A 57,671-nucleotide genomic window follows, 5' to 3' on the forward strand; every position below is an offset into this window, starting at 1 on the left:
GGGACTATTTTACGGGGTAGCTCCGCCGGGAAAAGACGGTCTAAATTGATCGCTTACAAAGCAAGTTAATAAAAAGCGCTTAAAGAAAGGAAAACTCAGGGGAAGTGTAATGTCTGGACTTAAAGGGAAAACAAGCTCTAGAAACTGGAAACATAGCAAATAATAAAGGGTAATTTTTTACACTATAAAAAAGGGTATTTTCAGACATCTACCACGCGCGCGAGAACAGGTAGAACGTGGTTAAAGCACCCTATATAGCACCCCAATACTGCTCCACAAATTAGAAGAATATTTTAAATCAACACATTAAAACCATAATTCAAATCCCGCCAGCTCCAAATAAAAAAAGCATGCCAATCGGCAGGCTTTTTTATTTGTGGTGATTGTTGGGTGCTGAAAACGATCACGGATTCACCAAAACGTCCGGAACGTTTTGGGACATGCTTTAGCATGGTCCGCAGGACGCAGACCATGGATGGTCTGCGCAAATCCCGCCGAAATTACCAACCGGCAGGCTTTTTTACTTGTGGTGATTGTTGGGGGCTGAAAACGATCCCGGGTTCACCAGAACGTCCGGAACCTTTTGGGAAATGCTTTAGCATGGTCCGTAGGACGCAGACCATTAATTGTCTGCGCAAATCCCGCCGAAATTACCAACCGTCAAGCTTTTTTTATTTGTGAAGGTTGTTGGGTGCTGAAAACGATCCCGGGTTTACCGAAACGTCCGAAACGTTTTGGGACATGCTTTAGCATGGTCCGCAGGACGCAGACCATGAATAGTCTGCGCCAATCACGCCAGCTTGTTCCTGATTATAGTCCCAGTTCTTTATCCAGCACTTTAGCAAACTCTTCGAAACTCATATTCGACATTAACTTACCGTTTACCACAAAGCTTGGCGTTGAGCGGATCCCATCGGCTTTGGCGTTTTGCTGATACCAGTTAATCAGCCTTTCAGATTTGGCTTCATCACCTAAACAAGCCTGCAGCTGTTCGTCATTCAGGCCCACAGACTTACCCAGTGTTACCAATTCGTTAAGGATGGTATTACCGTCGCGACTGGCCATCCACTGTTGCTGCTGTCCAAACACCTTATCTACAAAGTTAAAGTAATCTTCACTATTGCCGGAACAGCGGCCAATCATCGAAGCAACCAGGCCAAACTGATCGAAATAAACTTCGCGAAATACAAAGCGAATTTTACCGGTATCAATGTAGTTTTCTTTAAGCGGTTTAAAGGCATTATTATGAAATGATGCACAGTGCGGGCAGGTAAAAGAGGCATATTCTACTACCTGAACCTGAGCCATGGGATTGCCTAAAGCCATATCTTTCACTGTGGCTTCAGCCGGGTTCACCGGTGAAGTTTGCGACTCAGGGCCCGCCGGGATGGTCGTAACCGGGGCACTGTTATCCTGCTCATACACCATATAACCAATACCCAGTGCCAATACCAACACGCCTACGGCCAATAATACTACCCGCGAATTCATTTCTACCTCTGAAGTTAAACTAGATACAAAACATAGGTTACCACTTTCCGGCGGCGAATCAGAAGGGAGTTTAACCCGGAGGCGCTTTTATTTACCTCAGGCGGCACGCCTCCCGGTTGTCGTGCCTGCGTGTTATTGGTCCAATTCCGGGCCGGGCGCGTAACCATTAATGAGACATAAACGCACCCAAGGAGGCAACTATGTTTACTCAACAACCCGGTATTAACGATTTATTCGTGCAGTTAGGTTTACCGTCTGACGAACCGGCTATCGAAAAATTTATCAGTGAGCATCGCGGACTAAAGTCTGCCCAGCCGCTCGCCGACGCGCCATTCTGGAACGATGCCCAGGCCAGTTTTCTGCGCCAGGCTCTGGCTGAAGATGCCGAATGGGCAGAAGTAATAGATGAGCTCAATACCCGATTGCACTAGTCTTTAATTCTCCCTCGGGCATAGCATCGTATCTCGGTGCTGCGCCCTTCTGCATGCTTTGCACTTCTTTTTTTGCATTTATTGTTGCTTGATCTGGCGCTATACATAGGCTTAATAGCTTACTTATACTAAAGTAACAGTACTAAACTATTATAAATGTATAAAAAAGGGCGAAGTTCACGCTATGACACAATGGTTTTGGCACACTTACGATGTAATTGAAAAAACGTTCTTTTACACTCTCACCCGAAAGATAATCGGTAACATCAGCTTTTTGTTTTTGTTCCAGCTGGCAAATTTCTACCTGTTTTACGCCCTGATGAACAGCCCGGCTGAGTCGCAGGATAGCTACCAGTCTACGCTGATTACACTGTTTATTCTGAGTACCCTGAGTTTTGCCTTTACCATTTTTTACATGCATCACCTCATTGTGAAACCAGTAAAAGCGCTGCTGAACACCCTTAACGATATCAACCATACCCAGGGCGACCTCTCTACCCGCCTCCCCGCATTTACCTGTGATGAATTCAGCGAACTGTCGGCGGCTTATAATAAATTTGCCCATAACCTTAGTGAGCTGATTGAGCAGGTTTACAAAGACGCCGAACGTTCCAGCGACGCCAATAAAGAAGTGTGTACACTGGTTAAAAACGTTGATAGCCAGGCCGCTACTCAAAAGCACCTAAGCGACAATATCAGCCAGTCGTCACAACAGGTGGGTCATAGCATTCACGACATTGTGTCGGCCTCAGAACAGGTTTCCACCACAAACAGCCAGAACCAGGCCAATGCTACCACCGCCAATCAAACGCTTATTACCTCAAAGCAGCAAATTGAGCGGATCACTCAGCTTCTTAATCAGTTCTCAGAAACGGTTCGCGGGTTACAGAACAACGCCGATAACGTGCGCAATATTCTGAAAATGGTTGAGGGCTTTGCCGATCAAACCAACCTGCTGGCCCTGAATGCCGCCATTGAGGCAGCACGAGCTGGTGAAGCAGGCCGTGGCTTTGCCGTGGTGGCCGATGAAGTACGCAGCCTGTCGGCTAAAGTGGCCGATGCTACCCAGCAGATCAGCAGCTTCCTGAATGAGATGGAAACCCTGGTGGGCGAGACCCAGCAGGAGTCCAGCCGCCTTATTGATGCGTCTGGTCAAATGCAACAAAGTATCAGTGATACCTCCTCAACGTTTGAGCAAATGATGGACGACTTCAAACAAAACATGGAAGCCTTCCAGTTGATCATGAATTCAGTAAATGTACTGGAATCTCAGCAGGCCCAGGCTACCGAAATTGCCGGCCAGATCACTAAGCTCAGTATGGATATTCAGCACTCGATGGCGTCGAGTGTGGAACAGGCCGAACACGCTCAGTCACTGGCCAGCTCAACCCGTAAAGGCCTGAGCCAGTTTGTGGTAAATTAAACCAATCCAAACTCCGTAACATCGCGTATTGGTGGCATTAGCAGGAGAGATTGCATGCCATCAAAACATCAGCTTACCGACGCCACCCTGTCTCGTATCATCGAAATGGCCTGGGAGGATCGCACCCCCTTTGAAGCCATTGAAAAGGAGTACGGCCTGTCTCAGGACGGCGTGATTAAACTTATGCGCAGTGAACTCAAGCCCTCTAGTTTTCGGCTCTGGCGCAAGCGCACAGCCGGGCGCACCACTAAACACCTTAAACTTCGCTCACCCGATATTAACCGCGGTTACTGCCCTACCCAATACAAACAGCGTTAGTTACTTTTGCGGCTATCTGTGATTAACTCAAGCCCTGTTGGCTTGATGGCATAAGGACATCACAGATGATGACATTGTATGGATTTGGCCCGGGGCTGGGCATGTACGACCCAAGCCCTTTTGTACTCAAAGTCGCTGCGTTTTTGCGCCTGGCAAACATTGACTACCAATACAACGGTAACGTTAATTACGTATTTAAGGCGCCCAAGAAAAAGCTGCCCTACCTCGACGATAATGGCACCATTGTGTGCGACTCCACTTTTATTATCAGTCATCTTAAAGACCGCTACGCGTCTGATTTCGACAGTCATTTATCGCCGCAGCAACAAGCTGTAGCCACGCTTATCAGTAAATCGCTGGACGAGAATTTTTACTGGTGCCTGGTGTATTTTCGCTGGATTGATAGCGCCAGTTGGCCAACCGTGAAAAACGCGCTGTTTGGTAAGCTGCCCTTCCCGCTTAGCACCATTGTGCCGCTGGTCGCTCGTCGGGGCGTTAGCAAGCAGGTTTATCAGCAGGGAACCGGTCGCCATAATAAGGAAGAAGTACTGAGTATTACCCGGCAAACGCTCGATGCGTTGTCGGTACTGATAGGCGATAACCTTTTTTGCCTTGGCGACAAACCTAGTTCACTGGATGCAACGGTTTATGCCTTTTTGGCCGAAGCCATTTTAGTGGATTTAGATAACGACTTTACCCGTCTGGCCCGACAGTACTCAAACCTGAACGACTACTGCCAGCGTATACAACAACAGTATTTTGCCGGCTAAATGCTATTTGCCAACGGGTAACTGCGTGGCCAGACTGCTCACCAGCAAACCAACCGCAATGGTCAAGGCAAAACTGGTGAGTGTACCTAGCATCACATATTCAGTGAGCTTTTTATCTTCACTCTGGCGCAAATCGCCAAAGCGAAACACCGATTTTGCCGCCAGCAAAAAACCAATCGCAGCAAACTGATTCAGCAAAATAAAGGTCAGTACCAGTACTCTTTCCAGATAACCGATGTTCTGCCCGGCGGCCTGCAAAGTGGTTTCACTTTCCTCATCGGGTTTATCGGCTTCTATGGCATTGCTCCAGGGCGCAAGGATCTGCTTGATAACAATCGATACCGGCCGCAGCACTAGCAGGTAACCAGTCATAATCGCCACTGTTTTGTAGTTTAGTGACTGTTTGAGCCAGGCATTTACCGTAGCTTGCTCGGGCTGCCAAACCAGCAATACCACAAAGCCGATAACCACAATATGCGCCAGCTGGTCGGCCACAAACGCTTTCATGGATGAGGCGGCGTAAGATTTCAGACCGTCGATAACAATATGTGAGCCGCCCAACAACAGCGCATAGGCGGCCACTTTTAGCGGATGTAAATCGGTTAACAAGGCAAGAATAAGCGCAGCTATCAGGCCGTGAATTCCACCATGCCAATACAGACAGGGAGCAGAAAAGTGACGTTGGGTACGCTGTGATATCCAGTGTGAGGGCTGCAGGTAAAAATCGGCCATAATATGGCCGGCAATCAATAATACCAACAGCGTCATGGTAGTCATGGGGCAAAGTCCTTTTTCACCTGGGCGGCAAAATGCGCCAGATAGTCAGTAATTAAATGGTACTGACTGGTATTTAATATCCGTGTTACGTTACTGCGCTTTTTATCCAGCACCCGGGCCAGATGTTCATGGGATTTATTATCCGCCATCAGATAAGCCAGTACAACCTGAGCCTGAGTAGATGTTAAGCGGTCGAGGTGGCTGTCGAAAAAACGGGTAAGCAGTTCACAGTGCTCCGTAAACGCTTTGTCAGCACTGGCAATAGTCAGCCCACGGCCTTTGAGTTTGTCCAGACCGTGACCGGAAAGTACGTAAGCTTCGCCGGTTGCCGTTTTGACGTTTTGCCCGGGAGCTTCTCCCTTCCCTAGTCCAATGCATTGGCGTACCGCAACTGCGGGTTCACCACTGCGTAAGGATAAATCAATGATGGTGGCTAATCTCGCGGCCAGCGGCGGCGCAACCACCAGCTGAAAACTGTCACCCCGAAAGATATCAAAGGCCGCATCGTAACGGGCCCGAAAGGATTTTAGCAAGCGCTCCAGGTTTAAAATGACCTGGCTGAATGCCTCGCCGGATAATTTACTGGAACCAACCAGATCGCCGGTAATCACCGCTATTAGTGCTGAATTTTCGGCATTTTCAGTACTTTTCATCGCATTGTCCTCAGCGTTAGCGTATTTCGGTATTTAGTCACTTGCCATAAAGTTACTATATTTAATCACATAAATCAAAGTGACTATATTTAGTAACAACTAACCCAGCACGCGCTGAGCAAACCAAAAACCGGCGAGCAGCGCGATACATACCGAACCACCGCGGGTAACCATAGCAGTGAGGCGAGAAAAACGCTTGATCAGTTTCATTATCACAAAGGCAAGTATCACGATACCCAGTTGAGCAAACTCTACCCCAAGGTTAAAGCTAACCAATGCTCCAACGTAACCCGACGATGGAATACCCAGTTCCTTTAACGCCTGAGCAAAGCCCAGCCCGTGCACCAGACCAAAACCGAATACCAGCATAAACCGCCAGACCGGGTGAGGCTTAAATAACAGGTTTTCAATCGCAATCCAGGCAATCGACAGCGCAATCACAGGCTCAATAATGTGCCCGCTCACCACAATAGCGCCATAAGTCGCCAGGCCAAGCGTTACTGTATGGGCCAGGGTAAAGCCGGTGATCAGCAATGCCAGTTGGCGCAGTGAAGCCACGCCTAAAAACAGTCCCAGAACAAATAGCGCATGATCCCAACCAAAGGGCACAATATGCAGCATGCCCTGTTTAAGGTAGTTGGCCCATAGCTTTACATCAGCACTGGTAAGACCTTCTGCCGGTGGCTGCGCATTGAAATAAAAGGCCGGACTGGCCTGATTACGCACCAGCCAGCGACTTAAAGTAACCTGCTCACTGTTATAACTAATGTTGAGCGCAATAGGCTCTTCAAATTTAAACGCATCGGTGAACACCGCAACCAGAGCACTCCGGGTAAAATTATCCGGCAGGTCCAGCGTAAATACAAAGCGGGTCATGGGCCAGGCCAGCCCCGAGGTAAAATCCTCCGCTGGCGCATCGGGCCAGCTTACAGCGCTAAACTGCCAGCTGAGCTGTTTGTCGCCCAGGCTAATTTGGCTGGCTTGTTCAAGCCCGGCAAGCAGCTGGGCAAAGCGTGTCGACTGTTGCGGCTCGGTAGTCCGGGTTAAGGCATAGTAAGCTTCCCCGCCCTCCATGGCTTTGGTTAAATCCACATCCATGGTCACCACGGCCTGACCTTCGTCACTAACGGTAACGTTAACCCGGGTCATATTCAGTAGGTGAGCCTGAGCTACTCCGGGCAGGCAGAGCAGCATCAGTAACACCCTTAGCATACCAGTCATAATGGGCCTGGCTTACCAGATGATTTCGTGAGTATTGCCGGTGGTTACGTCCACCAGACCGCCCGGATTCCCCTCATAAGGCGCTACCAGTTGCCACTTCCACGGCGCTGCGGTTAAAAAAGCAAAACGCATTCTTTCCGGTAATCCATTGGCATTAATCCAGGCCATTTTATCGGCCTGATGATGAAGCTTTTCCATTTCTGCTGCGACCTCATTTACCGGCCGGGCTGTCATTAATCCGCCAACGTCCAGGCGCACCGTGGCAACCACCTTGCCATCATTCACCAGCGCCCAGCCGCCGCCCATATTGGCTACGGTGTTGGCCGCCAGCGCCATGGCATAATCGTCGTTACCCATAGTCCAGATATTGTGCAGATCATGAGACTGCGAACTGGCCAGTGCCGAACCCGGTGTTTTAGGCCCCACGTTTTGCCAGATCATTTTCGACACCGCCGCCGTACCATGATACCGGTCGACTACGGCCACCTTAATCAGGCCTGCTTCCGGGTCGGCTTTAACGGTGCCATCCTCAGCCACAGGCAGCTCTTTGGTGATAAACTCCGGCTCAAACCAGAACGGCTCCAACACTGCAGCTTTCACCGTTTCACGACCCTCAGGAGCGGTTATAACAAAATCTGCGGCTATAAGTTCCCGTCCCACATTCATGGTATCAGTTGCCCACTGTGGGTATTCTATTTCGGGGATGGGTAAAAGGTATTCGCCGTTATCAGCTGCCAGCTGACCATTGGCGTAAACCCGCTCAATCGTCACAGTTTGCGGATCGGACAACAATACAACATCGGCATAACGCCCCGGGGCCAGAGCACCAACCAGGTGGTCGATATTGAAATGGCGGGCCGTATTATAACTGCCCAGCTGGTAAGCAATTTCAAGCGGCACGCCCAGTTCAATAGCGCTGCGAATATTATAATCCATCGAGCCCAGCTGCAGGGTGGCAAACACGTCGCGATCGTCGGTGGTTACCGAGATATTGCTCCAGTCTTTTAGGCCAATTTCCAGTAATTTCGGAAACAAAGAGTCCATGCCAGCCTGTTTAATTTCTAAAAATACGCCGCGGCGTAATTTCTCAATTCCTTCATCAGCCAGTCGTACCTCGTGATCAGAGGCCAGCCCTGCCGCGGCGAAGGCACTGATGTCGGTTTGTGAGGTAAGGTTCATGCCATGGCCTTCTACTACACCTCGGTAGTCGTAGGTTGCCTCAATCATTTCCCAGATACGCTGGTGACCACCGTTATCGGCATTGATGACTGCCGACCAGTCCATCACTTCACCCAGCGCTACCACACGCGGATCATAGGTTAAGAAATCGCGCATCTCGTTATAACCGTAATAACCACCGCCCGATTCATAAACCGTTGGCGGCGTGGCCGAACCGATAGCCGGGAAGATTTTCAGCGTGCTGCCTTTACGTTCTGCCTCAAGCCAGAATTCGGCGTTACGATTACCCACCACATTGGATATCTCGTGAGAGCCTTCCACCGTCCAGGTATTGCCGTGAGGGATCACCAGCGCCGCTTCATACTCCGGCGTCAGGTAAGAGCTTTCTATGTGTTTATGCGACTCGCCAAATCCCGGTACTGCCCACAGCCCGTTTGCATCATAAGAGCTTTGTGTTTCGCCCGGCCAGCTACCGGTATCTCCCACCCAGGCAATACGGTTATGCGCAATAACGATATCCTGTGCGGGTAGCCACTCCTGGGTAAACACATTAAGCAGCGTTACGTTCTGGATAACCAACTCGGCTGTTTCCCGACCAAGAGCAACCTGCGTTAATGCCTGGCGGGTTTTCACTTCCTCTTTAAATACATGAGTGTCAACCGGTGCATCGGTATCTGACACGGCTTCCTGCTTAGTTTCATTCCGGGGAGTACAGGCACTAAGCAAAACACTAATAAACAGTGTCGCGGCGAGAGGATAACGGGTGGCAGACATAACAATACTCCTGACTGGCAAAGATAATGAGTGGCAACGGGTAACGCCGCAGGCTGGCAATGGTCAGCTTCTTTATCGACTGATTGCAGCGGGCTAACAACTATGGGCAATGTAGTAGCAATTGTGGTGCCAGATACCTGACCAAACAGTCAAGCCCTGAATATGTAGCGGCAGACGTCTGTATTCATCGCAATCGCTATGACAAATGCGAGATACGTGCACCAATTGGTTACATCCTTGCACTGCGCGCTTGCAGATATATTTTTCTGGCAGGCAATCTCTACGGCCTGCTCTCACGTATAGCTCAACATGAAAAACAAGCCCGCCAATAAGCATCTATGACAACATCGGTACCGCCCAAGCTCACTGTGGTGTGGTTTAAGCGTGACCTGCGATTACAGGATCACGAACCGCTTCACCATGCAGTATCTGTTGCTACCGATAAGGGTTATCCGGTGCTACCGCTGTATCTTTTTGAGCCGGATATCATGGCCGACCCGCATCATTCAGAACGCCACTGGCGGTTTGTGTGGCAAAGCCTGCTGGCCATGCAGCGCACGTTACAGGCGGCCGGGGGCGAACTGCATGTCAGCTACGATAACGCTGTGGCGTTTTTTCGCCGGCTGATAGCAGCACACCCACACATCGAAGTGGTGAGTTATGCCGAAACCGGGCTGCATTGTACCTTTGAGCGGGATAAGCAACTCAGTGCGCTGTTTAATAGGCACGACATCAACTGGCGGGAATTTCCCTATGCCGGGGTGCAGCGCGGTATTACTCACCGGCGCACCTGGCATCAGCGGTGGCAACAACTGATGGCCCAACCCGCTTTATCGACTGATCTGCATCACCCACACTGGTACGTTAATAAATCTATGGTTAACCGGGTACCCGGCGACATTGCCGCGCGTTTGCATCAACCCGACGATAGCAAGCAGCCCGGTGGCGAACACCACGCCCATAAACTGCTGGCAAGTTTTCTGACGGACCGGCACACCCATTATCACCGTAATATCTCCAGCCCGCTGGCCAGTTTTAACAGCTGCTCCCGGCTGTCGCCCTACCTCGCCTGGGGCAATATCAGCCTGCGCCAGGTTTATCAGGCTTTGCAAAGTGCTGGCAGCAAACGCCCGCGTTCGTTAAGCGCTTTTGCGTCGCGATTACACTGGCATTGCCATTTTATTCAGAAATTCGAAAGTGAGTGCGAACAGGAATTTCGCGCGGTCAATCATGCCTATAAGCACTTTCCTTATCGCGATGATGACAAGGTTGAAGCCGACCTCACGGCATGGAAAACAGGCACCACCGGCATACCCATGGTAGATGCCTGTATGCGCTGTGTTAATCACACTGGTTATTTAAACTTTCGCATGCGTGCCATGCTGGTGAGCTTTCTAACCCATTACCTGCTGATCGACTGGCGACTGGGCGTGCACCATCTGGCTCGTCAGTTCCTCGATTTTGAGCCGGGAATTCATTACCCGCAGTTTCAGATGCAGGCAGGCGTAACCGGCACCAATACCCTGCGAATTTATAACCCGGTAAAACAGGCTGAAGACAACGATCCCGACGGCAGTTTTATTCGCCAGTGGGTGCCTGAAATTGCCCATCTGCCAAACGAGGAACTCTTTGCGCCCTGGCTAATACCGCCACTCACCCATATGGCAATGGAGCAACCGGTACCAGAGCGTTACCTGCACCCTGTTGCACAGCCAGATGAAGCCATTACCCGGCATCGGGATTTATTATGGAATTGGCGAAAAAGAGATGATGTTAAACGGGAGGCGAGACGGATCCTGCATCGCCACTCTATACCTGCCAGCCAGGTAAAGCCTAATCGCTGACTGAAATGCTGGCGTGGAGCTGCGACTGGTCGCACTGGCTCAGGGTAAGTCTGGCTGGCGCCAACTCAATGCCCAGCGGTGCGGCACGACTAAGCAGTTCCATGCCCAGAATGTTGTGCTCATTGTTCATCACTGCCACGCTAACATTAGTAAACTGGCAATCGTTGCTCAGGCTTAGCAGCGGCACATTATACAGCTTCACCTTATGCTGACGGCCATTCGCCAGCCTGGCGATAACCAGGCCATCTTCGGTGACCTGCTGAGTTTGTTTGATGCGGGCAAAGGTTGCCTTATTAAGTACGGTAAGCGAGGAGCCTGTATCAATTAAAAACAGCGTATCAGACTCGTTATCCACCTGACTCTGCAGATAAAGCGTACCGCCTTCACTGGTAGTCAGTGCAAAGCTGTTGGCCTGGACTGAAGCGATCAGAGCAAGATTGGTGCTTACCAGCATTGCCATGGCGGCAAACAGGGTTTTAACTGGTTTAACAAACATACGCATTCTCACTCACTGACTGATTCAGGACTTACCGGGGTGAGTTCATCTTTTGAGACTCACAGAGTAGTCAGCAAATTAAGCACCAAAACGTAGGTGATTGTTTTCAATGGTATGCGCTCAGCAGATCCGCCGCCAGCGCACAAAATAAGTGCTACACCGCACCAAATTATAACAATTCAAACCAATCCTTATCACCAAGTGAAGCGTAACCCTTAATGTTGATAGTTAATTACTATCACGAGATGGTATTACTTTTTATGAAGGGCTTAATTACACTCGTATTGCCTATAAAAAATGCTAAAACTGTTTTAAATCTTCAAGGACACTACAATGAAATTATCAATTTTGCCTTTATTAGCTGTTTCCTGCTTGTCATTTGCCCATACTTCAGCCCAGGCTGCACCAGAAATGAACAACACCGATACCACCATGGTTGTTGAGCGCTCTGGTAAACCGCCTTTTAAGCGTACCTTTGTACAAGCCCGTACTGTTGATGTGGCCCAGTTTGAAACCAGCGCACAATGTGAAGACGTAAAAACCGTAACCCTGCGCGGCAAGCCACCATTTAAACGCTCTACCGAATGTGTTCGGGTTGTTGACGTTGCACAGTTTGAGGTCGGCTCAGAGCAGCCAACTACAGACTTTAGCGGTAAACCACCGTTTAAGCGTCACTAATCCGCCCTGTAATATCTCCCCGGGCCTGCCAGTCGGTAGCCCGGGGATACTCAAAAAACACTTTTAATCCCCGCCCGCCCCTTCATTCGTTTATACCGATTAATCAATAAAATTTATTTCATCAATGGTTGTTGTTCCGGTACGGTAAATTAACGGTGACAGCAAAATAAACGGAATTGCATTATGAAGCGTGCCCTCGTAGTAGAAGGAGGCGCCATGCGTGGCATCTTTGCCGCCGGCGTCCTCGACAGTTTTCAGCAGCAACAGTATTACCCTTTTGATCTGGTGGTGGGCGTCTCTGCCGGCGCTACCAGTGCAGCAGGCTACCTGACAGGAAATGCCGAACGTAACCGTCGCATTGTCTTACGCATGGCAACCCAGCGGGACTTTTTTAATCCGCTGCGATTTGTCATGAAAGGCCATATGACTGACGTAAAATGGCTGTGGTGTGAATCCCGTGAACGCTACCCTCTCAACGTGGACGCATTGAGCCAGCAGGTACCGCTGCAGGTGGCAATTACCAATATGCATACTGGCCGCGCCGAGTATCATCAGGCGACTGCAGAAAACATTGATGAACTAATGGAAGCTACCTGCGCCCTACCGCTGGTTTACCGTACACCGCCACAACTGGAGGATGATTTTTATGTGGATGGTGGCGTGGCCGACGCTATTCCGGTACAACATGCTTATCAGCAAGGCTGTCGCGACATTACGGTTATTCTGTCGCAGTCCTGGGGCTATCAGAAACCAGAAGAAAAAACACCGTGGATGACCGACAAGATGTTTGCCGATTATCCGGCACTGATCAATACAATCCACCAGCGCAGTGCCACCTATAACGAGACACTGAAGTTTATTGCCAATCCGCCGGCCGATTGCAAAATACAAATAATCGCGCCGCCGGCAGACTTTCCGGTAAAACGTCTGACCATGAATAAAGCCAGGCTGATTAAAGGTTACCGAATGGGCCGTCAGTGTGCGCAGCAATATTTCAGTCAGTATACCCGGGCCGCTTAGACAAGCTGACTGATGGCATATTCAATAGTAAACAGCACACCGCCAATCAGGCCACCAACCAGGGTGCCGTTAATACGCACTTTCTGCAGGTCCTTACCGATATTTAATTCAATCTGACGCGCCATGTCGGTGGCATCCCAGCTTTCAATGGTGCGGCGAATATGTTCGGTAAGAAAACCGGCCAGCTCCGGGGCGATATAACGGGCGGCTACGCCAATATGATGATTAACTGCTGCCTGTAAGTCTTTATCGGCTAAAAGTCTCGCGCCAGTGTCGCTGAACAACCGGCTCAGTCGTTTTACCACCTGACCGTCAGCGTTGGCCAGATCATCACTTAACCACTGATGAATATCCTGCCAGATCCGCTGCAGGTAATTATGCAGTGCCTCGCTTTCCAGTAGCCGGTTACGGAAATCTTCAAGCTTTTGCTGCGCCACCGGGTCCGTTTCAAGACCGTCGATAAAGCGGGTGATCTGTTCGTTTAACGCCTGCCTGACCGGGTGCGCCGGATCGTTACTAATATCCTGCAAGGTGTGGCTAACGGCACTAACGGCAATTGCCGCTCCCTGCTCACTTAACCAGCCAGAGGGCAGTATTTTCTCTAGCCGGCGATACTCGGTTTTCAGCCAGATGTTGAGCTTATCGGCAATAAGTGCCTGGGTTTCCTCGCTTTGTAATGCGCCGGCCAGCTTATCGATGAGCTTATCCACCAGCTGTTGGTGACGGTTATCCCTGGTCATCACTCTGAGGGAACCTGCCAGCAGGGCTGCCATTGGGATTTTGCGCAAGCCCCGGTCTACCGAGCGGCGCAGAGCTTGTTGAATGGGCGTGTCATCAATCACGTTTAATAAGCCGGTAAGACTGTCGGCCACATAATGGGCCAGGCGTGCAGCATTGTTGCTTTGCGATAACCACAAGCCCATGGCTTTTGCCGGAGAACTGCGCGCCACCAGGGATTCGATAGCCTGTTCATGAAAGAACTTTTCTTTCACAAACTCGGCCAGATTAGCGGCTATCGTGCGCTGATTGCGGGCCACAATATTGGTATGGGGGATCGGCTTAAAGGCCGGGATAGGCCGAAATAACGCGCTTACGGCAAACCAGTCAGCCAGCCCCCCTACCAGCGCGGCCTCGGCCATCATTTTAATTAAGCCCAGAGTAGTATGGTTACTCAGCGATGGTTGTAAGGTTTGCCACACACTGATGCAGATAAACAGGCCGGCCGCGCCGAGTAACCAGAGTCCGGCCTGTCGTTTTGCCCGGCTCAATTGTCGCGCTTTATCCATAAATTCCATCTCTGTTCAGGGTCGGTTGCTGATAATGATGTATAGGCAAATAGCCGTTAAGCAAGGGAAAACACACTGATACCCATATTTTATTTATACCTTTAAATCTTTTATAAATTTATTTTTATTATTTTGCATCCAGTCCGGCAACTCGCTCGTTTGGCTAATGACGGCTGCTTTAAATCACCCTGCAGTATGGCAGTCATACCCATTACAAGGAGATACGGAAAATGAATACAAATTATCATTGGAGCTTAGGCCCGTCGATCATCGCCCTGTCACTCACCCTGGCACTTAGCGGCTGCGTAGATGACGGTGATACTGGCCCTGCAGGCCCGGCTGGAATGGATGGCGCGGATGGTAACGATGGAAGCGATGGCGCACCAGGATTACCCCAAGGCGTATTCTTAATTGCCAACAACGGCGATTCAAATCGCGGCACCCTGACCCGGGCCGACCAAAATGCGGCTATGTTAAGCCAGTTCACCAGTGGTAATAATGAAGGTGTGATGCTGGATAGCACTGGTAATCTGTTTCAGGCTGGCGACAGCAGTACCGGCAGCTTACGTACGGTGTGCCGAATGACATCCCGCTCCGGCGGCATGTATATGCCTGCTTATGACAAAGATATCACCGGGGCCAACACCGGCCTTACCAACCCCAAAGGGATCCATCTGGCCGAGCACAGCGGCATGGTGTTTGTGGCGGATTTTAACGGCATGCGGATCAGCATTTTTGGCAGTCAGGCAGCAGGCGATGTAACGCCGGTTGCAGAAATTCCGCTGTCGGCCAAGCCATGGGATGTCACGGTAGATGAAGTTAACGATCGCATGTATGTGGCTCTCACCGACGGTACTATAGCCGTTTATGATAATGTCATGGGATCCGGTTTTTCGCCTACAGTCATGCGTTCTATTGTACCGGCAGATGCCGATGGAAATCAGCTCTCGGTAAACCTGCACGGTATTGTTTATGACGCCGGGAGCGATCGTCTGGTTGTTTCTGATGTGGGCGATGCGGCCGTGGCCGATGATGGCCAGCTGTTTGTGATCAATAATGCTGCAATGGCGGATGGTAATACATTACCTGCCCGTCAGGTTGGCGGCCCGATGTCGTTGCTGGGTAATCCGGTAGACATTATTCTTACCGGCACAACTTTGCGTGTGGCAGAAAAGTCGAACGATGCCATCCTTGTTTTCACTAACATTTTCGATGGGCCGGATGGCGACATGGCCCCCACCCTTGCAACCACTACCAGTAAACCAGAGTCTCTGGCTCAGGTGATGCCGGCGATGGACCTGATGGATGCATCGGACAATGCGCTCACCGCCACAACCATCAATGGCATTGTGGTATCGAGTAATCCCTCGGCAGCGGGCCCGACCACCGGCCAAATCTCCCGTTACAGTGCAGTACTCAGCAGTACCCTGGGCAGCTTTGATGCGGGCATGAGCATTGAAAGTGTTACCATAGACGCCTTAGGCGATGGTGCCGTTACCTTCGATGATATCGATTCAGCCATGGGTGGAGTACTCATCATCAACCGCCTGGCCAGCATGCGGGATGACGACAGTTACACAATGTCTCAGGATCACATGATTATGGGAGCCAATACAGGTTTGGTTACACCGAAGGGGGTGGACGTGTCGTCTGCTCACGGACTGGTCTTTGTGGCTGAGTTCAATCCCGATACCCCAGCGGTGCAGGTATTTTCGTCTTGCGCGTCAGGGGATGTGGCGCCACTGCTCTCACTGGTTGCAAGTAACGATGCGCGCCCGTGGGACGTTGACTACGATGCTACCACCGACCGTGCTTTTGTAGCCCTGACTAACGGTACTGTAGCGGTATTTGACGAAGTCACCCGCCAACTCATGTCGGGCATGACAACGATTACCGGTGAAGACCGCTTAATTACGCCAGCTATGGGCGGAGCGCCCATCACTGCGCCAACTAACATTCATGGCATAGACTACGATCCGCAGTCTGATAGTCTGGTAATTTCTGATGTGGGCAGCGCCGCCAGTGCCACCGACGGTAAGCTCTATGTTATTCCGGCAGCCGGTATGGCAAATGGCTTAGCTGAGATGAGTGTAATGATTGCCGGACCGAACTCTATGCTCGGCAACCCGGTAGACTTAATGCTCAGCAATGGCCATGTGTATGTTGCAGAGAAGTCTAACAACGTGATCATGCGCTTTGATAATATTCTCAATAGCGCCAGTGGCGACATCGCAGCGGATTACAGCATGAGTTACACCGCTCCGGAATCGGTAGTCGTTGTGCCGGTTAACTAATCTAACAGGCAGTTACCAAAGCGCCCAGTCCCGGGCGCTTTTTTATTCCTGCTGGTGAGTTACCGGTACAGCTCCACCACGCCGTTTTTACCCACGCCTATACAGCCTTTCTCAGCCTGACAGGCCAGGCTCCAGATATTACTTTGGCTGACTATTTGCCATTTATCGGCGCCAGGTTTTAATACTGCCACGCCCTGAGGATTACTCACCCAGTACTCAACGCCTTCGGTTGTAGCCAGTAAAGCTGAGCCATATACAGCGCCTTGTAATGGTAATTCAGGTAATGCCTGCCAGGTATCACTATTAAAGAAATATTGCCAGGCACTGGCCGGAGCGCCAGCAAGCTTAAGACTGCCGCCACTGACAAACACGGTATTTACTGTTGCCTGCACAGAGAAAATCCCACCAGCCTCGCCGCCGGCAATCGGGCTTTCAATACTTTGCCATTGGTTTCCCTCAAGCATCAGTAGCCGCGGCGTATCACCATTACCGGTGCCAATCACAACTCCTCTGCCAGGAGCCTCATTGAGGCAGGTACCGCTGGAGGCAAACCCGCCCTCTGATGACTGGGCTTTGATGGGCAGAGACTGTCTTTGCCAGTTTAGTCCGCCATCGCTGGTGGCCAGCACAAACAAGCCCTGCTCATCGGAATCGCCATACAGCCAGCCCATGGTCAGCGAAGTCATATAAAAGCAGTCATAAAAGGTGCTTTGCTGCTGCCCCTGTGACACCTGCTGCCAGTGCTTGCCATTATCATCGCTGATAAACACGCCGGAATCCGGCCCTTCCCCGGCACTCATCACCAACAGGCGGCCGTTAGTAAGCCGTTGATTATCACGAAACTGCCTGTTATCAGAGCCTGTTGGAGCGGGTATCTGCTGCCAGCTTGCGCCATCATCGCCAGACAAATAAATCCCACCAGAGGTACCGGAAGCTACTGCGTAATTATCCTGCCAGGTGACAGCCTGAAACGAGACATTTTCATCTAACTGATGAACGGTTACACCGGCTCTGGCCACTGGCAACAAACTGGCATAAACCAAAACAGACAAGAGGAGTGTTTTCATAAGCGGGGCAGAAATCCTTGGTTAAATTTGCTAACATTAAAATTATCATACAATTAGAAATAGCATTCTATGGCAAAGCCAAAACCCATAATAGAAATAGTCACTTATGGTATTCACACCAAGTGGGATGCCGACGCCAAAGCACTACCTAAAATTAAGACGTTCACCAATCATATTCCATTGGAGCTGGATATAGAATTTGGCTTTATTGTTAACATAAAGCGCGCCAAAAATCAGCAGGTTCGCTATTGCATTTATCATCCCGACATTCCCGACGAAGACGGTATTCCAATGCCGCCCTTTGACGGCGAGGAGTATATTCGCTCCAATGACTGGGATTTCTATCTGGGCGATACGCTTTGGCAACCGCTGAGTAACAAAGTGGGCGACTGGCGAATGACCCTGGAACTGAATGGCCGGATCATTGCGGATAAAACCTTTACCGTCGAAGACGACCTGCCTTACGACGGCGCGCAGTTCTGGCAACGGGGTAAACCCAAACTTCGGCGCTAATCCAGATCTGGTGGCTTGCCATGTTTTCGGGCAATTTTGCACCGTTGTGACACATCCGGCTGGCCATCAGGAATAACAACCTCTGTTTAAACAAGCGGTTATATTTTTACGTGCCAGGGAATAATCCTTGCAAAACTTACCTGAATGATCTCCACAAAAACCCGATGAATACCATCTAACAAGAATACGGAGTGTGTATGCAAGCATTTATCGAAGGTATGCCAAAGGCAGAGTTACATGTTCATATTGAGGGCACGCTGGAACCCGAACTGAGCTTTGCGCTGGCGAAGAAAAATAACATCGAACTCCCCTACGATACCCCTGAAGCACTGATCGCTGCTTACGATTTCCACGACTTACCCTCTTTTCTGAAAATTTATTATGCCGGAATGAGCGTGCTGATAGATGAAGACGATTTTTATCAGCTAACCTGGGATTACCTGGAAAAAGCCGCATCGCAGAATGTGGTGTATACCGAAATATTCTTTGATCCTCAGGGCCACACCAGTCGTGGGGTTAGTTTTGATACAGTGATCACCGGGATCAGAAAGGCGCAGACAGCGGCAGAGGAAAAACTGGGGATCCGCAGCCAGCTTATTATGTGCTTTTTGCGCGATATGTCGGCCGAAAGCGCCATGGAACATTTAGTTATGGCCAAGCCTTACCTTGGCTGGCTGGTTGGAGTGGGTCTTGACTCCGATGAGCACAACAACCCACCGGTAAAATTTCGTGAAGTGTTTAAGCTGGCCAAAGAATGGGGCCTCAAGCTCACCATGCATTGTGATGTGAACCAGAAAAACACCCTGGAGCATATTCGTCAGGTCATCGAAATTATCGGCGTGGACCGCATTGATCACGGGGTTAACTCGCTGGAATCTGATGACCTTTGTGAACTGATTAAAAGCCACAAACTGGGGCTCACCGTGTGCCCGGTATCCAATCAGTTTGTGGTGCAGTCGTTAACCTCCAACGAAATTCGCCAGATGCTCGATAAAGGCATGCTGGCCACCATCAATTCCGACGATCCGGCTTATTTTCGGGCTTACATGAACGAAAACCTGATTGCCTTACAGCAAGAGGGCGACTTTAGCCGCGAAGATCTTAAAACGTTGATGGCCAATGCCTTTACCGTGACCTGGTTACCCGAAGACGATAAGCAAGTCTATCTGGATCAGCTCAACGCGTATTGTTAAAGACGACCACCAGAGGCCGACCCTGAAGCATTTTATTAATGAAGAATAACGCTGGAATTCATTAGTCGATGGCTTTAGGGTACAGACCCATTGTATTCGTCTTCTTCAGTCACCTTATGTGACCTCTGTTCAAGGAGTTATCATGAACCTGCCTTCCCCTTATTTACTTTTTATCGGCAATGCTACGGATCCGCTCAGCATCAAAATGGCTAAGAGCGCGGCGGACTGGAGCCCTGAGATGTGCGTGGGCGAATATTCCCTGCCAGGCTGCAGTGTGACCACCGGCCTGCCAGCCATGACCATTGAAGAAGGCGCGCAACAAGGCGCCAAAGCATTTGTACTTGGTTTTGCCAACAGCGGCGGCGTGCTTGACCCGTCGCTGGTTGCTTCCATTATTACCGCCCTGGAAGCCGGCATGGATATTATTAATGGCCTGCACGATAAACTGGCTGATATTCCTGAAATAGCTGAAAAAGCCCAGGCACTCGGTCGCCGCCTGATAGACATTCGCCACCCCACCACCAAATTTAAAACCGGTACCGGCGTCAAACGCCCGGGCAAACGTTTGCTGACCGTAGGTACGGATTGTTCAGTGGGTAAAATGTACACCACACTGAGCCTGGCCCGAGGCATGCAGAGTCAAGGCATAAAAGCCACCTTCCGGGCCACGGGCCAGAGCGGTATTCTGGTTGCCGGTGAAGGCGTAGCCGTCGATTGCGTAGTCTCTGACTTTATCTCCGGTAGTGTTGAAGCACTCTGCCCGGCCAACGACGATGACCACTGGGATTTAATCGAAGGTCAGGGCTCGCTGTATCATCCGGCTTTTGCAGGCGTTAGCTTAGGACTGTTACACGGCTCGCAACCTGACGCACTGGTTATTTGCCACGCATTGAACCGTGACCACATGCGCGCCCTGCCTGGTCGTCCACTCCCCAGTCTTGAACAGGTGATTGAAATGAATCTCACCGCCGCGCGGATCACTAACCCCGATGTGAAGGTGATTGGCGTATCGGTAAACACGTCTTCGGTCAGCGAAGATGAAGCCCTGGTCTATTGCAATAGCGTGACCGAGCAGCTTGGCCTGCCTTGTGTCGACCCGATCCGCCACGGCGTTGGCGCGTTAGTGGAGGCATTGGAATGAGTCTGAGTTTTAAAGCCTTTACTGAGTCTTTTCCGCTGGCCCGTGAGTTTCGCATTTCACGAGGCGCAAAAACTCAGGCCGATGTGATCACCGTACTGGTAAGCGACGGCCATTATTATGGCTGGGGTGAATCTGTCCCCTATGCCCGCTATAACGAATCAATCAAATCCGTGTTAGCGCAACTGGAAGACATAAAGGGCGCCTTTGCCAGTGTCTGTGATACCGAGGATTTACTCACCCTGCTACCCGCCGGATCTGCACGCAATGCGCTGGACGCAGCACTGTGGGATTTAAAAGCCAAGGTAAAGGGTAAATCGGTGGCCAGCCTGGCTAACCTTTATACGGTACAGCGTTGTTACACTGCGCAAACCCTTAGCATTGATACGCCAGAGGGGATGAAAAACCAGGCACTGGAAATTAAAAATGCGCCGCTAATTAAAATTAAGCTGGATGAACATCAGGTGCTGGAACGTCTGGCCGCCATCCACGAAGCCTCACCACAAAGCCGGCTGATTGTGGATGCCAATGAAGGCTGGCAGGTAGCGATGCTGAATGAATTGCTGCCGGATATGGCTAAGCTTGGTGTTGCGCTAATAGAACAGCCGGTTCCTGCCGAAGCCGATGAGGAACTGGCAGGGCTTAACAGTCCCGTAATCCTGTGTGCCGATGAATCCTGTCACGTGAGTGCCGATATCGAGCGGCTGGCAAAGTACTATCAGGCGGTCAATATTAAACTGGATAAAACCGGCGGCTTAACCGAAGCAATTCGCGCTTACCACGCGGCTAAAGAGCACAATCTGCAGATCATGATTGGTTGTATGGTAGGCTCGTCGCTGGCTATGGCGCCAGCCTATGGCCTGTGCGCGGATGTGCAGTTTGTCGACTTAGACGGGCCGCTACTGGTTGCTCAGGACCGTGCCGATGGCTTTACCTTCGACCAGGGCCGCATGATTCAACCGGAGCCTTTCTTGTGGGGCTTGCCGGGGCAATACGGCCAACAAGGCCTTGCCCGCCTGTGGAACGAACTGCCGGATTAAAGCTGACGTCCGGCCAGCTCGTTTAAAATGTGCCATTCGCTTTCTGTTACCGGCATTACAGACAAGCGATGGCCTTTTTTCACCAGTCCCAATTCGGTAATTTGCGGGCAGTCTTTAATCATACCCAGCGGTAGCACGCGGGCAAACTTGCTCACGTACTTTACATCCACACTAAACCAGCGCGGCTTGTCAGGCGTTGCTTTCGGATCGTAATAGTCCGACTCCGGATCAAACTGGGTTGCATCGGGATAACCGGCTTTAACTACCTCGGCAATACCTGCAATACCCACCGTTTTACAACTGGAGTGATAAAAAAACACCTTATCCCCCACGCTAACCTCATCGCGCAGGAAATTACGCGCCTGATAGTTACGCACCCCGTCCCATGGCTCGGTTTGGTCAGGTCGTTGAGCCAGGTGGTCGATACCAAACACGTCCGGTTCCGATTTAAACAGCCAGTAACGCATGAATGCTTCTCCGTAGTTATCCGGCGCAGAGTATAAGTCACCGGGAACCACAATTCAGCCCTTGAGAAAGGGAAAAAGCGCACAACATATAAGAAATAGCTTATAGGAGTAAAATCATGAGTGCTATTCATATCGTTTGCCCCCATTGTCAGGGGCTCAATCGCAGTCCGGCAGAGCGTTTAAGTGACAACCCGGTGTGTGGCAAGTGCAAACAGGGCCTGTTACCCGCCCACCCTGTCGAGTTAAGACAGTCTGATTTTGCGCGCTTTATCGAAAAATCTGACCTACCGGTGATCGTCGATTTTTGGGCAGATTGGTGTGGCCCCTGTAAAATGATGGCCCCGGCATTTGCCCAGGCTGCTCAACAGTTACAAGGTAAAGCCATCTTTGCCAAGGTCGATACCGAGTCTAACCCCATGTTAAGTCAGCAATTTGCCATTCGCAGCATTCCCAGCCTGTTAGTGTTTAAACAAGGCCGTGAAGTCAGCCGCCAGGCCGGTGCGATGCCAGCCGGACAACTTATCCAGTGGGCACAGCAGGTAATTCGTTAACCCGCTGTATTTTTTTTGTGCAATTTGCTTCACGGTTGAGAACTGTAAATACTGACTTAGCTATTTTCGCCTGCGGATGTTTGCTATAATTTCGCCGTTTTCACAACCCTCTGAAGAATTCCATGCAAGCAACCATAAAAGCCGATCGCGGCCTGTTTTCTTATCCTAAATACTGGGCACACTGCTACGGTAGCGCGCCTTTTTTACCCATGTCGCGGGCCGAAATGGACGAACTGGGCTGGGATAGCTGCGATATTATTCTGGTCACAGGCGACGCGTATGTGGACCACCCGAGTTTTGGTATGGCGATCATCGGCCGCTTGCTGGAAGCGCACGGTTATCGTGTGGGCATTATTGCCCAGCCTGACTGGCAGAATAAAAACGACTTTATGAAGCTGGGCAAGCCCAATCTGTATTTTGGTGTAACTGCCGGCAACATGGATTCCATGATTAACCGCTATACCGCGGATAAAAAGCTGCGCCACGACGATGCTTATACGCCCAACAACGAAGGCGGCAAGCGCCCCGACCGGGCAGTCACCGTTTATTCCCAGCGTTGCCGCGAGGCGTTTAAAGACGTACCGATTATTATTGGTGGTATTGAAGCCAGCCTGCGCCGTATTGCCCACTATGACTACTGGTCGGAAAAAGTGCGTCGCTCAGTGCTGTTTGATGCCAAAGCCGATTTATTAATGTTCGGTAACGCTGAGCGTCCACTGGTGGAAGTGACTCACCGTCTGGCCGCTGGTGAAGCCATTGGTGATATTACCGATGTACGCGGCACCGCAATTATTGTTAAACAACCCTTGCCCGAATGGCAGGGCGTTGACTCAACGTCACTCGACCGTCCCGGCAAAATCGACCCTATTCCCAGCCCCTATATCATGGAGCCGGATTGTGAGGGCCAGAACGAAAATAAAGGCAACGAAAATAAAGACAGCCAGCCGGTTACCGAAGCGAAAGCTCAACCAATTGTGGTGCAACCGGCCGAGCGCCGTAAACCCTGGGAACAGGTATATGTAAAATTACCGGCCTTTGAAGTAGTGCGCGATAACAAAACCCTGTATGCCCATGCTAACCGCATTCTGCATCAGGAAACCAATCCGGGTTGTGCCCGGGCGTTATTGCAACGCCACGGCGATCGGCACATTTGGATCAACCCGCCGGCAATGCCGCTGGAAACCGAAGAAATGGACGCGGTGTTTGATTTACCTTATCAACGTGTGCCCCATCCGGCCTACGGCAAAGCAAAGATCCCGGCGTACGATATGATCCGCTTTTCGGTCAATATTATGCGTGGCTGCTTTGGCGGTTGTACGTTCTGTTCCATCACCGAACACGAAGGGCGAATTATTCAGAGCCGCTCAGAAGACTCGATTATTCGTGAAATTGAACAGATCCGCGATACGGTACCCGGCTTCACCGGCGTTATTTCAGATCTGGGTGGCCCTACGGCCAACATGTATCGCCTGCGCTGTAAAAGCGCTAAAGCCGAAGCAACCTGTCGTCGTCCATCCTGTGTGTACCCGTCTATCTGTGCTCACATGGATACCGACCATAAACCAACGATTGATTTGTATCGTCGGGCCCGTGATTTACCCGGCATCAAGAAAATCCTGATTGCTTCGGGCGTGCGTTATGACTTGGCCATTGAAGATCCCAACTACGTTAAGGAGCTGGCCAAGCACCACGTAGGTGGTTACCTGAAAATTGCGCCTGAGCATACCGAAGATGGCCCGTTAAGCAAGATGATGAAGCCGGGCATGGGTACTTATTATCGCTTTAAGGAGTTATTCGATAAGTATTCGAAGGAAGCGGGTAAAGAACAGTACCTGATCCCTTACTTTATTGCCTCGCACCCCGGCACCACCGATGAAGACATGCTGGCGCTGGCTATCTGGCTGAAAGAAAACCGCTTTAAGCTCGATCAGGTACAAAATTTCTATCCCTCGCCCATGGCAACGGCCACTACGCTGTATCACACCGAGGTTAACTCGCTGCGTAAAGTGAAAAAAGACAGCGAATCCGTGCCGTCGGCGAAAGGTGAAATTCACCGTCGCTTACACAAAGCCATGCTGCGTTATCACGACCCGAAAAACTTTGCGCAAATTCGCAAAGCGCTGGTCAAAATGGGCCGTGAAGATCTTATCGGCCGTGGCCCGCAACATCTGGTACCACCTGAGTCAGCCAGCGAAAAACGTCAGAAGGCCAGCAAGGCCCGCCGGGGCGAACGCGCGATGACCAAACATACCGGCTTTAAAAATGCGGCGAGTCAGAATCCGCGCGGTAAAAAGCGACCGTTTAAAGCCAAACGCAACGACCAGCAAAATCACTGATAAAACGGGCGGGGTTTCCCCCGCCTTTTTTATTGATACTCCCCACCGAAACCATGACCTGAATCAAGGTAATATCGAAGCTGTCAAAGTAGACTTAAGTTAGTGGAAAGGCCACTGTTAACAACCAGATAAGAGCTACTATGACTATTGAAAAACATGATCTCGTCCATGAATTCCCTGATCATCAGCACACTATTCGTCATTTAAAAATGAATGACCGCCATTTCGCCAGATTATTTGAACAATACAACGAACTCGACAGCCTTATTCACAAAATGGAAGAAGGCGCAGAGCCGACGTCGGACGATGTTTTAAACGAGAAGAAAGCCGAGCGCGTGCAGCTAAAAGACGCTCTGTTTACGTTTATCAAAGAAGCAGAAGCTGTTAATTAATTCTAATAAAAGTAACACCCAACCGTTCGCCGGAGTAATTCTTGCTCCGGTTTTTTATTGGTGAATAAGCATTCTCCCCCGTTACCAGCCTGGTATTTTCTGATTCGAAAGTACTAAAAAACGAAGAGACGTAGCCATCCCTTCGCTTTTTGTTAGCACCGGCTACTTACCGGTTGTCATACTTACGCTTATCTCAACGGGTACATCACGACTGGCGGTAACGTCCTTAATTTCGATAATCGCATTAGGGTACGTGTACTTTTTCAGCAGTGTATAGGTGTCGCTGGCACCATAGTAACGGGCAAAGGCAGCGAGTTGCATACCATTACAAACCAGACCGTTAGCCAATACTTTATAAGTCGACGTATTTATTCTGCTTGAGGGTGTCAGTTCTCGTACGGCCTGCCGCAAGCCGGAACGATCATCCTCAGCCGCATTTCTGCACACTGAAATAAGGTCTTTCTCAAGCTCTTTGGGATATCCTTCGGCCATGGCGGTGCCACATACTGCTGATAGCGATAACACCGTCAGGCTAACAGGTAAAACTTTACTCATGTTCATCATCTTTCCTACACCTGATTTTGTTTGAATGGGTATTTCGCTGGCGATACAACTGCTCAGACCCTAGGAGTGTAGGCCGGTATCGAGGTTTTCGTCGCTGACAAAACCATGACACCTGGATGACAAATTTAATCTGCCATTTTTCATTCGCTTAGCCTGGAAATGTCATTTCTTTGTCATCGCCGTCATTTGTTTTTCATTTGTTCTGCTAAACTTTAGTAGCAGATAACGGGTTAGCTTTGTAAAGATTTGCTCCCATGACATACGACAAACCGTCAAGAACCATTACCGACTCAAAGGGTGAGCAACGGGTACTTTCACCACAGTGTGGTGACCTGTTAGATTTGCTAATGGAAAATGAAGGCGAGATTGTTACCCGTACCGACATGCGCCAGTCAATCTGGGGTCATAAGGTAGTCAGTGAAGACCGCATAAACCACCTTGTCTGTCGACTGCGAAAAGAGCTTAAATCACTTCCGGAACCACCACCCTGGCAAATTGAGGTCATTCCCAAGCGTGGCTATCGCCTGACGACTCTAGAACCCAGGCATAATATTCCGCTGTGGTTACACCGCTGGATTGACTGGGTGCATGACATCATGCGCTAACGTTGTGTAGCGTTTGATTACCTGTTTCGCCATAATGAGAGTTACAGACTCTTACAATTGAATACCTTCATTTTACCTGTAACATTGTCTGCTCAAACAATTATTGCGCTATGATGACCATAAAAGGCAACGCAGATAAGGAATCATCATGGCGGAAACCGTATTACGTAGTGCTAGCTTTAGCCCCAAAGTAAAAGCTTATTGGCTTATAAACCTGTTGATTGTCTCCGGGCTCACCATTATTGGTATCCCGCTGTTACTCATTTCTGTTCCCCTGATGTTATTTATCAGTAGTCGTATGTTAAAGGCAATGTCCGCTGAGCTTACAGAACGAAAACTGGTAGTTAAACGCGGCGTGTTTTTCAAAGTTGAAAAATCGATTCCACTGGAAAAAATTACCGACGTAGCCATGAGTCAGGGGCCATTGATGCGAGCTATGGGCCTTTACAGCCTGAGTTTTGAAACGGCAGGACAATCAGGCCAGGGGGCGCTGGTTTCGATGCTTGGCATCGAAGATGCTGCTGGATTCCGCGAGGCGATCCTCACTCAAAAAGACAACTACCCTATTGCTGGCCGGGCCGATAAAGCACAGCCTGCGCAGCAACAATCAGAGCTTACTGAACTTACCGAAAGCGTAAAACGCATTGAGAAAATGCTGGCGACACTCATCAATAACAAATCCTGATCCGAGCGCTTACTTATAGCCACCCGACGAGAGTTACAGACATAAAAAAAGCGGACTAACGAGTCCGCTTTTTAGCTTACGACATAGATGAGATCATAACCGTTAGGCGACAGCTGCCTGCTCTTCGAGCTCTTCCTCTGTCTGGTGAGACAGCAGATATTCAAAGGCGGCCAGTGAAGCTTTAGCGCCCTCACCCATAGAGATAACAATCTGCTTGTATGGCACAGTAGTTACATCACCTGCGGCATAAATGCCTGGCTCAGAAGTGTTGCACTTACTGTCGACCACAATCTCGCCGTACTGAGTGAGATCTACAACGCCTTTCATAAACTGACTGTTCGGAACCAGACCAATTTGTACGAACACGCCGGCCAGTGGTAACGAATGCTCTTCGTTGGTCGCTCTGTCCTGATATTCGATCGCGCTGACTTTACCGTTTTCCGCCACAATCTGTTTGGTTGCCGCGTTTTTGATAATGGTAATATTGTCGCGCTTTTCAGCCTGGTCAATTAACACCTGATCCGCTTTTAACGTTGGCATAAATTCAAACACAGTGACCGATTTCACGATACCGGCTAAATCCAATGCCGCCTCGATACCAGAGTTACCGCCACCGATTACTGCCACGTCTTTACCTTTAAAGAACGGGCCGTCACAGTGCGGACAGTAAGCCACGCCGTTACCAACGTTTTCTTTCTCGCCGGGCACACCCAGCTCTCTCCAGCGGGCACCGGTAGCCACAATCAGAGACTTGGTTTTAATCTGTTCACCCGACGATAGGGTCAGGGTTTTAATATTACCTTTTTCGATGTTATCCACGCGGACATGCTCTTTTAAGGTAATATCGTAATCTTTCATATGCTCTGCCAGATTACCAACCAGTTCAGGACCAGTGGTTTTTGGCACAGAGATCAGGTTTTCGATGCCCATAGTGTCTTTTACCTGACCACCAAAACGGTCGGCTACCACAGTGACTTTCAGGCCTTTACGGGCACTGTATATAGCCGCGCTTACGCCTGCCGGGCCACCACCAATAACGGTAACATCCTGAAGCGGTAACGACTGACCTTTATTGGCCTCTTTCAGGCTTGGGTCGAATTCCAGTAATTTGTCTATCAGTGTGGCGGCGTCTACTTTACCGTTTGCAAAGAGTTCACCGTTTAAGTACACACTGGGTACACCCTGAATATCACGCTCTTCTACCAGGGATTGATAGAGGCCGCCGTCAATCATTTCTGATGAGATATTCGGGTTGAGCAGCGCGAACTGATTTAACGCCTGGACAACGTCCGGACAGTTATGACAGCTCAGGCTGATAAATACTTCGAACTTCAGTTCGTCTTTTACACCTTTCACTAATGATGCAACGCTGTCATCAATTTTTAGTGCGGTGCCTGACGCATGCAGCAGTGCCAGTACGAACGAGTTAAACTCGTGTCCGCCTGGGATCCCGGAAAAACGAATACCGGTATCTTCACCATCAGCTTCCAGTAAAAAACTGATTGAGCTGCGTAGTACGCCGTTTGTATCACGTTCTTCCAACTGGATCTTGTCACTCACTCCTGCCACATCAGACAGAAACTGCTTCAGCTCGTCTCGCTTGCTGTGCTCGCCAGTTTGCAGAACAAATGTAATGTTTTTCTGCATCGACGCGAAGTAACCTTTAAGCGCCTTTTTAATATCTTGCGTAATCATATTTAATTCTGCCTTAGATAATGTGGTTGAGGGAATGTGCGGGCCGCGGCCCGCACCGACATTACTCGTTGGTTAAAACGGTAATTAGATTTTACCTACCAGGTCTAACGATGGAGCTAAGGTTTCTTCACCTTCTTTCCATTTAGCCGGGCATACTTCACCTGGGTGAGACGCTACGTATTGAGCTGCCTTAACTTTACGTACCAGGTCATCTGCGTCACGGCCGATACCTTCAGCAGTGATTTCCATAGCCTGGATGATACCGTCCGGGTCAACTACGAATGTTGCGCGGTCAGCCAGACCCATGTTTTCACGCATGCAGTCGAAGTTACGGGTAATTTCGCCTGTTGGGTCGCCGATCATGGCGAACTTGATTTTACCGATAGTTTCTGACGCTTCGTGCCATGCTGCGTGAGTGAAGTGAGTGTCAGTTGATACTGAGAATACTTCTACGCCACGAGATTGCAGCTCTTCGTATTTGTCAGCAACGTCACCTAACTCTGTTGGACATACGAAAGTGAAGTCAGCCGGGTAGAATACAAATACAGCCCACTTGCCCGCGATGTCTTCGCTGCTTACTTCGATTAGTTCACCATCTTTAAACGCGTTCGCTTTGAATGGTTTGATTTGAGTGTTGATTAAAGCCATTTACTTTCTCCTAAAGTTAGGTTTATTTAACGCTTTCAATATTAACTGTATGAACAGGATGACCACTTCGGTTAATCACATTCACACTGTTGATCTGCAGTTAAGGTTACGAAAATTCAACCGTTACGGATTGCCGTCACGGATTGTTTCTTTCTCGCTTCCGTTTGACTTGGGATAAGAATAGCGACAGACGCTGGAAATTTATAATTGGATTTGTTGAAAGTCTGATTCGATAAAAGCTATCAGAATGAGATTTTTGGATAGGAATTAATCAAAAAAAGTAAACCCGCCTGAGATTGGCGGGTTTAGCGCGGTGTTTATTCGGGCGTGGCGTGCACGGTCGCTTCATTGAGAGATAGCGCACTGAGATACTCATCGCGCTTTTGTTGTTGATTAGCAGGCAAACTGGTTTTACCCAGTAAATCTGCAGCATTCACTGCCACTTCATGCTGGCTGTCTGATAAGGGTTCATTCTTATTAATCTGTACCAGCACTTTTAATAAGCTCAGGGCGATCGATTTATCGTGAGGTGATAAGGTCATGGCTTGGCAAAGGTTATTGTAAGCCGGAATAATGCGATTTTCACGGTAGTTTACCGCTGCCATTTCTTTTAGCTCTTTGGTGGTGAATTTGATTTCGCGACGTTCAATTTCTTCACGTTTGAGGTATTCATCCACCACCTGACTGGCCAGCGTATCACCCGCCAGTTGCGCTCGCAGCGTGTCGAGAATAGCCAGGCAATCTTCTTTCATGCCCAGTTCATGGTAAGCCTTCATTAAATCCAGATTATCTTCCAGATTCATCGTCGCATCGGCTTGCAGATTTTCCTTCAGCAGCTTTTCGGCATCGCGTTTATTATTTTTCAGCGACTCTATGCGAGCTTTTATAACCCACATTTTGTTAGCCAGCGCAGGCTCCACAAAGTCACCGCGGGTTAAGCCTTCAATCTCGCGGGTTACCTGACGCAGTAGTTTTTCCGACTCGGAGCCCGAAACAGTTGCAGCCAAATCAATCATGGTGCGCACCACGTTAAGGCCAAGCTCAGGTGAATCATGAATGGAGTTTCTGGCAAATTTTGCCATATTCTGTACAGCCGACAACTGGCCGTATTTGTCGCGGTTAAGGCGGGCCAGATCCCACAATTTTTTGTTTCGATCAATATTGCGAGGGGCCAGCTTACTTGCCGCTTTAACCTGCTCGTAAGCAACATCAAACTGCTCTTTACTGATGTAGTACTGAGCCAGTAAATCGTAGGTTAGGAAGCGGGTATCATTGCGCTGCAATAAATCTTCGATCAGCAGCTCAGCCTCATCAACTTTGTCCTGGCGGAAAAGCGTTTTAGCCAGACCAATATGCACCCAGGCATGATCGTATTCTTCCTTAAGCCGGCTGAAATAGCGCTCAGCGGTAGCATAATCACGCAGGTGGATAAGACATTCGCCAATCATTCTTTTAAGACGCGGGTGATATTCTGCTACGCCCTCATCTTTAAGGCTGCGCTCGGCATGATATATCGCCGCCGCGTAATCGCCGTTATCCATGCAATGCATAACTTTGTGTAACTTTCGGCGGATATTCACCAGGTAGTTAAAGCGCTGCTGAACCCGACTGGCATCCAGGGGTTTTACCCAGAAGTCATCCGGTTGCAGTTCGATAATGCAGTTAACCAGCTCCATACTGGTTTCAGCACTTAAGAACACTACGGTAGACTTGTCGCCGATATAATTGTTATGTTTGAGCTCTTCAAACAGATGGAAACCGTCTTTGTCGCTGCTGACATTAAATGCCAGCAGAACAACGTCAAAGGTGTCTTTCTGACACAGGCGAACGGCATGGAAAGCATTTTGCGCACTGCTCACCTGCTTAACGCCCAGCTCCAGCAGGGCCGACTTGATTAGGTCATGAATAAGCGCCTGGTTGTCTACAACCAGTACTTTTAACTCTTCAATTGCTTTCGGTAATGGGATTTTATCCATTGTCACAACCACTTAACACGAAATTGCTTTCCTTGTCTGTGCAATGCCCGGCTTGCGGCAGTCCCGTGTTGACCACGTCTGCCACTGCACGAAGCGCTAAACCAGAGGGTATGTATTACCTGATGTTATCCCGAATTTCATAAAACTGCCATACTGATATTTTCCAATCAGTATCTATTTAGCCGCTTCCTGGCAAAATCCGCGCTTTATCGCGGCGGATCGACCCGTTGAGCCGTAGAGTTATTCACCCTGAACCAACCGGCAATTGAGAATCGATCGCGTCTGGCAGGCAGTACTTCATGGGGAAACTCCTCACTGAGAAAGATCACCATAGTACCGGCTAACGGAGTAACCGATACTGCTTCATCTGGCGTTGCCGGCGGGTAAATTACCAGTTCCCCGCCGTCGTCCTGTGTCCAGTCAGAATTGAGGTAAAAAACCGTCGACAGTACCCGGTTTGATTCTCCCTGAAACGCATCCATATGTCGTTTATAAAAGCTGCCTGGCGGGTAATGGGCAAAGTGACTTTCGTATGAGAACAAGCCCAGGAACAGTCGCTTATTAAGATACGCTTTTAAACAATCCATCCAGTTTAACCACGCCGTGGTTACCGCCGCGGTCCCCTGGATCCAGCATATTTCATCGGTGCGAACAAATTCATTCTGATGATACTGCCCTGCCCGGCCAATCCCGGCGGGGTCAAAATCAATCGCTTCCTGGGCATAGGCTGTTAACCGGGTGGTTAGTGCGGGAGGCAGCGCAGCAGGAATAATACTGTAGCCACGCTGATAGAGATCATCAGCAATGCGTTCATACAACTCCTCGGGGGCCTTAGACCCGGCAAGGACATGGTTTTCTAAAGACGTTGTCAACAGAGGGGTTATCCAAATAAAACAGGCGTGATAAATATACTGAAAACGGCAATTAGACAAGTTATTTTTTATACAATCCGATATTTTTGCTGCAGTCTGACCGGTTACGTCAGCATTACTGATCAAATGCCCTGTTAACCGGGTATAGGTTTGTAATAACTGGAAAACTTGGAGTGCATCACCGGTGCATGCTATGTTGCCCACAGACAAGTCATTTTTGAGAAAGTAGAATGAGCGACGAATTATATACTGAAGATACTGAACACCATCTCGACCTGAGACACCTGACCCTGGATGACTACCAGGATGTGAAGGAACTCATGGACGATGTCTACCGCAATGTCGGTGGTGCCTGGCCCTATAAAAATTATAAGGCACAAATTACAACTTTCCGCGACGGCCAGATTTGTATAGAAGATAAAGGCAAGGTAGTCGCCTTTGCCATTTCCGTGATTGTGGATTATGACCAGTTTGGTGATAAGCATTCCTATGATGAGATCACCGGCGATGCCTACCTTACGACTCACGATCCAAATGGCGACGTGCTCTACGGTGTTGAAGTGATTGTGTCTCCGGAATACCGCGGCTTACGTCTGGGACGCCGTTTATATGAAGCGCGTAAAGAGTTATGCCGTAACCTCAACTTAAAATCCATTATGGCCGGCGGGCGTATTCCCAACTATGCCAAGCATGCATCGGAAATGTCGCCCTACGAATATATCGAGCGGGTAAAATCGAAAGACATTTTCGACCCGATCCTTACTTTTCAGCTGTCCAATGGCTTTGAAGTAAAGCAAATCATGCAGGCTTACCTGCCTGAAGACAAAGCGTCTAAGGGCTATGCCACACTGCTGCAATGGCACAACATTTATTATGAACCCGGCAATCCGCAGTTGATAGGTGGTAAGAAGAGTTCGGCCAGAATTGGTTGTGTGCAATGGCAGATGCGCTATTTCGAAAACGTCGAAGAGCTTATTCAGCAGGTAGAGTATTTTGTTGACGCACTGTCGGATTACGGCTGTGACGTGGCTCTCTTCCCAGAATTTTTCAATGCACCGCTGATGGGCCTGGCAGAGTCAGAATCCTCTATTGATGCCATCTGGCATCTGGCCGAATATACCGACGAAATTCTTACTGCTACCTCACTACTGGCGGTTTCGTACAACATTAATGTGATTGCCGGTTCCATGCCGGTGATTGAAGAAGAAGAGCTGTATAACGTTAGCTATCTGTGCAAACGTGACGGGACCATAGAAGCTCAGTATAAATTGCATCCCACGCCACACGAGAAAAAAGACTGGATCATGAAAGGCGGCAACTACCTGCGCTGCTTTGACACTGATTTCGGTAAAATCGGGATTTTAATTTGTTATGACGTAGAATTCCCCGAGCTCGCCAGGGTGCTGTCTGAGCAGGAAATGCAAATATTGTTTGTGCCGTTCTGGACCGATACCAAAAATGGTTATCTGCGGGTACGCCGCTGTGCGCAAGCGCGCGCGATTGAGAACGAATGCTATGTAGCCATTGCCGGCAGCGTAGGCAACCTGCCGAAGGTGGATAACGTGGATATTCAGTACGGCCAAACCGCAGTATTTTCGCCGTCTGATTTTGCTTTCCCGCACGATGCTATCGTCTCGGAAACCACGCCTAATACCGAAATGACGCTGATTGTGGATTTGGACCTGGATAAATTAACTACCCTGCAAAATGAAGGTTCGGTGCGTAACTACCTCGACCGTCGTCGCGACCTTTACCGGGTGGAATGGCTGGGTGGTGAAGACTAATTATGTTGCGTGAATTCACCGCGGTATTAATGCTGGTTGTTGCCTGGCCTCTGCAGGCCGGCAGCGATACCAGTGGTTTTTATGTGCGCCATGAAGATGAGGCCGCGGTGGTAGAACATACCATCGCTCAGGCCGGCGAGAATCAACAACTGGTTGCGCTGGTGCTGGGTGCCCAGTGGTGCCATGACTCACGGGCGCTTGCTGATTATTTTAATGACCCTGCGCTGGCAGGTGTAACCGAAAACATTGCTTTGCTCCCCGTGGATGTGGGCTATTTAGAAAACAAACATTCGTTACTGAGTCAGTTTGGCTATCCCGCCTATTTCGCAACGCCTACTTTGCTGTTGATTGATCCGCAAACCCGGCAGGTGATCAACCGTGCGACCTTGCCGGCCTGGCAAAGTGCCCACAATGAGTCAGCCGCGGCTTTGCAGGACTATTTGCAAGCACAACAACTGTACTGGCAAACCCAGTGGCAACCGGCCCCGATGGTGCCTGAGCTTGAGGCTTTTGAAACACAGCAAGCCAGCAGGCTTTATGAAGATTACCAGCAACTTGGAAAATTACTGGCCAAAGAAGATAACGGCCAGCCAGCGCCAGGCCTTAACGCACAGTGGCGTGCCGTAAAGCAATACCGCATGGCATTGCAGTCGGACCTTATCCGGATGCATCAGGCGGGTGAAATTGGGGATAAAACACCCAACTATTCACCAATCGACTGGTAATCTGCCAAAAAGTACCGGCTAACATTGGTATTGCACAGAAATTAGCGATAACATCAGAGGATAAGGGCCCAGCGCCCGTTTTCATGAATAATTATATCGCCACAGTTGTCATTAAGAGGGAATATGGCTAATAACTCGCGCAACGATGACTTTCCCACAATCAGACTCGACGAAGAAGACCGTCGCGGATATCAAACCAAAACGGCACCGGTTCACCGTTCGGTGACTACTTCACAGACAGCCGCTTCCGGAGAACCAGAAAAAGCCAAAGGCGGCTCAGGCTGGGGCGTTGTTGCCCTGTTGGTAGCCATTGTAGGTTGTGGTGCAGCAGGCTACTTATTTACGGTTACGCAAAAGCAAAATGCCACGCTGCAAAATGCAGAGCAACGTATCCAGCAGTTGGAAAATAAACTGTCTGCCACCGGTGAGGAGATTGGTGAATCAACCGTAGCTTTGCAGGTAAAGGTTACCGAGCTGACCAACAAAACTGCTGAGTTATGGGAACAAATGGACAAGCTTTGGGCTTCAGCCTGGCGCCGTAATCAGAAAGAGATTGCCGACCTGACCGATAAAGTCGCCGGTGATAAAAAGGATCTGCAGGAGTCTGTATCGCAGGTTTCACGTAATCTGGATAGCCAGAAAACGCAGTTAGCTACCTTAAATAGCAGCCTGGAAACCGTTTCGGACGAAATGCTCGCCATCAACGTGCAGATGGAACAGGTTAATGTCAATAGCAGTTCCCGCCAACAGGAAATTAAAAGCCTGAGCGACAAACTGGCTTTACTTGAGCAGCGCAACAATGCCCTGTCGAGCCGAATAGCGTCGCTGGAATCTGAAATTCGTGAACTGGCCACCAAAGTAGTGAGTTCACCTTCGGCAAGCGTGCCGGCCTCACCTTCCGGTTCTACCGGCGGTCAGTAGGCGTCTGCCACCAACCCTATTAAAATTTGCTTACATAAATGGCGCCGGATCCACTCCGGCGGCAATTTATATTGTCTACTTTTTAAACTATTCAGACTAATTTTGCGTAACAATAGCTTTCCATGCTGCACCGCAGCACTTTTCAGGGATGCTACTAATGAAATCCGTAAAATTATCTTTAGCACTACAGGGCGGTGGCGCTCACGGTGCTTTTACCTGGGGCGTACTTAACCGCCTGCTCGAAGAATCATGGCTCACTATTACCGGTATTAGCGGTGCCAGCGCCGGCGCCATGAATGCTGTTATGGTCGCTGAGGGCTGGCGAAAAGAGGGTCGCGAGGGCGCTAAACAACAACTGGCTGACTTCTGGTATACCGTCGCTGAGCAAAATGTTGGCTTTGAACTCCCTGGCGAACTCAAAAACTCGGTTACCAAATGGTGGCTGAGTGCGTTTCAGTTTCTTTCCCCGTACGATATCAATTTGCTGGATATCAATCCGTTACGTGACATTGTCGATCAGCAGGTTGATTTTAAAGCCTTACAGCAGGCTAACCCCCTGCCCTTGTATATTGCCGCCACGGAAGTCAGCACAGGTAAGCTGGCCCTGTTTAACACACCGGAGCTCACCACCGACCATCTGCTGGCTTCAGCTTGTTTACCTAACGTGTATAAAGCCATTGAGATTGACGGCAAACATTACTGGGACGGCGGTTATGCAGGTAACCCGGCGATATTCCCGCTTATGAACGAATGTGCAGGTAAAGATGTACTGATTGTGCTGTTACAGCCCCTAGAGCGGGAGGAAGTCCCTAAAAGCTCGGATGATATCAGTGATCGTATTACCGAAATTGGTTTTCACAGCAACTTTATGCGTGAAATGCACGCCATTGCCAGTGTAAAACGTCTGGTTAACGGTAAACGTTTTTTATTGGGCAAGGTTGAGCGACAAATAAAGCAGTTGCGAACTCATCTGCTCACCAACGGTGAACTGCTCTCCTCATTGGATAGCGCCACCAAATACGACAATCGCAAAAAATTTCTCGAGTGTTTACGTGATGCCGGTGAAGAAACCACAGAAAAATGGCTGGCAAAAAACGCCGATCATCTGGGCAAAAAGCCCAGTTGCGATATTCAGGCGATGTTTGATTAATTGTCAGCGATTATAGTCGACGGTAACACAAACGTTTATCTATTCGGTTTTAATCAATCCCCTGATTGGTACCGAGATCACCCATGAGCCAATGTTATCTCATCAATATACAAATTCAGATGAAATAAACTCTCTCTTTATCGGGTCTGTTGCGGTATATCGGATATTGAGAGAGCTAACATGTTGAAATCAATTGGCCGCAAAGTGATGGTGGGCTACCTGGTGCTTATTATAGCCATGGTGCTGACTGGCATAATGTTTCAGTTAAGCCTCAATCAAATCAGTAAACAAAACCGCCACTTCACATCGCATACCCTGCCCGCTTTCACATTGCTTCAACAAACCCAGGATGAGCTGGCTCAGTTGCATAACCTTAGCTTCGCCCTGTATGGTTACACTATTGACAGTGATACCTATGCAGAGCGTTCTGAGCAGCTAAAATCGCAACTGCAGGACAAGCTCTCTCAGTTAGGTGAGCGTCACCTGTTTAACACTGAAGCTCTGAAAACATCACTGTATGATCTATTCACTGCCATGGACCATTTGGAGGCTATTCTGAGCGCAGCGGATACTGACTGGGATGCGGCAAGGCACGCTCTGACGCTGATTGAAAACGCCAAAAACGCCAGCCGTGAAGTGCTAAGCCAGATAAGCCAACAGTCAGCTCAGCAGGTGTTTCAGGCCACCGAAGAAGTCAGTGTCACCCTCGGGCTGATGCGCTGGATTAATTACGCCTCTGTGATACTGGTTGTGGTAGTGGCATTGCTCTCTTATCGCTATCTGTATCAAAAACTGGTCACGCCATTACTTAGTATCACAGCTGCACTCACCAGCCTGAGTCACCATAAGAACCTGGAAGTGGTTTTACCCAATGCCAGTAATGATGAGCTCGGACAGGTAGTCAATGCGCTGAAAAAACTTATTAAGGCCTTAACTGAGGATTACACGGCCTTAAACGCTATGACCAGCCAGCTGCGCAGCGCGAGCATAACCTTTATTGAATCAGCCGCTTCTTCTGATAAACAAGCCCATCATTTATCCGGTCTGGCGGTTCAATTGGACAATGCTATCGCAGAGGTAGGAGTGCAAATCGCCGGCGCCTCTGAAGACTCAAAAAGCGTGTCCGAGTCAGCAGCATCTACCGCGGATCTGGTGAGCCAGGGCAAGCAGGAAGTGGCAGTCAGTGCGGCGCAGATAGCCACGCTACAGCGTGAAATCAATGAGTCTGCACGGCAGCTCTCGTCGTTACAAAACGCCGGGGATCAGGTGGGTTCGGTAGTCGGGGTAATTGCTGAAATTGCCGAACAAACTAACCTCCTTGCGCTCAATGCAGCTATTGAAGCGGCCCGCGCAGGCCAACACGGCAGAGGCTTTGCGGTGGTGGCAGACGAAGTTCGTACCCTGGCCTCGTGCACTCAACAATCGACACATCAGATCAACACCATACTGGCACAAATAGTGGATTCCATTACCACCACTGTGCAAGGTATGAAAGCCAACCTCGCGCTGACCTCAGTGGCATTTGAGCAAGCTAACCATACACAAAACGCCCTTAAACAAAGCCAGCAAAGTGTATTATCGCTAAGTGACGATAATCAACAACTGGCCGCTTCCACACGACAGGTGGTGGTTGCCACACAAACCATTCAGAGTCAGGTTAAGGGGATTAGCCAGCAATCCAACGAATTGCTGCAACAAAGTGAACTTACTCGCGCCAAGGCAGGTGAACTCGATGAGCTAATGACAACCCTTACCCAGATAGCCACCAGTTACCACTTTTCATCCACCTGACCATTCAGGCGCCGTGCTTTTCGACAAACCGAATCATAAAAACTACCAGAAACCTGGCTATAGTGTCGCGTGATTACGTAAAATGAGGCTTTGGCTGAGCACTCGCTCTGCTTATCCGGCCCTAGGCTGATTTTTCCGGAGTCTATTATGTTAGAAGTTGTAAGTTCAAGTGAACACCGCAACACTCCTTTCAATCATGTGTGACGGTGTTTTAAATTTCAATGTTTTTCTTGGTCGTTCATTTAGTTGAGTTGCGACTTCACTGAGTCGGTCTTGAGAGTGCAGTGATAGATCCGTCTTTTTAGGGAAGTATTGTCGAATAAGGCTATTAGTGTTTTCATTCGTACCTCGTTGCCATGGACATTGTGGATCGCAGAAGTAAACGGGCATGCCAAATTCCGCTGTTAAAACGCTATGTTTAGCCAGTTCCATACCTCTATCCCAAGTAAGCGATTGGCGGTATTTAGAGGGCATTTTTTTAAACACCGCTAACAATGCCGTATTCACTGAATCTGCGTCTTTTCCTGCTAACTTCAAGATGATTGTGAAACGCGATTTCCGGTCTACCAATGTGGCAATATGGGTGTTTTTAGAGCCTGTTACTAAGTCGCCTTCCCAGTGGCCAAGGGAACGTCGATTATCAATATGTTTTGAGCGTTCGTGAATTGAAATGCCGTTGACTATATTAATAGAGCCTCTATCACCTTTACGACTATGAAACCGACTGTGCCGCATAGGCCGCTTTCTTCGTAAATGCTCAGTCAACGAGTGATGAATGATATTCCTCGCCCTAACATACAATGACTTATAAATGGTTTCGTGTGATATCTGCATTTTCTTATGCCGAGAATACTCGACACGTAGCCAACCAGATATTTGCTCTGGCGACCATTTCAACTCCAGCTTTTCTATAACCAACTTTTTCAGCTCTGGGGATTGTTCTAAAACACCAGGCTTTGGCCGCTTGGCCATTCGTTTCGCACGGTTATCAGCATCAACTGCTTTGTAATGTCTACGCCCTCTATTTCTGGCGATTTCACGTGATATGGTCGAGGGAGAGCGGCCTAGTTGTTTAGCTATCGCTCTAATGCTCATCTTTGCAGACAATGAAACGCGGATTTCTTCGCGTTCTGAAAGTGTTAGGTGGGAAACATTACGATGCCTTGGTCTAGGTTTAATGCCACCATCTTCACGTAAAATTGTGAATACCGATCCCGGCTTTGCCTCAATAATACGACCAATATCACTAAACCCAGCACCTTGCTTCCATAAATCAAAAACAAGTGTTCGCTCATCTTGAGTAAACGTACGTTTTATTCGCTTCATCCAAAGCCCTCATGCAAATCAGTATTTTAGTATAACTGTTGCATTGACCACTTGAATCTACAGTCATTATTTTAGCGCTGGCGTTAAGCATGGATGCATTTGCTGTTTCCATCGGGCTTGGCTCTAAACATGTTATTAATGCCAGATCGCTGTCGCTGTCAGCAGCTATTTATTTCGGCGTTTTTCAGGGAATTATGCCATTAATTGGTTACCTGGGCGGTCAGGGATTATTTGGCCTGATTGGCAGTTTTGCGCACTGGATTGCATTTATCCTGTTACTCTTTATCGGTGCTAAAATGGTGTTTGAGGCAGTGTCTGAGGGGATTGAAGAAGATATCGCTAACATCACTTCCCGGGTCATGCTAGTGCTGGCTATCGCCACCAGTATTGATGCCATGGCCGCCGGATTCTCACTGACATTAATGGATTTGAACCCTTTTCTCGCCTGCCTGATAATTGGTATTACTACGTTTGTTTTTAGCTTTCTCGGTGTGCACATCGGTGCTAAAACCGGTACCTGGCTGGAGAGTAAAGCTGAGCTTATCGGCGGAATAGTACTCATCCTGATAGGCTTTAAAATTCTGTTGTTTTAACCCTGTTCAAGACTTAAATTTGCCTGCGCAGCATTTATGAATCTGGTTGCTAACTGATATGAATGTGCGCTTTTCGTTTTCCTTCCGTAGTGATTATGACTCTCACAAAGTGAGCTTTTCAACTTGGCCTTAGCGGCGCACCATTCTCTTCCCGCGCCGTATGCCAGTTAAACGAATAAGGATATAAATTACTATGATCAACATGTTAGAAGGCAAAACTGCCATTGTAACCGGCGCGAGTAAAGGCATTGGATTCGCTATCGCAGAACTCTTCGCCGAAGAAGGCGCCAATGTTATCCTGACGGCCCTGCATCAGGATGAAATAGAAACCGCAGTCGATAAAATCAACGCTAAAGGGCAAGGTAAAGCCATAGGTATGGTTGCCGACTCGAGCGATCCCGAAGCACCTGAAACCGTGTTCAGCAAGGCTATTAATGAGTTTGGCAAAGTGGATATCATGGTCAACAATGCCGGTGTTGGAGAAATGTACGCCGTTGAGAAAACCAGTGATGAGCACTGGGCAAAAATTATGGAATTAAACCTGTCCGGAGTGTTCCGTTTTTGTCGTGAAGCGGTTAACCATTTTATGCCAAGCAACGAAGGCCGCATTATCAACGTCTCCTCGGTAAACGGCGTATTACCTATTTGTGGTGTGGCTTACACCACAACTAAAGGCGGTGTAAACACCATGACCAAGAACATTGCGATCCGTTTGTCTGGTACCAACATCCGTTGTAATGCCATTGCACCGGGCATTACTGATACAGACGCAGCGAAAGCCTGGGCAGCCGGCGAGCAGGAAGGCGGTGACGTAATGCTGGAGTTTTCGGATAAATATACCAACACCACCGTGCCTTCTGTAGAGCCTCGTGATCAGGCCTATGCAGCCCTCTACCTTGCCAGTGAAATGGGTAAAGCCGTCACCGGACAGGTTATTCAGGTGGATAACGGCGGATTTCTGTAAGGCGCGAATCGATGTAAATAAGCGGGCTAGTGCCTTGTTCTGATAGAACTTAGCACCAGCTCCTTGCTTAGACTTACGAGTTAAAAACAAACAACTCTGTTTGGCATAAACACTTTTCAAGTGACGTTACCAGACGGTAATTTAATGACTCACCGAAATAGATTCATAATCAAATAAATCGAATAGAAGCTCTTCGCTTAGATAGGTCGCTGCTGGTTTACTCAAGTGGCCATAATCATAGGATATTAATGTATCATCAAACTTTACTTTGCATCGACGAGAATCTTCTTCTGCTACGCACAGTTCTTTAATAACAGAGACATATGTAACACTATCAAAAGAGGCGAGTGTATTTGCCATTTTACGATCAGTACTTAAAACCCCTGGATCGAGTTTCTTATCGCTAAGGAATTCGCCCTGTCCTCCTTCACGAACATAAACCAAAGGTACGGTTGGATACCATTGCGGAGTGGGTCCAATAACAATAATGTTCTCAACACCATTGCGCTTCAAAAATTCAATATTGCCGGGCCAATCAACAATTTCGTGTTTATTTTTCATCGCTATGACAACCGAAAGCGGCTTTTTTGCTGCTATGATATCTTTCGCTAAGGAATTGGACAGGTCACAAGCCTTGCGCAGTTTACTTGCATTGCCAACAGTTTGAGTAACCGTAGGTCGACATCCGGATGAAATTACCGTATCAACGCTTGTTCGTGCCTTTAAAAATGACTCAAAGCCAGCCGCAATAGCCTCGGCATGCGAGTCTCCCCAAATTAATACACCTCTTATACCTTCATTCTTCGATACACAATGTTCAGGCAACACATATTCATCATTTGATTTCAAATGAACGCTTAACCTACATGATTCCCTGGATTCAGAGCGGGCGGCATTATTTCTATCTTGCGAGTATTTCTGAATTAATTGATTAGATGGATCCGCAGATTTTGCTCTTATAGATGAATCGCTTCCCGTAGCAAAAGGAGAAATAGAATTGGCAAATAATACCGTACTGGCGAAAACTGCGAATTTTGCATAATAAAGCCGTGAGCATTCAATGAATTTATAAGAAAGAAAGCCCAATATAAAAGAACAAACAATACCCAGCACATTATGGAACCATTGAACGGCAAAATTCTGATTATGTAAGAAAACGACAATTGGCCAATGCCATAAATAGATCGAATAAGACCACTTGCCGGTGTTTTCTACAGCATTCAGATTAAACAAACGTAACGAGGCAGACTGAGGGTTTGCAATAACGAGCATCGCACCGATTATTGGCACTGCAGCATAGACACCCGGCCATCCATAATCAGATGAGAAAGCAAAGGCACTAAATGTAATCAGTAAAATACCCAATAAACTCATCGAAGAGTGTTGCAGGCGCTTAGGTAAAGGGTAAAGAAATACAATCGCGCCCGCCAGCATTTGCCATGCTCTTGTGGGTAAAGAAAAATAGGCGGGATCAGGCCATATATCTGTGGCATACACTCCCAGTACAAAACTCGCCAACGCGCCAAGAAGAATTAAAATTTTTATTATTGTTCTTGTTAAGAGCCGAGCTAAAACAGCAATAAAGATGGGGTAAACAACATAAAACTGCCACTCTACTGACAATGACCACGTATGTAACAAATAGTTTTCATGGGCACTGGCAGAAAAATACCCAGCCTCCTGCCAGTACACTACATTTGAGTAAAATAATAACGATGAAAATAAATGCTTCAGATACTTCTGAAACTCAACGTCATAGAGTACATTCCAACAATAAATGGTCACTACTAATAACATTATTGTCAGTGCAGGGATTATTCGTTTAGCTCGAGCCAGGTAAAATTCCAGCAAACTGAATTGAGCTTTGTCTAGCCTGTCAAAAATAATTTTGGTCATTAAAAAACCAGAAATTACAAAAAACACATCAACACCGACAAAACCACCTTGCATCCATGTAGGATCAAAATGAAAAATCACTACGGTAAACACGGCCAAGGCTCTCAAGCCATTAATATCTAACCTAAACTTCATTTAAAAACTACTCGCCTTGCCACAATTAATTACCATCGGTTATGTATTACACTGCTTAAATTATTACATAAGCCTGAATCTGCCAAGCTAAGATTCAACCAGGCGTAAATTAATGGTCTGCACTGTGATTTTGTTTCTCAATGAATATAAATGCGGCATTTCATGGAGTGAACAGATAGGAAATAACGTAGCTCTTTATCAGAAATAGGGAGCAACAGATTTAAAGCAGATACTATTGCCAGTATCTAACTGTTTTTTCACCCTGGCTTGACCCTGCTTTCCTTACCATTGCTGAAATCAAAATGTTAGCAGAGGTGAAGAAAGCAATGACCCGAAATAATTATCGACTACTTAGCTTGCTCCTTTTAATGTCTACACTGACCGGTTTATTAGCCGGATGTGTGTCCAAATCAGCCATGCCCGTAATCACTGATGATAAAGCTGCCACTGTTACTATCTATCGTTCCGATGAATTACAAGGCAGCCTGACCGATGTGTATATTGGTTGGGATGATGAGTACTTTATTTCACTGGCACCGCAGCAGCATACCCAACTGTTAGTAAACCCGGGGTTTAAAACCTTCAAAATTCGCGCTCATGCTGACTGGAGCAATGAGCTGGCCCTTGATTTAACACCACAACAAGAGGTATGCCTGATAGCCGAGGTGAATCCGCAAAATGTGGTGGGACTTAACTGGGTCGTGTCTGGCTACCGGCTGCGACAGCTGCCCTGTGAATCACTAACGCTCTAAAGAGCGCCTGTTTCATTTACCATTAAAAAGCGGTAACTTATCTTTAACCAGCCACATGTGAACATTACAAGGATTGTTATGTCGGCCGTATCGGGATATTTGATTGCCGCTTTACTTAACCTGGCCAGTGTTACCCCGGCCTCCTACCAGCACCCGGCATTTTTGCACAACCACTCCTCTGCCGTGGTTTCGCTGTACCAGACGCTCAGCCAATATAACAACAGCAAAACCGCCGCTTCAGAAGTCATCCAGCAAGTGAATAATCTGGTTGCATCAGGCCTTGAGTTAAAGCTTGCTGATATGGTGGTGATAAGTATGGCGATGCAAAGCGCGATCAACCATCAACCAGAGCAGGTTGAGCAAATTTATCTGTCGTTAAAGAGCCGTTACAAGCATTCCCGCACGTTAAGAAATTACTTTTTTAGTTGTACTTTGTCCGGTCGGCAAAAATTACGTTCAACCATAAAAGCCCTGCGTTACAGCTTGTCTATGCCAGACGAATTTGAGAAAGAATTGTCTTTTCTAGGCCATGCCTCTGATGATGAAGAACTGATGTCACTGGCTAACGCGCGATACGGTGAAATCAGCTATGAATCAGTGTATCAGGCCTTTTTATATCGCGCTCTCACGAGTAAGACCCTGAAGCATCCGAATACCGTCGCACTGCTGTTACGCAACCTGGCTCTGGCCCATAACCAAATTGGCAGCAAGCATATCGAACGGCGCCTGATTGTACTTATCAGGGAGCTGGAAACAGAGAACGTTATACCTCATTTAACCAACGGCCCTTCAGTATACAGCTACCTGACTCCGTAATAATCACCGTTCAGATACAAAAAAAGCGCCATACAGGCGCTTTTTTGCGTTGGTCAATCGCTGATTAGCGACGCAGACCAAGACGTTTGATCAGATCAAGATAACGTTCTGCATTTTTACCTTTCAGGTAATCAAGCAGTTTACGGCGCTGGCTAACCATGCGCAGCAGACCACGACGTGAGTGGTGATCTTTCTTGTTTGATTTGAAGTGTGATTGCAGTTTGTTGATGTTGTGCGTTAACAGTGCAACCTGTACTTCAGGTGAACCAGTATCACCTTCTTTAACGCCATATTCAGCAACGATGCCTGCGGTTTCTTCTTTAGTTAGTGACATAATTTTCTCCTGTTTTTAAACCTGCCAGACCGATCACTAATTCAGTCCGACAAAACTGAGCGCGTATTATACTTGGCGTGGCCCCATGCGCAAGTGATTTTGCGCGTTTACGATTCTGCGCTGTAAACCACACTGCGTCTGGGCGCAACAAACACCTGATCAGCCGGGGCTTTTTGATCTTTAGGTGCGCAGACTCCCTCGCCGACGCCCAGAAAACGGGCGGGAGTAGTGCTACTATCGTAAATACGATACTGCTGCCCTTCGGCAAGGTTATCAGTTTGCAATGGCGTTACACTCTGGCCATGCTGTAAGCGATGTGTTTCAGCGGCGGATAGCTCAACAGCAGATAAGCTTTTTACAGCGGTGTCCATTGGTAATAACAGCGCATCGATAGCCTCGTACTCGCGCTCGGCAATGTTCTGCTCCACCATCGCTTCGAGGGCTTCTACGGAAATCATATTCGGCGTAGGGTAATCTGCCACTTTGGTTCGATGTAGCCGGGTAACATAAGCCCCGCAGCCTAACTGCTGACCAATATCATCTACCAGTGAACGGATGTAAGTCCCCTTACTGCAACGCACCCGCATATCCACTTCAGGCAGCGCCATACGCGTAATTTCCAGCTCAAAGATAGTGATATCCCTGGCTTCGCGGGGCACTTCAATGCCCTGTCTGGCGTAATGGTATAGTGGTTTACCCTGGTACTTAAGCGCCGAAAACATCGATGGCACCTGCTTGCTGCTGCCTAAGAACGACAAACACGCAGCGCGGACTTCTTCTTCACTGCACGAGACATCACGCTCTTCAACAATCTCGCCATCCGCATCAGACGTTGTAGTACGAATGCCAAGACGGGCAGTGACTTCGTACTCTTTATCGGCGTCGAGCAAATATTGAGAAAACTTGGTGGCTTCGCCTAAACACACCGGTAACATGCCGGTAGCCAGCGGATCGAGTGCACCGGTATGGCCGGCTTTTTGAGCCTGATATAACCAGCGCACTTTTTGTAAAATTTGGTTTGACGAACCGCCGAGGGGTTTATCAATTAACACAATGCCGTTTACTGCCCGGCCTTTGCGTTTTCTTGCCATGCCTGATTATTCCTGCTCGTCGTCGTTATTCGACCGTTCTTTATCACGAGCGATAGTTTCACTCACCAGGTTAGATATACGCATGCCTTCTGTAATCGACTTGTCTTCAAAGAAATGCAGGTGCGGTACGGCACGCATGCGCAAGCGTTTAGCTAACAAACTGCGCAGAAAACCGGTGTTCTCGCCCAGCTGTTTCATTTGCGCTTTAGTTTCCTTTTCATCACTATTATAAAAAGTGATAAAAATTTTGGCATGCGCCAGATCCCGGGAGACCTCCACATCAGAAAGCGTAATGAAGGGCAGGTTTCCTACCCGGTGCTTATATTCATTTTGCAGCAAACTGGCCACTTCTTTGTGGATTTGCTGGGCAACCCGATCAGTTCGAGAAAATTCCCGAGCCATAGTTACTCTCCTCTGTTTTGCAATCTGCCCTGCTTTTAGTGTAGCGGACTATTGCACAGACAAAAGCGGGGGCTTCAGAGCCCCCGCTATACTTTAGTTATTCGCTGAGCTTAGATTTCACGTTTAACTTCAACTACCTGGAAGACCTCGATTTGGTCGCCCACTTTTACGTCGTTGTAGTTTTTAACGCCGATACCACATTCCATACCGTTACGAACTTCCTGAACGTCGTCTTTAAAGCGACGCAGGGATTCAAGCTCACCTTCATAAATAACCACGTTTTCACGCAGTACGCGAATTGGGTTACTACGTTTAACAGTACCTTCAGTTACCATACAACCGGCAATCGCGCCCAGTTTCGGTGACTTGAATACATCACGTACTTCAGCAAGACCCATGATTTCCTGTTTGAATTCTGGTGCCAGCATACCACTCATGGCCGCTTTAACTTCATCAATCAGGTCATAGATAACGCTGTAGTAACGTAAGTCGATTTCTTCCGCTTCAATCACGCGACGTGCTGTTGCATCGGCACGAACGTTAAAGCCCACCACGATAGCACTTGATGCTGCCGCCAGGCTGGCGTCGGTTTCAGTAATACCACCTACACCGCTACCTACGATATTCACTTTAACTTCACTGGTAGACAGTTTGGTCAGTGACTCAGAAATCGCCTCAACAGAACCTTGTACGTCAGCTTTCAGTACAACGTTCAGCTCGCTTACGTCACCGGCTTCCATGTTAGCAAACATGTTTTCCAGCTTGGCTTTCTGCTGACGGGCAAGTTTCAGCTCACGTTTCTTCTGATGACGTTTACCGGCCACTTCACGCGCCTTACGCTCATCCTGGACTACCAGCGCGTCTTCACCCGCTACCGGTACACCAGAAAGACCCAGGATCTCTACTGGCGTTGACGGACCGGCCACTTTTACATCGTTACCGTTCTCATCACGCATGGCACGAACACGACCGTATTCTTCACCACACAACAGGATATCACCTGCTTTAACTTCGCCTTCCTGAACCAGTACCGAGGCAATCGGGCCGCGGCCTTTATCCAGGCGGGACTCAACTACAATACCGCGGCCAGGGCCGGTTGGCGTTGCTTTAAGATCCAGTACTTCAGCTTGCAGAGAGATAGCTTCCAGCAGTTCATCAACGCCCATACCGGTTTTGGCTGATACGTTTACAAACTGGTGCTCACCGCCCCACTCTTCAGAGATAACTTCCAGCTGCGACAGTTCGGTTTTAACCCGATCCGGATCCGCAGATTCTTTATCCATCTTGTTCACAGCAATGATCAGTGGTACCCCTGCTGCACGACTGTGCTGAACCGCTTCTTTAGTCTGCGGCATAACACCATCGTCTGCGGCAACAACCAGTACAACAATATCCGTTGCTGTAGCACCACGTGCACGCATGGCCGTAAAGGCGGCGTGTCCGGGTGTATCCAGGAACGTGATCTTACCGCCGTCAGTTTCTACACTGTAAGCACCAATGTGCTGGGTAATACCACCCGCTTCACCGGCCGCCACTTTGGCGCGACGAATGTAGTCAAGCAGTGAGGTTTTACCGTGGTCAACGTGACCCATGATGGTTACTACCGGCGCACGGGTGGTTTTATCACCATTGCCGGAGCCTGCTAACAACTCGTCTTCTAAGGCGTTGTCATTAACCAGTTCATATTTATGACCCATCTCTTCCACTACCAGTACAGCAGTGTCCTGATCCAGCACCTGGTTAATGGTTGCCATTTCGCCCATTTTCATCATGGCCTTAATGACTTCCTGCACCTTAATTGCCAGACGGCTGGCGAGTTCGCCTACCGTGATGGTTGAGCCCAGTTTGACCACACGCTCAACTGGCGCGGCCGGCTTGTTAAAGCCTTGCTTCAGGCTTTCACTGGCTTTCTTGTTCGGTTTCTTGCGACGACGTGAAGAACGCTCGACCTGCATATCTTCTTCGTCTTCCGCTTCCTGAGCGTAACGGTTTGAATGCATGTGCACCTCTTCGGCTTCAGCTTTCTTACGGCGCTCTTCTTCTTCTTTCCAGCGACGTTCGTTTTCTTCAGCCAGTTTACGCGCTTCTTCAGCGGCTTTTTTCGCGTCTTCTTCCAGTTTACGCTGCGCTTCTTCTTCCTGCTGCTTGCGTAAACGCTCTTCTTCCTGACGCGCTTCTTCCTGTTCTTTTAACTCTTCTTCTGACAGCTCAGACTCAGCTTCTGCGCGAGCAGCGGCTTCCTGTTTGGCTTTTTCAGCACGGCGAGCTTTCTCTTCTTCCGCCGCTTTACGGGCTTCTTCCGCCTTACGAGCTTTTTCTTCGGCCGCTTTACGGGCTTCCTCAGCCGCTTTTTCTTCTGCTTCGCGCTTCAGACGGGCTTCTTCTTCGCGGCGCTTGGCTTCTTCTTCTGCCTGACGTTGCTCTTCAATGTCCGTACGTTTCACGTAGGTACGCTTCTTACGAACTTCAACTTTGACTTCTTTCGACTTACCTAAGCTTAACGTGCTGGTTGTTTTACGTTGCAACGTCATTTTCTTAGGTTCACCACCATTGGTGCCACCGTGCTGTTTGCTCAGGTGGTCCAGTAGTTTGCGTTTCTCATCTTCAGTCACGTTCTCACCGGCGGCTTTTTTAATGCCGGCGTCGCTAAACTGACTCACTAACCGGTCAACGCTAGTCCCGATATCACTGGCGAGTTTTTCAATGGATACATCTGCCATTACGCGTTTTTCCCCTTGTCGACCTTATTCTTCGTTGAACCAGACTTTGTTTCGTGCAGCCATAATCAATGCACCGGCTTTCTCTTCGTCCAGTCCTTCTACATCACTGATATCATCGGTGCCCTGTTCAGCCAGCGCTTCTAAATCGATGATACCTCTACTTGCCAGAACGTACGCCAGGTGCTTGTCCATACCTTCAAGGTTCAGCAATTCCTCGGTGGGTTCTGAGCTCTCAAGCGATTCCTCGTTGGCTAGCGCCTGAGTGGTCAGTGCTGCACGTGCACGATTACGTAATTCTTCAACGGTATCTTCATCAAGGCCGTCAATGGCCAATAATTCGCTGACTGGCACATAGGCAACTTCTTCTAATGAAGTGAAGCCTTCCTCAACCAAGACACTTGCGAAGTCTTCGTCGATGTCCAGACCGTTAACAAATACCGCCAGAACCCTTTCGTTTTCTGCCTGGTGTTTCTGGTTCAAATCTTCAATGGTCATTACGTTCAGTTCCCAGCCAGTCAATTGACTTGCCAGACGAACGTTCTGTCCACTCCGACCGATAGCCTGAGCCAGGTTATCGGCTTCTACTGCTACTTCCATGGTATGCGTGTCTTCATCAACCACAATGGATGCAACTTCTGCAGGTGCCATTGCGTTGATAACAAATTGCGCCGGGTTTTCATCCCATAACACAATATCGACTCTTTCTCCGCCCAGCTCACCAGATACTGCCTGTACCCGTGAACCACGCATGCCTACACAGGCACCAACCGGATCAAGACGCTTATCGTTGGTCTTAACCGCGATTTTGGCCCGTGAGCCAGGATCCCGTGCGGCGGATTTAATTTCTAATGTTTCTTCAGCGATTTCTGGTACTTCCAGACGGAACAGTTCAACCAGCATCTCCGGATGAGTACGGCTAACGAACAGTTGCGCACCGCGTGCTTCAGGACGGATTACATAAAGTAAACCACGTACCCGATCGCCCGGACGGAAAGTTTCGCGAGGTAACATATCATCACGGTATATAACGCCTTCAGCGTTGTTACCCAAATCGATGATTATGTTGTCACGATTTACTTTTTTAACGGTACCGGTTACCAATTCGCCAACTTTATCTTCATATTCGGCAACCATTTGTGCACGCTCTGCTTCACGCACTTTCTGCACAATGACCTGCTTAGCAGTTTGGGTGGTAATACGGTCAAAGGCGATTGATTCAATCTGCTCTTCTACGTAATCACCCACCTCAATCTCAGGCTCATCAATTTGCGCCGCAGAAAGGGTAAGTTCGGCAAACGGGTTTTCCTGTTCCTGATCATCAGGAATTACCAGCCAACGGCGGAAAGTATCAAAATCGCCGGTTTCGCGATTAATGCTTACGCGTACTTCAATTTCGCCTTCGTTTTTCTTTTTTGTGGCACTTGCAATGGCAAATTCTAACGCCTCAAAAATCTTTTCTCTTGGCACTTGTTTTTCATTAGAAACGGCTTCTGCCACTAACAAAATTTCTTTATTCATTTTTGCCTCACTGGTTGCATGCGGCTGGGCATGCAGTTTTATTCCGTATTATTCGAATGTTGGAACCAAATTACCTTTTTCAATCCCGCTGACCGGCAAATTAAATTGCTCGCCATCGACCTCGACAGTTAACGTGCCATTTTCACACGCCAGTAATTTCCCCTTGAAATTGCGTCGGTTATCCAACGGCAATGCCATTCTGACAGCGACGGTTTCGCCCACCACCTGTGCATAGTGCGCCTCTTTAAATAAAGGGCGATCCATACCTGGCGATGAGACTTCTAAGTTGTATTCAGTATTGATTGGATCTTCCACATCCAGGACCGCACTGACCTGATGGCTGACATCCGCACAATCATCTACGTTGATGCCATTCTCATGATCAATGTAAACCCGCAGGATTGAATGTTTTCCGGCGCGGACAAACTCCACACCCAGTAATTCAAACCCCAATGCTTCTACCGCCGGATTCAACATTTCGCTTAAACGTTGCTCTAGCTTTGACAATCCAAACCTCCAAAAACGAAAAAAGGGCATAATGCCCAATATACTGATACCTTGCTCGGTATCGCTTTGTGCGTGAGACCGAGCTAACAAAAAGCCCCGATTAAACGGGGCTTTTTGCAGTAAAAATTCGGTCCCTTTTGCCCACATCAGGCAAGGTTACTATTGGTGCAATACAACAATAAAAACCCGTAAGGCGTAGGTGCTGGTAATCACTAATTACCGGTACCAGCCATAATCTGACACGCATTATACTGCCTGCTTGTTGATTTAGCAACCGGCAATCCAGCTTCAGGTCAGATTGTCACGATAATTTAATCTTCCCGCCAGCGTTCCTTAATGGTCAGAATTTCCTCAAGATTTTCTTCAAGTAATGTAATCAGATAAGGCTCGAAGTGCTTACCGGCTTCGCTTTTCATTACCGCCAGGGTTTTCTCTACTGTCCAGGCTTCCTTATACGGGCGTTTACTGGTGAGTGCATCAAACACATCCGCTACCGCCACAATCCGCCCTTCTACCGGAATATCCTCGCCTTGTAAGCCGAAGGGATAACCAGAGCCATCCCACTTTTCGTGATGGGTCATGGCCACGGATTTTGCAATCCGTAACAGATCGGAGTCCGCTTCGCCCAAAATTTCAGCGCCAATTTCCGGGTGCGTTTTCATTACCGCGAATTCTTCCTCGGTGAGTTTACCCGGCTTGAGCATAATGTGGTCAGGAATGCCAATTTTGCCAATGTCGTGCATGGGAGCGGCGTGCAGCAACGTGTCGGCCTGCTCTTCATTTAAACCATAGGCCAATGCCAGTACCTTCGAGTAATGACTCATGCGCAGAACATGCATCCCGGTTTCGTTATCTTTATATTCAGCCGCCCGGCCTAAACGTTGTACCACCTGCAACCGGGTACGCTTGAGTTCATCAGCCTGCACCAGCGATAAATGGGTTTTGATACGCGCTTTCACCACTGCGGGTGAAATAGGCTTGGTAATGTAATCCACACCACCTACCGCAAAACCTTCGGTTTCGTCCTGTTCTTCACTTAGCGCGGTAACAAAAATCACCGGAATAGCCCGGGTAATAACGTTTTCTTTAAGCGCCTGACACACTTCAAAGCCGGTCATGCCGGGCATCATTACATCCAGTAAAATAAGATCCGGTAACTGTGCCTCTGCTACCCGCAGCGCTTCAGGGCCGTTTTTGGCAAATGCCAGAGTGTAATGCTCTGCCAGCAGGTGTTTGAGTACCCTCAGATTTGCCGGTTCGTCGTCAACCACTAAGATAGTGGGTTTTAGAGCGGTGTTTTGCATGGTTACTATTCGTCCAGCTTGTCGATTAGTGCAGACAGCAGCGTAATCGCCTGTTCAAATTCAAAGTCTTCTATGGCATCCAGTATCGATTGAATGTCATTGGCAAAGCGGCTGTTCTGATAGCCGCCGAGCAAGGCTAATTCCGCCTCTTCAATACGATTATTTTTAACTGAATGCGTAATACGCTCCAGTATAGCCCGTAATTCCTGGCTATCGACTTCAGCAGACTGTTGCAGATCATTATCCTGTTCTGTGGCAACAGCACTCTGAACTGCTGGTACCAGGCTGTACAGGTCTGCTACCGAGTTAACCGGCGCTACCTTGTCGTAACAATCCTGTTCAATAGCTTTGCAGGCATGCATGATTTTTATCAGTCCAAGGTTGCCCGCCACACCTTTAAAACGATGTACCAACGCTTTGAGTTCTGTAAAGTCTTGCTCTTCAGTCAGGCTCACAAAGGTTTCCCTGGCAATAGTGATGTCGTTACAGAAGCGGTTTATCTCTTTGACCAGCTTATGTTTAGAACCCCACAAACTCTCGCCACGGGACCAGTCAATAAGCAAAGCTTCTTTAGGTTCCGCTCGCATTGCCAGCGCACTCCCCTGAATCCCCAGCACCCGGGCAATTTCATTGCACAGTACCGGGAAGTCGATGGGTTTATTGGCAAAACCTTCCATGCCGGCCTCACTGGCCGATTTTTTATCCTGAGCCAGTACGCTGGCGGTTAGCGCAATAATCGGGGTTGCCTTGAGGCCATTGGCTTTTTCATATTCACGACGTTGACGGGCAGCGGTCAGGCCGTCCAGCACCGGCATTTGCAAGTCCATCAGCACCACGTCGTACTGATGTTGCGCCATCAGGTCGAGAGCCTGCTGGCCATCCCGGCCAATTTCCACACTATGGCCGCCGCGCTTGAGTAATAAGTTGAGCAGTTCGATATTTTGTTCAATATCATCCACAATCAGGATCCGCAGTGCGGGTAACTGAATAGCATGCAGGCGCTGTACATGGCTGGTGCTGTCGATGGCGGTTAGCGGCAGTATAAAGCTGAACTGAGTTCCCTCTCCGGGCTTACTGCGAACATCGATAGTGCCGCCCATCAACTCAACCAATTGCTTTGAAATCGTAGTTCCAAGGCCGGTACCACCAAAACGCCTGGACATCGATGCATCCGCCTGGGCAAACGCGTCGAACACCCGCTGGCACTGATCCTGTGTCATACCAATGCCAGTGTCTGAGATAGTAAACTGCACATGGCCGTTATTAACCTGACTCACGCGCAGGCTCACCTGGCCAGACTCGGTAAACTTCACCGCGTTGCCAATTAAGTTACTCAGTACCTGACGAATACGTTCCGGTGCGCCGCGATAGCCCTGTGCGAGGTTATCGCCCAGTTTCACCTGTAAGTCGAGCCCCTTGCGCTTAGCTTCCAGCCAGAAAGTAGAAATCACCGTGTCGATTTCTTCGCTAAGAATAAAGTCTACCAGCTCCAGTTCCAGCTTGCCTTTATCCAGTTTGGCACTGTCGAGGATATCATTTAACAAATGAAGCAATGAGCGGGCTGAGCGATTTATCGTCGACAGATGTTTATGCTGCTCGGTGTTGAGCGGTGTATCCAACAGAATGTCACTAAAACCAATCACGGCATTCATTGGCGTGCGGATTTCATGACTCATGTTGGCCAGGAATGCAGCCCGGGCCGCGGCAGCCTGTTCCGCAGCATCCTTAGCGATCAACAGGTCATCTTCCATTTGCCGGCGATCGGTAATATCCATGATAAAACCATCCAGCCAGAGGATTTCGTCGTGGTCGTCGCGAATATACCGGCCATGCTCACGCAACCAGCGGATTTCGCCAGCTTTGTTGAAGATGCGGTATTCCATACTGTATTCGGTCTGGCCAACCAGCGCCTGCTCGATCGTTTCCAGATCATCCGGGTGGAACAGATCAACAAAGCTTACTGTAGGGTCTGGCAGTAAAAATTCATCCGGGCCGTAACCGGTAATTCTTTTTACCGCATTGCTGATAAATACCATGGGCCAGTCATGCTCATTCAAACAGCGATAAGCGATGCCCGGGATATTGGCAATCAGTGAGCGAAATTTAAGTTCGTTTTCGCGGATGACTTTTTCCATCGCCAGTCGTTCACTGATATCGGCGATAAACAATATAAACAGGGATTCTCCGGCAACCTGAGTATGCGATAAGCTGATCCGCAATGGCACAAGCTTACCTTCGCGGTTAAACGCTTCCACGTCGCGACTGTTACCAATAAGCTGGATTCCCTCAGGCTCTTCGGCATATTTAAAGAACCGGTGGCCATAGAGATGCCGGCGGTTCTGAGGCAGAAATTCAGTAAGAGGCGTGCCAACCAATTCCATTCGTTGCCAGCCGAGAATGGTGGTTACCGCTTCATTTACGGTTTGAATAACCCCTTCGTCATTAATGGTCAGAATGCCCTCAACGGCAGATTCCATCAGGCTAATCATTCTCACCTGCGAACGACGGGCATCGGCTGATGCCTCACGGTATTTGACCAGCAGGCTTATCCCGAGCACCAGGGCAATCATAATGGAGGCGATAAAGGTGACACTGGCCGCCAGATAAAACGACATTTCTGAAGGCTGATCCGACAGCTCCAGCCCGGGAGGTCTCACAAAGCGAGCGGCCGCCATACCTATATAGTGCATGGCAGAAATGGCACAGCCCATTACCGCCCCGGCCAGAATATTGGTGGTGAACGTGGTGAGTTTGTTGCTTAACAGACGCTGTAAACCGTGTCTTATCCATAACGATATCATCGCCAGTACCACGGCAACGATCACCGACAATAAAAAGATACTCAGGTCATAACGCAGCAGCGGCGCCATATCCATGGCTGCCATTCCAATATAGTGCATAGCGCCGATACCGGCGCCCACTAACACCCCACCAATTACAATTTGCTTGTTGCTGATAGTGTGTTGAGTCAGGAGGTTGAGAGCCACCCACGCAGCGGCTATTCCTGGAAGCATTGAAAGCAGGGTTGTAAACCAGGTATAAGAAACCGGCGTACAAAGTTCAAAAGCCAGCATGCCGATAAAATGCATCGACCAGATGCCACTGCCCTGCGCGAACGCTCCTACGGCAAGCAACCCCCGGCGTCCCCGGCGGGTTTTCGCGTTAGCAGCCTGAGTCGCCACCTGAAACCCCATGAATGAGGCAAACACGGCAATGGCAACAGAGAGCAGCACCAGTGAAGGGTTATATTCCCCCACCAGGAGTAAAGAAGTATCGGGAATAGAAAACAGGTCCGAAACAGACGGCATTACAGTAGGCCTTAGTATTATAAACAACGTCGTCGCTAACTAAGCCTGCCTGCTTATTGCCAGCCATCTATTAACAAAAGTAAATATCGCGCTTTCCTTATTTTATAAAGATTGCCGTAAATCCATTACGCTTGTCAAACGCTAGGGTGAAACTAAATCATTCAACCGCATGAGCTTTATAAAAATAATTTATTAACCGGCTTATATTGCCACATTCACAATATAAAACAAGGCACTAGCTTTCATCATCTGGCTGACAAGGCGCGAGATTATGAATTTTAAAAGACACTTTAAAACCGTTTTCGGGCTGACTTTCATAATAAACTTCACTGTTCAGCACTTCTCTGACCAAATTGTGCACAATACTTAACCCTAACCCGGCATTCCCTGCCCCTCTGCGAGTAGTAAAAAACGGATCGAAAACTTTTGGTAGTAGCTCTTCACTAACGCCCACGCCGTCATCTGCAAAATTAAACTGGTATCCGTCGCCTGCCGGCGCCAGTGACAGGGTTATACAACACTGTTGACGTTTGCCAACGCCGAGACCATGAATAAGGGTGTTTGACGTTAAGGCAGTCAATATTTGCGTGATCACAGCAGGATACGTGGTAACCACAGCACCCGGCGGGATTTGTACCGAGAAAGTGATTTGTGAAGATTCGTTATGCATGCCGTGAGCTGCGACAAACTCATTAACACACTCAGCAATATCTACCTGCTCCAGCATATTTGCTTCATCAGTGTTTTTCACCGCCACCTGCTTAAAGGTAGACAGTAATTTAGATGCCCGGCGCATGTTTTTGAGCATGCTGGCCGACAGATCCTTAGCGGTATCCAGGAATTCTCCAAAGGATTCCGCATCAAGCGCCCCGGTGTTGTATTTTTTAGAAACTTCCTCGAGCAATTCAATTAATAACGTGCAATTGCCGATATTGACGCCCAGAGGCGTATTTATCTCGTGGGATACCCCGGCTACTAATCCGCTCACCGCTTCGTTGCTAATCGCTTCCTGCAGTGCTGGCTGCGGTTTTTTTGTAAAAGGTGATGAATTGCTATCGTTCATAGTGTGTCTGACTATTGTGAGCCAACTGCAGGGGCTGTTCGGCAGGCTACCGCAGAATCTGGTCTTTAATTTCGGGGTTGGTCTGTTTTGGCAATATAGTGCACAACGCCGCCTTGCGCCAGCACTCTGCCGCAAATGGGCCCCTGAAACTAACAGAAGCCTTTAAACGCCTAC

Annotated in this window: 51 protein-coding genes; 26 read left to right on the plus strand and 25 right to left on the minus strand. The window is 48.8% G+C overall.

Going from position 1 to position 57,671, the window contains the following annotated elements; genetic code table 11:
• Positions 1 to 810: 810 nt before the first annotated feature.
• Positions 811 to 1,491, minus strand: coding sequence for a DsbA family protein (locus D9T21_RS14150; RefSeq protein WP_123325613.1), 681 nt, complete (start codon positions 1,489 to 1,491; stop codon positions 811 to 813).
• A gap of 200 nt (positions 1,492 to 1,691) precedes the next feature.
• Here D9T21_RS14150 and D9T21_RS14155 point away from each other — a divergent pair, with 200 nt between their 5' ends.
• The 4 genes from D9T21_RS14155 (at position 1,692) to D9T21_RS14170 (ending at position 4,433) form a co-directional block, all read left to right on the plus strand.
• On the plus strand, positions 1,692 to 1,922 hold the full coding sequence (locus D9T21_RS14155; protein WP_105933999.1) for a DUF2789 domain-containing protein: 231 nt from the start codon (positions 1,692 to 1,694) through the stop codon (positions 1,920 to 1,922).
• Positions 1,923 to 2,106: 184 nt separating this feature from the next.
• On the plus strand, positions 2,107 to 3,345 hold the full coding sequence (locus D9T21_RS14160; protein ID WP_123325614.1) for a methyl-accepting chemotaxis protein: 1,239 nt from the start codon (positions 2,107 to 2,109) through the stop codon (positions 3,343 to 3,345).
• A gap of 54 nt (positions 3,346 to 3,399) precedes the next feature.
• Complete coding sequence (locus tag D9T21_RS14165) at positions 3,400 to 3,663, plus strand: TIGR03643 family protein (RefSeq protein WP_123325615.1); 264 nt, start codon at positions 3,400 to 3,402, stop codon at positions 3,661 to 3,663.
• A gap of 65 nt (positions 3,664 to 3,728) precedes the next feature.
• The gene (locus tag D9T21_RS14170) at positions 3,729 to 4,433 is read left to right on the plus strand and encodes a glutathione S-transferase family protein (protein WP_123325616.1); all 705 of its coding nucleotides are present in this window, start codon (positions 3,729 to 3,731) and stop codon (positions 4,431 to 4,433) included.
• A 3-nt stretch (positions 4,434 to 4,436) separates the two neighbouring features.
• Here the strand turns inward: D9T21_RS14170 and D9T21_RS14175 are convergent, their stop codons facing one another.
• From D9T21_RS14175 to D9T21_RS14190, 4 genes are all read right to left on the minus strand, one after another.
• Positions 4,437 to 5,210, minus strand: a complete 774-nt coding sequence (locus D9T21_RS14175; protein WP_123325617.1) for a DUF3307 domain-containing protein — start codon at positions 5,208 to 5,210, stop codon at positions 4,437 to 4,439.
• On the minus strand, positions 5,207 to 5,863 hold the full coding sequence (locus D9T21_RS14180) for a hypothetical protein (RefSeq protein ID WP_123325618.1): 657 nt from the start codon (positions 5,861 to 5,863) through the stop codon (positions 5,207 to 5,209). Before D9T21_RS14180 ends, D9T21_RS14175 begins: the two co-directional genes overlap by 4 nt.
• A gap of 99 nt (positions 5,864 to 5,962) precedes the next feature.
• Positions 5,963 to 7,084 (minus strand): HupE/UreJ family protein, encoded by a 1,122-nt coding sequence (locus D9T21_RS14185; RefSeq protein ID WP_123325619.1) that lies wholly within the window; start codon positions 7,082 to 7,084, stop codon positions 5,963 to 5,965.
• Positions 7,085 to 7,096: 12 nt separating this feature from the next.
• Entirely contained in the window at positions 7,097 to 9,037 is a 1,941-nt protein-coding gene (locus D9T21_RS14190) for an adenine deaminase (RefSeq protein ID WP_123325620.1), read from the minus strand.
• 338 nt (positions 9,038 to 9,375) lie between these two features.
• Here D9T21_RS14190 and D9T21_RS14195 point away from each other — a divergent pair, with 338 nt between their 5' ends.
• Positions 9,376 to 10,881 (plus strand): FAD-binding domain-containing protein, encoded by a 1,506-nt coding sequence (locus tag D9T21_RS14195; RefSeq protein WP_123325621.1) that lies wholly within the window; start codon positions 9,376 to 9,378, stop codon positions 10,879 to 10,881.
• Here the strand turns inward: D9T21_RS14195 and D9T21_RS14200 are convergent.
• Positions 10,871 to 11,383 carry a retroviral-like aspartic protease family protein gene (locus tag D9T21_RS14200; RefSeq protein WP_123325622.1) on the minus strand — a complete coding sequence of 171 codons (513 nt, stop codon included), beginning with the start codon at positions 11,381 to 11,383 and terminating at the stop codon, positions 10,871 to 10,873. The genes D9T21_RS14195 and D9T21_RS14200 overlap by 11 nt on opposite strands.
• A gap of 327 nt (positions 11,384 to 11,710) precedes the next feature.
• On the opposite strand from D9T21_RS14200, the gene D9T21_RS14205 reads away from it, so the two are divergent.
• Entirely contained in the window at positions 11,711 to 12,055 is a 345-nt protein-coding gene (locus tag D9T21_RS14205) for a hypothetical protein (RefSeq protein ID WP_123325623.1), read from the plus strand.
• A 183-nt stretch (positions 12,056 to 12,238) separates the two neighbouring features.
• On the plus strand, positions 12,239 to 13,075 hold the full coding sequence (locus D9T21_RS14210) for a patatin-like phospholipase family protein (RefSeq protein ID WP_123325624.1): 837 nt from the start codon (positions 12,239 to 12,241) through the stop codon (positions 13,073 to 13,075).
• Here D9T21_RS14210 and D9T21_RS14215 read toward each other — a convergent pair.
• Positions 13,072 to 14,361 (minus strand): DUF445 domain-containing protein, encoded by a 1,290-nt coding sequence (locus tag D9T21_RS14215; RefSeq protein WP_123325654.1) that lies wholly within the window; start codon positions 14,359 to 14,361, stop codon positions 13,072 to 13,074. The two genes, D9T21_RS14210 and D9T21_RS14215, sit on opposite strands and share 4 nt — an antisense overlap.
• 230 nt (positions 14,362 to 14,591) lie before the next feature.
• On the opposite strand from D9T21_RS14215, the gene D9T21_RS14220 reads away from it, so the two are divergent.
• Positions 14,592 to 16,655 (plus strand): collagen-like triple helix repeat-containing protein, encoded by a 2,064-nt coding sequence (locus D9T21_RS14220; RefSeq protein WP_123325625.1) that lies wholly within the window; start codon positions 14,592 to 14,594, stop codon positions 16,653 to 16,655.
• Between the two features lie 59 nt (positions 16,656 to 16,714).
• On the opposite strand, the gene D9T21_RS14225 is transcribed toward D9T21_RS14220, so the two are convergent.
• The gene (locus D9T21_RS14225) at positions 16,715 to 17,722 is read right to left on the minus strand and encodes a hypothetical protein (protein ID WP_241155718.1); all 1,008 of its coding nucleotides are present in this window, start codon (positions 17,720 to 17,722) and stop codon (positions 16,715 to 16,717) included.
• A 69-nt stretch (positions 17,723 to 17,791) separates the two neighbouring features.
• Here D9T21_RS14225 and D9T21_RS14230 point away from each other — a divergent pair, with 69 nt between their 5' ends.
• The 4 genes from D9T21_RS14230 (at position 17,792) to dgcA (ending at position 21,606) form a co-directional block, all read left to right on the plus strand.
• Positions 17,792 to 18,235, plus strand: coding sequence for a DUF3859 domain-containing protein (locus D9T21_RS14230; RefSeq protein WP_105934013.1), 444 nt, complete (start codon positions 17,792 to 17,794; stop codon positions 18,233 to 18,235).
• A gap of 197 nt (positions 18,236 to 18,432) precedes the next feature.
• On the plus strand, positions 18,433 to 19,428 hold the full coding sequence (add, locus tag D9T21_RS14235) for an adenosine deaminase (protein ID WP_123325626.1): 996 nt from the start codon (positions 18,433 to 18,435) through the stop codon (positions 19,426 to 19,428).
• A 142-nt stretch (positions 19,429 to 19,570) separates the two neighbouring features.
• Entirely contained in the window at positions 19,571 to 20,569 is a 999-nt protein-coding gene (dgcN, locus tag D9T21_RS14240; RefSeq protein ID WP_105934015.1) for an N-acetyltransferase DgcN, read from the plus strand.
• Positions 20,566 to 21,606 carry an N-acetyl-D-Glu racemase DgcA gene (dgcA, locus tag D9T21_RS14245; RefSeq protein WP_123325627.1) on the plus strand — a complete coding sequence of 347 codons (1,041 nt, stop codon included), beginning with the start codon at positions 20,566 to 20,568 and terminating at the stop codon, positions 21,604 to 21,606. The genes dgcN and dgcA overlap by 4 nt, the downstream gene beginning before the upstream one ends.
• Here the strand turns inward: dgcA and D9T21_RS14250 are convergent.
• Entirely contained in the window at positions 21,603 to 22,073 is a 471-nt protein-coding gene (locus D9T21_RS14250; protein WP_105934017.1) for an EVE domain-containing protein, read from the minus strand. The genes dgcA and D9T21_RS14250 overlap by 4 nt on opposite strands.
• A gap of 116 nt (positions 22,074 to 22,189) precedes the next feature.
• Here D9T21_RS14250 and trxC point away from each other — a divergent pair, with 116 nt between their 5' ends.
• From trxC to D9T21_RS14265, 3 genes are all read left to right on the plus strand, one after another.
• Positions 22,190 to 22,624, plus strand: a complete 435-nt coding sequence (trxC, locus tag D9T21_RS14255) for a thioredoxin TrxC (RefSeq protein WP_452039048.1) — start codon at positions 22,190 to 22,192, stop codon at positions 22,622 to 22,624.
• Positions 22,625 to 22,746: 122 nt separating this feature from the next.
• Positions 22,747 to 24,960, plus strand: a complete 2,214-nt coding sequence (locus D9T21_RS14260; protein WP_123325628.1) for a YgiQ family radical SAM protein — start codon at positions 22,747 to 22,749, stop codon at positions 24,958 to 24,960.
• A 140-nt stretch (positions 24,961 to 25,100) separates the two neighbouring features.
• Entirely contained in the window at positions 25,101 to 25,352 is a 252-nt protein-coding gene (locus D9T21_RS14265; RefSeq protein ID WP_123325629.1) for an HP1242/YdcH family protein, read from the plus strand.
• Between the two features lie 162 nt (positions 25,353 to 25,514).
• Here the strand turns inward: D9T21_RS14265 and D9T21_RS14270 are convergent, their stop codons facing one another.
• Positions 25,515 to 25,907, minus strand: a complete 393-nt coding sequence (locus tag D9T21_RS14270; protein ID WP_164464698.1) for a DUF3718 domain-containing protein — start codon at positions 25,905 to 25,907, stop codon at positions 25,515 to 25,517.
• A gap of 263 nt (positions 25,908 to 26,170) precedes the next feature.
• Here D9T21_RS14270 and D9T21_RS14275 point away from each other — a divergent pair, with 263 nt between their 5' ends.
• Positions 26,171 to 26,521: a winged helix-turn-helix domain-containing protein gene (locus D9T21_RS14275; RefSeq protein ID WP_123325631.1), complete on the plus strand. Its 351-nt coding sequence runs from the start codon at positions 26,171 to 26,173 to the stop codon at positions 26,519 to 26,521.
• A gap of 148 nt (positions 26,522 to 26,669) precedes the next feature.
• Positions 26,670 to 27,206: a PH domain-containing protein gene (locus tag D9T21_RS14280; protein ID WP_123325632.1), complete on the plus strand. Its 537-nt coding sequence runs from the start codon at positions 26,670 to 26,672 to the stop codon at positions 27,204 to 27,206.
• Between the two features lie 102 nt (positions 27,207 to 27,308).
• Here the strand turns inward: D9T21_RS14280 and ahpF are convergent, their stop codons facing one another.
• From ahpF to D9T21_RS14300, 4 genes are all read right to left on the minus strand, one after another.
• Positions 27,309 to 28,901, minus strand: coding sequence for an alkyl hydroperoxide reductase subunit F (ahpF, locus tag D9T21_RS14285; RefSeq protein ID WP_123325633.1), 1,593 nt, complete (start codon positions 28,899 to 28,901; stop codon positions 27,309 to 27,311).
• 84 nt (positions 28,902 to 28,985) lie between these two features.
• Complete coding sequence (gene ahpC, locus D9T21_RS14290; RefSeq protein WP_123325634.1) at positions 28,986 to 29,549, minus strand: alkyl hydroperoxide reductase subunit C; 564 nt, start codon at positions 29,547 to 29,549, stop codon at positions 28,986 to 28,988.
• A 317-nt stretch (positions 29,550 to 29,866) separates the two neighbouring features.
• Positions 29,867 to 31,525, minus strand: coding sequence for a response regulator (locus D9T21_RS14295; protein WP_123325635.1), 1,659 nt, complete (start codon positions 31,523 to 31,525; stop codon positions 29,867 to 29,869).
• 206 nt (positions 31,526 to 31,731) lie between these two features.
• Complete coding sequence (locus D9T21_RS14300; protein ID WP_123325657.1) at positions 31,732 to 32,397, minus strand: 2OG-Fe(II) oxygenase; 666 nt, start codon at positions 32,395 to 32,397, stop codon at positions 31,732 to 31,734.
• 230 nt (positions 32,398 to 32,627) lie between these two features.
• Between D9T21_RS14300 and D9T21_RS14305 the strand changes: the two genes are divergently transcribed.
• From D9T21_RS14305 to D9T21_RS14325, 5 genes are all read left to right on the plus strand, one after another.
• Positions 32,628 to 34,181 carry a bifunctional GNAT family N-acetyltransferase/carbon-nitrogen hydrolase family protein gene (locus tag D9T21_RS14305; protein WP_123325636.1) on the plus strand — a complete coding sequence of 518 codons (1,554 nt, stop codon included), beginning with the start codon at positions 32,628 to 32,630 and terminating at the stop codon, positions 34,179 to 34,181.
• A 2-nt stretch (positions 34,182 to 34,183) separates the two neighbouring features.
• Entirely contained in the window at positions 34,184 to 34,906 is a 723-nt protein-coding gene (locus D9T21_RS14310) for a thioredoxin domain-containing protein (RefSeq protein ID WP_123325637.1), read from the plus strand.
• A 123-nt stretch (positions 34,907 to 35,029) separates the two neighbouring features.
• Entirely contained in the window at positions 35,030 to 35,827 is a 798-nt protein-coding gene (locus D9T21_RS14315; protein ID WP_123325638.1) for a hypothetical protein, read from the plus strand.
• Between the two features lie 157 nt (positions 35,828 to 35,984).
• Complete coding sequence (locus tag D9T21_RS14320; RefSeq protein WP_123325639.1) at positions 35,985 to 36,977, plus strand: patatin-like phospholipase family protein; 993 nt, start codon at positions 35,985 to 35,987, stop codon at positions 36,975 to 36,977.
• Between the two features lie 180 nt (positions 36,978 to 37,157).
• Positions 37,158 to 38,768, plus strand: coding sequence for a methyl-accepting chemotaxis protein (locus tag D9T21_RS14325; RefSeq protein WP_123325640.1), 1,611 nt, complete (start codon positions 37,158 to 37,160; stop codon positions 38,766 to 38,768).
• A gap of 165 nt (positions 38,769 to 38,933) precedes the next feature.
• Here the strand turns inward: D9T21_RS14325 and D9T21_RS14330 are convergent, their stop codons facing one another.
• A complete protein-coding gene (locus D9T21_RS14330; RefSeq protein WP_123325658.1) occupies positions 38,934 to 40,085 on the minus strand; it encodes an IS30 family transposase in 1,152 nt (383 codons plus the stop codon).
• 98 nt (positions 40,086 to 40,183) lie between these two features.
• Here D9T21_RS14330 and D9T21_RS14335 point away from each other — a divergent pair, with 98 nt between their 5' ends.
• Together D9T21_RS14335 and D9T21_RS14340 are read left to right on the plus strand one after the other, a co-directional pair.
• Entirely contained in the window at positions 40,184 to 40,687 is a 504-nt protein-coding gene (locus D9T21_RS14335) for a manganese efflux pump MntP (RefSeq protein WP_123325641.1), read from the plus strand.
• Positions 40,688 to 40,880: 193 nt separating this feature from the next.
• Positions 40,881 to 41,651, plus strand: coding sequence for an SDR family NAD(P)-dependent oxidoreductase (locus D9T21_RS14340; RefSeq protein WP_123325642.1), 771 nt, complete (start codon positions 40,881 to 40,883; stop codon positions 41,649 to 41,651).
• A 141-nt stretch (positions 41,652 to 41,792) separates the two neighbouring features.
• On the opposite strand, the gene D9T21_RS14345 is transcribed toward D9T21_RS14340, so the two are convergent.
• On the minus strand, positions 41,793 to 43,682 hold the full coding sequence (locus D9T21_RS14345) for an acyltransferase family protein (RefSeq protein WP_123325643.1): 1,890 nt from the start codon (positions 43,680 to 43,682) through the stop codon (positions 41,793 to 41,795).
• A gap of 326 nt (positions 43,683 to 44,008) precedes the next feature.
• On the opposite strand from D9T21_RS14345, the gene D9T21_RS14350 reads away from it, so the two are divergent.
• A complete protein-coding gene (locus D9T21_RS14350; RefSeq protein WP_164464699.1) occupies positions 44,009 to 44,434 on the plus strand; it encodes a hypothetical protein in 426 nt (141 codons plus the stop codon).
• Between the two features lie 78 nt (positions 44,435 to 44,512).
• Positions 44,513 to 45,250, plus strand: coding sequence for a hypothetical protein (locus D9T21_RS14355; RefSeq protein WP_123325645.1), 738 nt, complete (start codon positions 44,513 to 44,515; stop codon positions 45,248 to 45,250).
• Between the two features lie 64 nt (positions 45,251 to 45,314).
• On the opposite strand, the gene rpsO is transcribed toward D9T21_RS14355, so the two are convergent.
• The 9 genes from rpsO to D9T21_RS14400 form a co-directional block, all read right to left on the minus strand.
• On the minus strand, positions 45,315 to 45,584 hold the full coding sequence (gene rpsO, locus D9T21_RS14360; protein WP_105935385.1) for a 30S ribosomal protein S15: 270 nt from the start codon (positions 45,582 to 45,584) through the stop codon (positions 45,315 to 45,317).
• 107 nt (positions 45,585 to 45,691) lie between these two features.
• Entirely contained in the window at positions 45,692 to 46,675 is a 984-nt protein-coding gene (gene truB, locus D9T21_RS14365) for a tRNA pseudouridine(55) synthase TruB (RefSeq protein ID WP_123325646.1), read from the minus strand.
• 6 nt (positions 46,676 to 46,681) lie between these two features.
• A complete protein-coding gene (gene rbfA / locus D9T21_RS14370) occupies positions 46,682 to 47,077 on the minus strand; it encodes a 30S ribosome-binding factor RbfA (RefSeq protein ID WP_123325647.1) in 396 nt (131 codons plus the stop codon).
• 110 nt (positions 47,078 to 47,187) lie between these two features.
• Entirely contained in the window at positions 47,188 to 49,797 is a 2,610-nt protein-coding gene (gene infB, locus D9T21_RS14375) for a translation initiation factor IF-2 (RefSeq protein ID WP_123325648.1), read from the minus strand.
• Positions 49,798 to 49,821: 24 nt separating this feature from the next.
• Complete coding sequence (gene nusA, locus D9T21_RS14380) at positions 49,822 to 51,315, minus strand: transcription termination factor NusA (protein ID WP_123325649.1); 1,494 nt, start codon at positions 51,313 to 51,315, stop codon at positions 49,822 to 49,824.
• 48 nt (positions 51,316 to 51,363) lie between these two features.
• A complete protein-coding gene (gene rimP, locus D9T21_RS14385; RefSeq protein ID WP_123325659.1) occupies positions 51,364 to 51,822 on the minus strand; it encodes a ribosome maturation factor RimP in 459 nt (152 codons plus the stop codon).
• A 311-nt stretch (positions 51,823 to 52,133) separates the two neighbouring features.
• A complete protein-coding gene (locus tag D9T21_RS14390; RefSeq protein ID WP_206427278.1) occupies positions 52,134 to 53,126 on the minus strand; it encodes a response regulator in 993 nt (330 codons plus the stop codon).
• A 5-nt stretch (positions 53,127 to 53,131) separates the two neighbouring features.
• Complete coding sequence (locus D9T21_RS14395) at positions 53,132 to 56,434, minus strand: MHYT domain-containing protein (RefSeq protein WP_123325651.1); 3,303 nt, start codon at positions 56,432 to 56,434, stop codon at positions 53,132 to 53,134.
• Between the two features lie 235 nt (positions 56,435 to 56,669).
• Positions 56,670 to 57,497, minus strand: a complete 828-nt coding sequence (locus D9T21_RS14400) for a sensor histidine kinase (protein ID WP_123325652.1) — start codon at positions 57,495 to 57,497, stop codon at positions 56,670 to 56,672.
• Positions 57,498 to 57,671: the final 174 nt, after the last annotated feature.

The organism is Marisediminitalea oceani, from assembly GCF_003731635.1.
In the GTDB taxonomy this organism is placed as follows: domain Bacteria; phylum Pseudomonadota; class Gammaproteobacteria; order Enterobacterales; family Alteromonadaceae; genus Alteromonas; species Alteromonas oceani.

Excerpts from the sequence above, each read along its gene's own strand:
- D9T21_RS14150 (WP_123325613.1), bottom strand. The coding sequence starts at position 1,491 with ATGAATTCGCGGGTAGTATTATTGGCCGTAGGCGTGTTGGTATTGGCA.
- D9T21_RS14155 (WP_105933999.1), top strand. The coding sequence starts at position 1,692 with ATGTTTACTCAACAACCCGGTATTAACGATTTATTCGTGCAGTTAGGT.
- D9T21_RS14160 (WP_123325614.1), top strand. The coding sequence starts at position 2,107 with ATGACACAATGGTTTTGGCACACTTACGATGTAATTGAAAAAACGTTC.
- D9T21_RS14165 (WP_123325615.1), top strand. The coding sequence starts at position 3,400 with ATGCCATCAAAACATCAGCTTACCGACGCCACCCTGTCTCGTATCATC.
- D9T21_RS14170 (WP_123325616.1), top strand. The coding sequence starts at position 3,729 with ATGATGACATTGTATGGATTTGGCCCGGGGCTGGGCATGTACGACCCA.
- D9T21_RS14175 (WP_123325617.1), bottom strand. The coding sequence starts at position 5,210 with ATGACTACCATGACGCTGTTGGTATTATTGATTGCCGGCCATATTATG.
- D9T21_RS14180 (WP_123325618.1), bottom strand. The coding sequence starts at position 5,863 with ATGAAAAGTACTGAAAATGCCGAAAATTCAGCACTAATAGCGGTGATT.
- D9T21_RS14185 (WP_123325619.1), bottom strand. The coding sequence starts at position 7,084 with ATGACTGGTATGCTAAGGGTGTTACTGATGCTGCTCTGCCTGCCCGGA.
- D9T21_RS14190 (WP_123325620.1), bottom strand. The coding sequence starts at position 9,037 with ATGTCTGCCACCCGTTATCCTCTCGCCGCGACACTGTTTATTAGTGTT.
- D9T21_RS14195 (WP_123325621.1), top strand. The coding sequence starts at position 9,376 with ATGACAACATCGGTACCGCCCAAGCTCACTGTGGTGTGGTTTAAGCGT.
- D9T21_RS14200 (WP_123325622.1), bottom strand. The coding sequence starts at position 11,383 with ATGCGTATGTTTGTTAAACCAGTTAAAACCCTGTTTGCCGCCATGGCA.
- D9T21_RS14205 (WP_123325623.1), top strand. The coding sequence starts at position 11,711 with ATGAAATTATCAATTTTGCCTTTATTAGCTGTTTCCTGCTTGTCATTT.
- D9T21_RS14210 (WP_123325624.1), top strand. The coding sequence starts at position 12,239 with ATGAAGCGTGCCCTCGTAGTAGAAGGAGGCGCCATGCGTGGCATCTTT.
- D9T21_RS14215 (WP_123325654.1), bottom strand. The coding sequence starts at position 14,361 with ATGGATAAAGCGCGACAATTGAGCCGGGCAAAACGACAGGCCGGACTC.
- D9T21_RS14220 (WP_123325625.1), top strand. The coding sequence starts at position 14,592 with ATGAATACAAATTATCATTGGAGCTTAGGCCCGTCGATCATCGCCCTG.
- D9T21_RS14225 (WP_241155718.1), bottom strand. The coding sequence starts at position 17,722 with ATGAAAACACTCCTCTTGTCTGTTTTGGTTTATGCCAGTTTGTTGCCA.
- D9T21_RS14230 (WP_105934013.1), top strand. The coding sequence starts at position 17,792 with ATGGCAAAGCCAAAACCCATAATAGAAATAGTCACTTATGGTATTCAC.
- add (WP_123325626.1), top strand. The coding sequence starts at position 18,433 with ATGCAAGCATTTATCGAAGGTATGCCAAAGGCAGAGTTACATGTTCAT.
- dgcN (WP_105934015.1), top strand. The coding sequence starts at position 19,571 with ATGAACCTGCCTTCCCCTTATTTACTTTTTATCGGCAATGCTACGGAT.
- dgcA (WP_123325627.1), top strand. The coding sequence starts at position 20,566 with ATGAGTCTGAGTTTTAAAGCCTTTACTGAGTCTTTTCCGCTGGCCCGT.
- D9T21_RS14250 (WP_105934017.1), bottom strand. The coding sequence starts at position 22,073 with ATGCGTTACTGGCTGTTTAAATCGGAACCGGACGTGTTTGGTATCGAC.
- trxC (WP_452039048.1), top strand. The coding sequence starts at position 22,190 with ATGAGTGCTATTCATATCGTTTGCCCCCATTGTCAGGGGCTCAATCGC.
- D9T21_RS14260 (WP_123325628.1), top strand. The coding sequence starts at position 22,747 with ATGCAAGCAACCATAAAAGCCGATCGCGGCCTGTTTTCTTATCCTAAA.
- D9T21_RS14265 (WP_123325629.1), top strand. The coding sequence starts at position 25,101 with ATGACTATTGAAAAACATGATCTCGTCCATGAATTCCCTGATCATCAG.
- D9T21_RS14270 (WP_164464698.1), bottom strand. The coding sequence starts at position 25,907 with ATGAGTAAAGTTTTACCTGTTAGCCTGACGGTGTTATCGCTATCAGCA.
- D9T21_RS14275 (WP_123325631.1), top strand. The coding sequence starts at position 26,171 with ATGACATACGACAAACCGTCAAGAACCATTACCGACTCAAAGGGTGAG.
- D9T21_RS14280 (WP_123325632.1), top strand. The coding sequence starts at position 26,670 with ATGGCGGAAACCGTATTACGTAGTGCTAGCTTTAGCCCCAAAGTAAAA.
- ahpF (WP_123325633.1), bottom strand. The coding sequence starts at position 28,901 with ATGATTACGCAAGATATTAAAAAGGCGCTTAAAGGTTACTTCGCGTCG.
- ahpC (WP_123325634.1), bottom strand. The coding sequence starts at position 29,549 with ATGGCTTTAATCAACACTCAAATCAAACCATTCAAAGCGAACGCGTTT.
- D9T21_RS14295 (WP_123325635.1), bottom strand. The coding sequence starts at position 31,525 with ATGGATAAAATCCCATTACCGAAAGCAATTGAAGAGTTAAAAGTACTG.
- D9T21_RS14305 (WP_123325636.1), top strand. The coding sequence starts at position 32,628 with ATGAGCGACGAATTATATACTGAAGATACTGAACACCATCTCGACCTG.
- D9T21_RS14310 (WP_123325637.1), top strand. The coding sequence starts at position 34,184 with ATGTTGCGTGAATTCACCGCGGTATTAATGCTGGTTGTTGCCTGGCCT.
- D9T21_RS14315 (WP_123325638.1), top strand. The coding sequence starts at position 35,030 with ATGGCTAATAACTCGCGCAACGATGACTTTCCCACAATCAGACTCGAC.
- D9T21_RS14320 (WP_123325639.1), top strand. The coding sequence starts at position 35,985 with ATGAAATCCGTAAAATTATCTTTAGCACTACAGGGCGGTGGCGCTCAC.
- D9T21_RS14325 (WP_123325640.1), top strand. The coding sequence starts at position 37,158 with ATGTTGAAATCAATTGGCCGCAAAGTGATGGTGGGCTACCTGGTGCTT.
- D9T21_RS14335 (WP_123325641.1), top strand. The coding sequence starts at position 40,184 with ATGGATGCATTTGCTGTTTCCATCGGGCTTGGCTCTAAACATGTTATT.
- D9T21_RS14340 (WP_123325642.1), top strand. The coding sequence starts at position 40,881 with ATGATCAACATGTTAGAAGGCAAAACTGCCATTGTAACCGGCGCGAGT.
- D9T21_RS14345 (WP_123325643.1), bottom strand. The coding sequence starts at position 43,682 with ATGAAGTTTAGGTTAGATATTAATGGCTTGAGAGCCTTGGCCGTGTTT.
- D9T21_RS14350 (WP_164464699.1), top strand. The coding sequence starts at position 44,009 with ATGACCCGAAATAATTATCGACTACTTAGCTTGCTCCTTTTAATGTCT.
- D9T21_RS14355 (WP_123325645.1), top strand. The coding sequence starts at position 44,513 with ATGTCGGCCGTATCGGGATATTTGATTGCCGCTTTACTTAACCTGGCC.
- rpsO (WP_105935385.1), bottom strand. The coding sequence starts at position 45,584 with ATGTCACTAACTAAAGAAGAAACCGCAGGCATCGTTGCTGAATATGGC.
- truB (WP_123325646.1), bottom strand. The coding sequence starts at position 46,675 with ATGGCAAGAAAACGCAAAGGCCGGGCAGTAAACGGCATTGTGTTAATT.
- rbfA (WP_123325647.1), bottom strand. The coding sequence starts at position 47,077 with ATGGCTCGGGAATTTTCTCGAACTGATCGGGTTGCCCAGCAAATCCAC.
- infB (WP_123325648.1), bottom strand. The coding sequence starts at position 49,797 with ATGGCAGATGTATCCATTGAAAAACTCGCCAGTGATATCGGGACTAGC.
- nusA (WP_123325649.1), bottom strand. The coding sequence starts at position 51,315 with ATGAATAAAGAAATTTTGTTAGTGGCAGAAGCCGTTTCTAATGAAAAA.
- D9T21_RS14390 (WP_206427278.1), bottom strand. The coding sequence starts at position 53,126 with ATGCAAAACACCGCTCTAAAACCCACTATCTTAGTGGTTGACGACGAA.
- D9T21_RS14395 (WP_123325651.1), bottom strand. The coding sequence starts at position 56,434 with ATGCCGTCTGTTTCGGACCTGTTTTCTATTCCCGATACTTCTTTACTC.
- D9T21_RS14400 (WP_123325652.1), bottom strand. The coding sequence starts at position 57,497 with ATGAACGATAGCAATTCATCACCTTTTACAAAAAAACCGCAGCCAGCA.